The organism is Edaphobacter sp. HDX4 (assembly GCF_036877565.1).
Lineage (GTDB): Bacteria > Acidobacteriota > Terriglobia > Terriglobales > Acidobacteriaceae > Edaphobacter.
Map to the genome: position 1 here is coordinate 1 of NZ_JAEDXW010000010.1, position 57,671 is coordinate 57,671.

At 59.0% G+C, this 57,671-nt stretch carries 41 protein-coding genes and 1 pseudogene; 18 read left to right on the top strand and 24 right to left on the bottom strand.

What is annotated here, in order from left to right; translation table 11 throughout:
- Positions 1-543 precede the first annotated feature (543 nt).
- From JAO29_RS11135 to JAO29_RS11150, 4 genes are all read right to left on the bottom strand, one after another.
- Positions 544-1,677 (bottom strand): type IV pilus twitching motility protein PilT, encoded by a 1,134-nt coding sequence (locus JAO29_RS11135; RefSeq protein ID WP_334268291.1) that lies wholly within the window; start codon positions 1,675-1,677, stop codon positions 544-546.
- Between the two features lie 379 nt (positions 1,678-2,056).
- On the bottom strand, positions 2,057-2,746 hold the full coding sequence (locus JAO29_RS11140; protein ID WP_334268292.1) for a hypothetical protein: 690 nt from the start codon (positions 2,744-2,746) through the stop codon (positions 2,057-2,059).
- Between the two features lie 45 nt (positions 2,747-2,791).
- Positions 2,792-4,684, bottom strand: a complete 1,893-nt coding sequence (gene htpG, locus JAO29_RS11145) for a molecular chaperone HtpG (RefSeq protein ID WP_334268293.1) — start codon at positions 4,682-4,684, stop codon at positions 2,792-2,794.
- 65 nt (positions 4,685-4,749) lie between these two features.
- Positions 4,750-6,393, bottom strand: a complete 1,644-nt coding sequence (locus JAO29_RS11150; protein ID WP_334268294.1) for a tetratricopeptide repeat protein — start codon at positions 6,391-6,393, stop codon at positions 4,750-4,752.
- 327 nt (positions 6,394-6,720) lie between these two features.
- Between JAO29_RS11150 and JAO29_RS11155 the strand changes: the two genes are divergently transcribed.
- From JAO29_RS11155 to JAO29_RS11165, 3 genes are all read left to right on the top strand, one after another.
- Positions 6,721-8,046: a tachylectin-related carbohydrate-binding protein gene (locus tag JAO29_RS11155; RefSeq protein WP_334268295.1), complete on the top strand. Its 1,326-nt coding sequence runs from the start codon at positions 6,721-6,723 to the stop codon at positions 8,044-8,046.
- A gap of 91 nt (positions 8,047-8,137) precedes the next feature.
- Positions 8,138-8,317 (top strand): hypothetical protein, encoded by a 180-nt coding sequence (locus JAO29_RS11160; RefSeq protein WP_334268296.1) that lies wholly within the window; start codon positions 8,138-8,140, stop codon positions 8,315-8,317.
- 118 nt (positions 8,318-8,435) lie between these two features.
- Positions 8,436-9,170, top strand: coding sequence for a hypothetical protein (locus JAO29_RS11165; protein WP_334268297.1), 735 nt, complete (start codon positions 8,436-8,438; stop codon positions 9,168-9,170).
- Positions 9,171-9,243: 73 nt separating this feature from the next.
- Here the strand turns inward: JAO29_RS11165 and JAO29_RS11170 are convergent, their stop codons facing one another.
- Both JAO29_RS11170 and JAO29_RS11175 read right to left on the bottom strand, forming a co-directional pair.
- Positions 9,244-10,602, bottom strand: coding sequence for an aminotransferase family protein (locus JAO29_RS11170; RefSeq protein WP_334268298.1), 1,359 nt, complete (start codon positions 10,600-10,602; stop codon positions 9,244-9,246).
- Between the two features lie 64 nt (positions 10,603-10,666).
- Positions 10,667-11,389 (bottom strand): GntR family transcriptional regulator, encoded by a 723-nt coding sequence (locus JAO29_RS11175; RefSeq protein ID WP_334268299.1) that lies wholly within the window; start codon positions 11,387-11,389, stop codon positions 10,667-10,669.
- Between the two features lie 241 nt (positions 11,390-11,630).
- Here JAO29_RS11175 and JAO29_RS11180 point away from each other — a divergent pair, with 241 nt between their 5' ends.
- The 4 genes from JAO29_RS11180 to JAO29_RS11195 all read left to right on the top strand — a co-directional run bounded on the left by JAO29_RS11180 (position 11,631) and on the right by JAO29_RS11195 (position 18,934).
- Positions 11,631-14,969, top strand: coding sequence for a TonB-dependent receptor (locus tag JAO29_RS11180; RefSeq protein ID WP_334268300.1), 3,339 nt, complete (start codon positions 11,631-11,633; stop codon positions 14,967-14,969).
- Between the two features lie 89 nt (positions 14,970-15,058).
- Entirely contained in the window at positions 15,059-16,348 is a 1,290-nt protein-coding gene (locus JAO29_RS11185) for an acetylornithine deacetylase/succinyl-diaminopimelate desuccinylase family protein (protein WP_334268301.1), read from the top strand.
- A 10-nt stretch (positions 16,349-16,358) separates the two neighbouring features.
- The gene (locus JAO29_RS11190) at positions 16,359-17,810 is read left to right on the top strand and encodes a sodium:solute symporter family protein (protein WP_334268302.1); all 1,452 of its coding nucleotides are present in this window, start codon (positions 16,359-16,361) and stop codon (positions 17,808-17,810) included.
- 35 nt (positions 17,811-17,845) lie between these two features.
- Entirely contained in the window at positions 17,846-18,934 is a 1,089-nt protein-coding gene (locus JAO29_RS11195; protein ID WP_334268303.1) for a P1 family peptidase, read from the top strand.
- A gap of 47 nt (positions 18,935-18,981) precedes the next feature.
- Here the strand turns inward: JAO29_RS11195 and JAO29_RS11200 are convergent, their stop codons facing one another.
- The 3 genes from JAO29_RS11200 to JAO29_RS11210 are packed head-to-tail and all read right to left on the bottom strand — an operon-like array spanning position 18,982 to position 24,454.
- On the bottom strand, positions 18,982-22,101 hold the full coding sequence (locus tag JAO29_RS11200) for an efflux RND transporter permease subunit (protein WP_334268304.1): 3,120 nt from the start codon (positions 22,099-22,101) through the stop codon (positions 18,982-18,984).
- Positions 22,102-22,103: 2 nt separating this feature from the next.
- Positions 22,104-23,279, bottom strand: coding sequence for an efflux RND transporter periplasmic adaptor subunit (locus JAO29_RS11205; RefSeq protein WP_334268305.1), 1,176 nt, complete (start codon positions 23,277-23,279; stop codon positions 22,104-22,106).
- Positions 23,276-24,454 carry a TolC family protein gene (locus JAO29_RS11210; protein ID WP_334268306.1) on the bottom strand — a complete coding sequence of 393 codons (1,179 nt, stop codon included), beginning with the start codon at positions 24,452-24,454 and terminating at the stop codon, positions 23,276-23,278. The genes JAO29_RS11205 and JAO29_RS11210 overlap by 4 nt, the downstream gene beginning before the upstream one ends.
- 313 nt (positions 24,455-24,767) lie before the next feature.
- Here JAO29_RS11210 and JAO29_RS11215 point away from each other — a divergent pair, with 313 nt between their 5' ends.
- From JAO29_RS11215 to JAO29_RS11245, 7 genes are all read left to right on the top strand, one after another.
- On the top strand, positions 24,768-26,012 hold the full coding sequence (locus JAO29_RS11215; protein WP_334268307.1) for a sensor histidine kinase: 1,245 nt from the start codon (positions 24,768-24,770) through the stop codon (positions 26,010-26,012).
- Positions 26,009-27,373: a sigma-54-dependent transcriptional regulator gene (locus tag JAO29_RS11220; protein ID WP_334268308.1), complete on the top strand. Its 1,365-nt coding sequence runs from the start codon at positions 26,009-26,011 to the stop codon at positions 27,371-27,373. Before JAO29_RS11215 ends, JAO29_RS11220 begins: the two co-directional genes overlap by 4 nt.
- Positions 27,374-27,471: 98 nt before the next feature.
- Positions 27,472-29,859: a glycoside hydrolase family 2 protein gene (locus JAO29_RS11225; protein WP_334268309.1), complete on the top strand. Its 2,388-nt coding sequence runs from the start codon at positions 27,472-27,474 to the stop codon at positions 29,857-29,859.
- Positions 29,860-29,926: 67 nt separating this feature from the next.
- Entirely contained in the window at positions 29,927-31,828 is a 1,902-nt protein-coding gene (gene pabB / locus JAO29_RS11230) for an aminodeoxychorismate synthase component I (protein ID WP_334268310.1), read from the top strand.
- A gap of 102 nt (positions 31,829-31,930) precedes the next feature.
- The gene (locus JAO29_RS11235; protein WP_334268311.1) at positions 31,931-32,962 is read left to right on the top strand and encodes a DUF1338 domain-containing protein; all 1,032 of its coding nucleotides are present in this window, start codon (positions 31,931-31,933) and stop codon (positions 32,960-32,962) included.
- Positions 32,963-32,981: 19 nt separating this feature from the next.
- Positions 32,982-35,990, top strand: a complete 3,009-nt coding sequence (locus JAO29_RS11240; protein ID WP_334268312.1) for an FAD-binding and (Fe-S)-binding domain-containing protein — start codon at positions 32,982-32,984, stop codon at positions 35,988-35,990.
- Positions 35,991-38,190: 2,200 nt separating this feature from the next.
- On the top strand, positions 38,191-38,871 hold the full coding sequence (locus JAO29_RS11245; protein WP_334268313.1) for a hypothetical protein: 681 nt from the start codon (positions 38,191-38,193) through the stop codon (positions 38,869-38,871).
- 185 nt (positions 38,872-39,056) lie between these two features.
- Here JAO29_RS11245 and JAO29_RS11250 read toward each other — a convergent pair whose 3' ends face one another.
- Positions 39,057-39,488, bottom strand: coding sequence for an energy transducer TonB (locus JAO29_RS11250; protein WP_334268314.1), 432 nt, complete (start codon positions 39,486-39,488; stop codon positions 39,057-39,059).
- 915 nt (positions 39,489-40,403) lie between these two features.
- Here JAO29_RS11250 and JAO29_RS23520 point away from each other — a divergent pair.
- Entirely contained in the window at positions 40,404-40,586 is a 183-nt protein-coding gene (locus JAO29_RS23520; RefSeq protein ID WP_442886374.1) for an RHS repeat-associated core domain-containing protein, read from the top strand.
- Positions 40,587-40,636: 50 nt separating this feature from the next.
- Here the strand turns inward: JAO29_RS23520 and JAO29_RS11255 are convergent.
- The 12 genes and pseudogenes from JAO29_RS11255 to dnaG all read right to left on the bottom strand — a co-directional run.
- Positions 40,637-40,807, bottom strand: a pseudogene (locus JAO29_RS11255) (sigma factor-like helix-turn-helix DNA-binding protein); the annotation flags it as partial.
- 74 nt (positions 40,808-40,881) lie between these two features.
- Positions 40,882-41,454, bottom strand: a complete 573-nt coding sequence (locus JAO29_RS11260) for a zeta toxin family protein (RefSeq protein WP_334268315.1) — start codon at positions 41,452-41,454, stop codon at positions 40,882-40,884.
- Positions 41,451-41,609: a hypothetical protein gene (locus JAO29_RS11265; protein ID WP_334268316.1), complete on the bottom strand. Its 159-nt coding sequence runs from the start codon at positions 41,607-41,609 to the stop codon at positions 41,451-41,453. The genes JAO29_RS11260 and JAO29_RS11265 overlap by 4 nt, the downstream gene beginning before the upstream one ends.
- A 139-nt stretch (positions 41,610-41,748) precedes the next feature.
- A complete protein-coding gene (gene rpoD / locus JAO29_RS11270; protein ID WP_334268317.1) occupies positions 41,749-43,470 on the bottom strand; it encodes an RNA polymerase sigma factor RpoD in 1,722 nt (573 codons plus the stop codon).
- A gap of 218 nt (positions 43,471-43,688) precedes the next feature.
- Positions 43,689-43,934, bottom strand: coding sequence for a hypothetical protein (locus tag JAO29_RS11275; protein WP_334268318.1), 246 nt, complete (start codon positions 43,932-43,934; stop codon positions 43,689-43,691).
- Positions 43,935-43,958: 24 nt separating this feature from the next.
- Complete coding sequence (locus JAO29_RS11280; protein ID WP_334268319.1) at positions 43,959-44,348, bottom strand: type II toxin-antitoxin system death-on-curing family toxin; 390 nt, start codon at positions 44,346-44,348, stop codon at positions 43,959-43,961.
- Positions 44,348-44,575 (bottom strand): AbrB/MazE/SpoVT family DNA-binding domain-containing protein, encoded by a 228-nt coding sequence (locus tag JAO29_RS11285; protein ID WP_334268320.1) that lies wholly within the window; start codon positions 44,573-44,575, stop codon positions 44,348-44,350. The genes JAO29_RS11280 and JAO29_RS11285 overlap by 1 nt, the downstream gene beginning before the upstream one ends.
- A gap of 53 nt (positions 44,576-44,628) precedes the next feature.
- Positions 44,629-45,066 (bottom strand): hypothetical protein, encoded by a 438-nt coding sequence (locus tag JAO29_RS11290; protein WP_334268321.1) that lies wholly within the window; start codon positions 45,064-45,066, stop codon positions 44,629-44,631.
- Positions 45,067-45,153: 87 nt separating this feature from the next.
- Complete coding sequence (locus JAO29_RS11295) at positions 45,154-46,728, bottom strand: hypothetical protein (protein ID WP_334268322.1); 1,575 nt, start codon at positions 46,726-46,728, stop codon at positions 45,154-45,156.
- Between the two features lie 75 nt (positions 46,729-46,803).
- Complete coding sequence (locus JAO29_RS11300; RefSeq protein WP_334268323.1) at positions 46,804-48,213, bottom strand: lipopolysaccharide biosynthesis protein; 1,410 nt, start codon at positions 48,211-48,213, stop codon at positions 46,804-46,806.
- An 18-nt stretch (positions 48,214-48,231) separates the two neighbouring features.
- Entirely contained in the window at positions 48,232-49,230 is a 999-nt protein-coding gene (locus JAO29_RS11305; RefSeq protein ID WP_334268324.1) for a glycosyltransferase family 2 protein, read from the bottom strand.
- A gap of 268 nt (positions 49,231-49,498) precedes the next feature.
- The gene (dnaG, locus tag JAO29_RS11310) at positions 49,499-51,298 is read right to left on the bottom strand and encodes a DNA primase (RefSeq protein ID WP_334268325.1); all 1,800 of its coding nucleotides are present in this window, start codon (positions 51,296-51,298) and stop codon (positions 49,499-49,501) included.
- 273 nt (positions 51,299-51,571) lie between these two features.
- Between dnaG and JAO29_RS11315 the strand changes: the two genes are divergently transcribed.
- The 3 genes from JAO29_RS11315 (at position 51,572) to JAO29_RS11325 (ending at position 55,789) form a co-directional block, all read left to right on the top strand.
- A complete protein-coding gene (locus JAO29_RS11315; RefSeq protein ID WP_334268326.1) occupies positions 51,572-52,507 on the top strand; it encodes a YXWGXW repeat-containing protein in 936 nt (311 codons plus the stop codon).
- A 67-nt stretch (positions 52,508-52,574) separates the two neighbouring features.
- Positions 52,575-53,324 (top strand): RNA methyltransferase, encoded by a 750-nt coding sequence (locus JAO29_RS11320; RefSeq protein ID WP_334268327.1) that lies wholly within the window; start codon positions 52,575-52,577, stop codon positions 53,322-53,324.
- A gap of 62 nt (positions 53,325-53,386) precedes the next feature.
- Positions 53,387-55,789 carry a S9 family peptidase gene (locus JAO29_RS11325; protein WP_334268328.1) on the top strand — a complete coding sequence of 801 codons (2,403 nt, stop codon included), beginning with the start codon at positions 53,387-53,389 and terminating at the stop codon, positions 55,787-55,789.
- Positions 55,790-55,871: 82 nt separating this feature from the next.
- Here the strand turns inward: JAO29_RS11325 and JAO29_RS11330 are convergent, their stop codons facing one another.
- Both JAO29_RS11330 and gluQRS read right to left on the bottom strand, forming a co-directional pair.
- A complete protein-coding gene (locus JAO29_RS11330; RefSeq protein WP_334268329.1) occupies positions 55,872-56,516 on the bottom strand; it encodes a hypothetical protein in 645 nt (214 codons plus the stop codon).
- Between the two features lie 108 nt (positions 56,517-56,624).
- A complete protein-coding gene (gene gluQRS, locus JAO29_RS11335; RefSeq protein ID WP_334268330.1) occupies positions 56,625-57,539 on the bottom strand; it encodes a tRNA glutamyl-Q(34) synthetase GluQRS in 915 nt (304 codons plus the stop codon).
- Positions 57,540-57,671 lie beyond the last annotated feature (132 nt).

Consider the following 57,671-nt stretch of genomic DNA (forward strand, 5'->3'; position numbering starts at 1 on the left):
GGCCGCTTCGCGGGTGATTGTTTCGGTCCCCTTCGACTGCGCTCAGGGCAGGCTCTGAAGCGGTGCCCTTAACGAGGCGGGTTGAAATCTTGTCGATGTGGCGAGATCCGGTTTTTCCGGCGCCATCCTGAGCGGAGCGCGTCGGCGCGCAGTAGAGGATTTGTGTTCGGGAATTTGACGCGGGAATGAAGAGACCGCAGATCCTTCGACTGCGCTTCTCGCGATGGATCTGCGAGAAGCTTCGCTCAGGATGACACGTATGTAGAGGACGTGGACGCGCATCCCTTCGCTAGAAACTCGATCCCTGTATCGGGGTCGTCACAATGCTCCCGGATGAGAAGGGTTCGAGCTTCGCTCGAATGCCCACTCATCCGATGAAGCCGCATGAATGGGGCACCCGGCCTTCGGCAGAGCGGTAGCCGCTTCGCGGTTGATTGATTCCGCACGGTTGAAGCTGTCCTTATCGACTGCGGTTGCAGCGGTGGTTAGAGAGGATGACGGGGCAGCCCCGCCTCGAGGAGAAAGATGGTGAGGCGCGGGACTCTACGACAGATAGGATCGAAGTTCGTTGGGATGGTAGCAGTGGGCCAGCGCCGAATCTTTTGAAATACGTCGGGAGTAAACGAGTTCTGCCAGTGACTGGTCCATGGTCATCATGCCTTCCGCCTTGCCTGTTGAGATTTGAGAGCGGATCAAGTGATCTTGTCCATGCCGGATGAGATTTCGAACTGCAAGGTTGGCAACCATGATCTCTACTGCTGGATACACACCTACATGGTCCATTGCGGGAACAAGTTGCTGAGCGATGACCGCAAGAAGCGCCAACGATAGCTGCTGCCGAATCTGCGACTGACTATTGGGCGGAAAGCTATCCACAATTCTCGACATCGTCTGAGCCGCTGCATTTGTATGCAGCGAAGAGAGGACAAGGTGGCCGGTCTCTGCTGCGGTAAGTGCAGCAGCCATCGTCTCAGAGTCGCGCATTTCGCCGATTAAAATGACGTTCGGATTCTGGCGAAGAACCGCTCGAACGGCTTGCGCAAAGCTCGGGGTGTCGTGACCAATCTCAATTTGCTCCACGATGGATTTGCGGTTTGTATGCTGATACTCAACCGGGTCCTCAATGGTGATGATGTGATCTCGCCTTCGCGTGTTGATGAGGTCAACGAAGGCAGCCATGGTTGATGTCTTGCCACATCCGGTTGGACCGGTAAGTAAGACAAGTCCCTGCCTACGTTCCATCAGCCGAGCAAGCACTGGAGGCAAATGAAGAGATTCCATGGTGGGGACCTGGGCTGGCAAAAGTCGAATGCTGGCAGCGAGTGTGCCCCGCTGATAGTGGAGGTTGGCGCGGAACCTGCCGACTGAGTCTTGAGCAAAACAGAAATCGAGAGATCTGTTGCGTTCCAACTCCTTTGATTTTTCGGCATCCAAAAGGGGCAGGAGCATCTTGCGGAGCTCCTCACTGGATAATACTTTGCCAATACCTGAGTTCAACGTGCCGTTGATTCTCAACGTCGCAGGGGAGCCTGCCACCATGAGGATGTCCGAGGCGCCTTGTTCGACAGCTAAGACCAGGAGAGTGTTCAGTGCAGCATTTCGCTCTGCTTTCGGGACCGATGCAGAGGCATTCAGCTCGTAGACGAGCTCCGATAATTCATTCTCAAAAGTAGCCATTAACTCGTCCTCGTTCGATACGGAGGCATCATCGCCCAGCTTTCAACATGTGTTTAGAGCGAAGCACATGCAGCGAGGATAGCAAGTTGGCGAATTTGGCGAACGCATGACCTGCGGGAATGGGGTGGAAGCTACGTTGTTGATTGCCTTCTTGTAGCAAGAATTTCTTGAAGAACTATCTCGTGAGTGTCCCGGCAGGGTTGAAACCGTGCCCTTAGGCACTGCGGTCGAGCTTCGCTCGAATGCCCACTCATGCGATGAAGCCGCATGAATGGGGCACCCGGCTGCCGCTGTACCCTTACGGACTGCGGTTCGCAGCTTCTCTCGGAAGGGTCACTGATGCGGTTAAACAGGATGAGTGCGGCGCCCCGGCAGTAGGCTACAGATATTTCTTCGTATAGGAACCTTCTTCGGTCAGGCGCATTTCCTTGAGCCATTGTCTATTGAAGCCTTGATCACGAGGAAAGCGAAGTTCAATGTCTAACAGAACTGCTTCGATTTCACCAGCCAACTCTGGTATCTCCTTCGCCTGTCGGTTGAGCAGACATATGGATAACCGAAAGAATGCTGATAATGCGGTGAGAATCCGATCTTCGTTCTCGAGTAACGCTACCCTGGCTACGAAATAGTTGTAAGGATCGTCGCCGTGAGCTCCAGCTTGATCACGGTAAGCCTTCATCACGCGCTCTCCTGGAGTAATACTTCGATCCCAAACTCTATCTATAGCTTTTGCATGCTTGGAGAACAATGACTTCCATATCTGACGTGTATTTGTACTTTTCGATTTGTCATTGAGAGCCATGAATGTTGTAACGGTTGTACTCAGAAGAGTTTCTTTGAATCTAGCTACGCTATGGTTCAGTTCATTAGCAGGGCAAACTCCAGAATCTGTGAGGTGAAGGCTTAGTAATGCGAGATGGATGACTTCAATCATTTTGAGATGAAACACGACGTATTGTCTTCCAGCCTTAGCTCGTTCTTCAGTCATTTTGTACTCGCTGATATCAATAAATAGGTCTAAGCTACAAAACCGTTCCCCTGCTTCATCTACAAGGTCATTTCGGAACACAAACGCCTCCCTTGCGGGAGCGTTTTGTTTTGCTGATCGTTCTGATCAGATGGATTGATTCAGCACGCGGTTGAGGCGCTGGACGAACGTTGCAGGATCCTTCAGGGGCACGCCTTCGAGCAGCAGGGCCTGGTCGAAGAGGAGCCATGCGGCGTCTTCGGTTTTGGCGTTGGTGGGGTCGGCGAGCAGCTTGCGGATGATCTCGTGATCGGGGTTGATCTCGAGCGTGGGGCTGGGCTCGGGCATCTCCTTCTGGCCCATGGCTCGCATCATCTGGCGCATGCGTGCGGAGGGCTCATCCTCGTCGGAGACGATAACGGACGGGCTGTCGGCGAGGCGCGTGGAGACGCGGACCTCTTTGACGGCGTCTCCGAGGGTGGCCTTCAGCTTTTCGAGCAGCGGCTTCAGTTCTTCTGCCTTGGCGGGCTCGTTCTCGTCTTTGAGGTCTTCGCTGGCGGCACCTTTATTGACGGCCTTGAGGTCGATCTCGCCGTACTTGTCGACGGTGGAGAAGACGATCTCGTCGATGTCGTCGTCGAGGATGAGGACTTCGATGCCCTTCTTCTTGTAGATCTCAAGCAGAGGCGAGTTGCGCAGGATGCTCTCGTTGCCGCCGGTGATGTAGTAGAGCGCCTTCTGCTCGGGCTGCATGCGAGATTTGGCCTCGGCGAGAGAGGTGAGGCCTTCCACCTTCGTCGACTTGAAGCGGATGAGGTCAAGCAGGGTCTCGCGATTGGCGAAGTCGCCGTAGAGACCTTCCTTGAGCGGGCGGTTGTATTCGGCGATGAACGTTGCGTACTTCTCAGGATCGTTCTCGGCGAGGTTCTTCAGCTCGGAGAGGATCTTCTTAACGCTCGCGGTCTTGATGCTGGTGAGGACCTTGTTCTGCTGCAGGATCTCGCGTGAGACGTTGAGCGGAAGGTCTTCGGAGTCGATGACGCCGCGCACGAAGCGCAGGTAGGGCGGCAACAGATCCTTGGAGTCGTCCATGATGAAGACGCGCTTGACGTAGAGCTTGACGCCCGTCTTGTAGTCGGCCTGGTAGAGGTCCATAGGGGCCTTGGCCGGAATGTAGAAGAGGGTGGTGTACTCGAGCGTGCCCTCGGCTCGGGTGTGGAACCAGAGGAGCGGGTCTTCGAAGTCGCCGGTGAGGGACTTGTAGAACTCCTTGTAGTCCTCGTCGGTGAGCTCAGATTTGGAGCGGCGCCACATGGCGGAGGCGCTGTTGACCTGCTCGGTGGTGCGGGTCTTGATGGACTCTTTCTTCTCGGCGTTCCACTCGCTCTTGTCGTAGGTGAGAAAGATGGGGAAGGCGATGTGGTTGGAGTACTTCCTGACGATCTCCTGCAGGCGCCAGCTGTTGGCGTACTGCGCGCCCTCGTCGTTGAAGTGGATGATGACGCTGGTTCCTGCGATGGTGCGAGCCTCGGGGCCTGTGACCTCTTCGATCTCGAAGCCGGTCTTGCCGTCGGAGGTCCACTTCCAGGTCTTGTCTTCGGCGGCCTTGCGGCTGATGACCTGGACCTTGTCGGCGACCATGAAGACGGAGTAAAAGCCGACACCGAACTGGCCGATGAGGTTGGAGTCCTTCTTCTGATCGCCGGAGAGATGAGAGAGGAAGTTTTTGGTTCCGGAGCGGGCGATGGTTCCGAGGTGCGAGACGAGGTCTTCCTCGTTCATGCCGATTCCGGTGTCGGAGATGGTGAGGGTCTTCGCCTCCTCGTTGAGCTCGAGGTCGATGCGCGGCGGTGCGATCTGCTCACTGGCGAAGAGAGCCTTGTAGGTCTCGTCGGTCAGGGTGAGGTGGCGCAGCTTGTCGAGAGCGTCGGAGGAGTTGGAGATCAGCTCGCGGAGGAAGATCTCCGGGTGGGAGTAGAGCGAATGGACGATGAGGTGGAGGAGCTGGCTTACTTCAGTTTGAAATTCACGCTTAGACATGGCGTATCTATTATCTACAAGAAGAAATAGAGATGCCAGACGCCTCCCAGGGGGTGAATCTCCCGCTACAGCGCGGCGACGGTGAGCTCGGTGTCGGCGTGCGACCAGGCTTTCCTGAAATCTGCCTCCGCCTGCGCGGCGTCCGTGGATTTCTTCTGCGCCAACAGGCTCTGCCACAGGCCGTAGAGCGACCGCGGGTTGCCGGGATTGAGCTGCAGATCATGGCGGAAGACGCGCTCCGCTTCCGCGGGCTGGTTGCTGCGGAGGAGGGCTCCGCCAAGGGATTCGCGCACGGGATAGTACCAGTCCGATGGCTCGTTATAGGTGAAGGTGTCGTTGAGAGCGACGGCCCTGCGCCACATGGAGATTGCCTCAGGATATTTTCCCTGGGCTTCGAGGATGCGCGCGTCGAGGACCTCGAGAGCAATCTGGAGCGCGGATTTAGCTGGATTCAGGAAGTCGGGGATCGCGTTGGGGGGTAGAGTATCGACCGTGTAGGCGAGGGCAGCCCGTTCCTCCCGCGCCTGCGGAAGGAGGTTCTGCGCCGTGTAGGCGGAGGCGCGAGCGTAGTGCCAGAAGGCAGTAAGGATCTTGAGATTGGCAGGGGGCATGGGGGAGGAAAGGATGGTCTCCCACTGCTGGAATCGAACCAGCATCCAGGGCTGGGTGGGGGTGTACCACTCCACCTGCGGATTGTCCTTGATCTCGGGAATGACGTGGTCCACGAGTTCTTTGGCGGCCTGTTGCGTGCAGGCGTTGTTGCCTTCCATGGAGCAGGAGGAGGCGAGGAAGTGCATGTTGTGGGTGTAGTACATGCTGTCGTACATGTTGACGACGCCGTTTAGATTCTGCGCCTTGAAGTAGGCGCGATCCGCGGCGACGGCACGTTTGTTGGCCAGCTCGGAACCGTTGTAGTTGCCGGTGCGCTGAAACGTATGCGCGGGCATGTGGACGAGATGGCCAGCGTTCGGAGTAGCAGTTTCGAAGAACTTCGCGGAGGCGAGAGCGAGCTCAGGGTGCGGCGAGGCTTCGGTTGCGTGGATGAGAAGGTGATTGGCTCCGACGTGGCGTGGCTGCCTGGCGAGCACAGTCTGCAGGGTGGTGATGATCTCCTCGGTGTGCGGACCGGGCTGGCCGGAGGGCGACCAGAGCTTCCAGGGATTGAGATCCATCAGCGATTCGGCATAGAGCGCGGCGGCGTCCAGGTCGTCCGGGTAGTTGTCGGTGAGGGACTTCATGGCCGAGGCGTAGGCATTCCCCTGCACGGTGATCTCGTCACCATCGCCGGCATAGCGGACGGAGAGCGCTGCGATGTAGTCGCGTTCCGGCTGCGACTGGGCGAGAGACCGCGCCTTGCCGAGCGCGTTGATGGCCTGCTGGGCTCTAGCGTGGCCGATATCGATGTCGTTGTAGTTGGGACCGACGGCGAGGGCAAGTCCCCAGAGGGGCATGGCTGCCGATGGGTCGAGCTCAGATGCCTTCTGGAAGGAGCGCCGAGCCTCATCATGATTGAAGGCCCAGATATAGTCGAGCCCCTGATTGAAGTACTTCTGCGCCTCTGGACTCGTGCTCTGGATGGGATGATTGGAGTTTCCGATTCCGCTGACGAGGGTGACGGGACGGGTGTCGGCCGCGCTATGGTTGTTCGCCATCGGCATCTGCGCAATGAGGGGAGCGGAGAAGAGAACGGCAGTGGCGAGAAATTTCATACGGCCTCAGGCTCGGGATTGAAATGCGGATTTCAGAAGCTAAGAGTAGTTTGCCAGGGCATTTTCTACAAAGAGAGGAATCGGCGACGCGGCGATTCACATGGAAAGGAGCTTTGAGCATCAGGCGATTTTCATGGACATGCGTACACGACTTGTGTTTCAGTTGGCGGAGACCGAGATGCTGTTACGACGTCTGGACGCGTTGACGAATGCACCGTCCCGGAACGAGGCACGGCTGGCGATTCCCCCCCCGGTAAATTCAGGCCAGGCAAGATTTGTCTTCTGAACAAAAGTACAAGGCCCCCGAACTCTACGGAGAGTGAGCCGATGCCCGCACGCCTTGTTCAAGTCACCATTCTCAACAATTCTGATTATCCCATCGTCTGGCAAGATGATGGACGCATCCATGGATTCTGGCAGGAGCCATGGTATCCATCGAATCTAAAGAATCTGAAGCGAGGAGAGCAGGGAACGTTTCGCCTGGAGTCCGGAGGAATTGCAACCGGCGTGGAGGGCTGGGCACTGTTCAAGATCGATGTTCCGTTCGCGTCAAATGTTGGCGTGAGGACAGAGTTCTTCCGGCTTGACTTCGATCGCGCTTACATCGAATTCACGGCGTTCAAGGGAGGCGTCGACTATACCCTCAAGGATCCTCGCACGGGTGATGCGCAGCATACCGGCCCGCAGCTGGCAACGGTTCTGGACAGGGGATCGGGTGACATTGCGAACATCGACAGCAGCCCCTTCGAATTTGTAGCGGGCTTGCCTCTCGGCGTGCCCAGTGGACTGTTTCTGCTGCCCAATGAGTCCATCGCAAAACACGTCGCGTGGTTTGTGGAGGTGAGGAACACGGATGCGATTTCGACCCTGCCTCTTGTGGTCGCGAAGAACGATAGCATCCTCTACGCGGTGACGCCTCGTGTGGAGGCGAGCAGGTCATTCGAAACACTGCCGAGTTCGGCGCTGGATCACCCTGCGCACGGACACGTAACACCCGCGTCGGGTGGCGATCTGATGTGGGCCCGCCATGAGGGACGACAGGACGGAACCTTCAAATGGGAAGGTCCGGAGAAGGTCGGAGCGCGGTGGGACGGACTGGCCAAGGTGTTTTCCGCTGGGGGCGGCATCCTGTACGGCGTTACTACCCGGGTCGAGCCTGTGTATTCCAACGAATACCTGCGGGTCGGTGAAGCCGGCGGACATATAGGTGGAAATATCGTCACTCCGGGATCGGGTGGCGACCTGATGTGGTTCCGCCACGTTGGGCGTGAGGATGGTACGTTCCGCTGGCAGGGGCCGAAGCACGTCGGCAGACGATGGGACGGCTTCAAGCATCTGTTCGCCGATAGCGAAGGCGCCATCTACGGAATCGAGGAGAACGGCGATCTTATGTGGTTCCATCACGTTGGCCGCGAGGACGGAAGCTTCGTCTGGGAAGGGCCACGGAAGGTGGGAACGGGATGGGGAGAGCTTACAAAGGTCTTCTCCGGTGGAGACGGAATCATCTATGCAGTGACACCCAGAGTGCACGAAGAGCGGCACAGGACAGGCGGAACCATCACGGCTACGGGCGGCGAGCTCGTATGGTATCGCCATCTCGGTTCACCGGGATGGCAGCTTCCGCTGGGAGGGTCCGAGGACGGTTGGCAGTAGATGGGACGGTCTGAAAGAGGTCTTTTGTGACGAGCAGGGGATTCTGTACGGCATCACTCCAGTTGTGGAGGCCTCTTATGGTTCCGAAACGTTGGTTCTCGCTACAGCTGGCGGTCACGTGGGAGGAAACTTCACTCCAGCTTCCGGCGGAGACCTGATGTGGTACCGGCACCTCGGCTGGCAGGATGGAAGTTTTCATTGGGCCGAGTCAAAGAAGGTTGGCACCGGCTGGGGATCGCTTGCGACGGTCTTCTCCGGAGGAGTGGTGTGACCCGCAGTAGTTCGCGCCGTCTGGCGAAGCCAGAAGGGCGGAACGTGCGCTTGTCGAAGGGCGCGCAACAATTCTCGTTAGCAGACGGCGTCAAGGGCGCCGGGAAAGAAGCAGGACGATGCCTCCACCTGATCTGCAAAAACAATTCAAGACAGTCCTGACCGATCCCGAAGGACTTCATAAACCAACGCTGCCAACAACTGCCATCGTGAGAGCCGACGCTATAGGCAGTCGAGGGAACTGGACAGCAGTTTACGGCCATAGTGAAGGCTCAACCGCGATCTACGGGGAGAGCCCTGTCTACGCGGGATTCTTCAGCGGAGATGTCTATGTCAGCGACGACCTGACTGTAGGTCCTGATTCAAAGTCGGTCAACGAAGCCATAAAAGCGATTGGTCAGCTTCAAGCAACCATCAACGGACTGGTTCGAACCATCGGCGATCTCGAGCAAAAGGTAGGTTCTGAAAATTCCTCGGGACAGACCAGCTTCGGTGTACCGGTGCGAAGCCCGGTCGTGAGGCCAACCATCGTCATGACGGACTTCAATCCGCTCGCGACTGGCAACCTTATCTTTCGCCTAACCGGGAATGGATTCAAGCGGGGCAGCAAGGTCATGGTCCGGGTCTTCGATGTTTCTACTCATACCCAGCTGACGCTAGCGAACGAGGGGATCATAAGCACATTCTCTCAGGCCGAGTTCTTCTCTCAGCCTGACGGCTCGTTGAATGCAAGCGATCAGTTTCAGGCTGCACATGGCGATGAGCTGAACTTTGCTGCGACCGATGGCACCATCGATCCGAATGATACTTCTGGTATGTTGTGGAGCAACTCGATCTCAGTAAAGGTTGAGTGAGAGAGATGTGAAGGGCCCATCCTTCTGATGAAAGGATGGGCCCGATGATTCGCCACGCAAGGCGACGGGCAGGCTATGCGACGGTCTGCTGGTCGAGCAGGCCATCGGCCATGGCAAGTGCGCTGTCGAGTGCGGCGACTGCCTTGTCGATGTCGGGCTTTTCGACGATGAGCGGCGGGGCGAGGACGAAGTGGCTCATCCAGGCCTGCATGACGATGCCTTCGGCCAGCATCTTCGCGGCGATCTGCTCGACGACGATGGGTTTGCCGTCGAGCTTCTCCTGCCAGCTGTTGAAGGGCGTCTTGAGCTTCTGATCCTTGACGAGCTCGACGGCCCAGAAGAGGCCGATGCCACGAACGTCACCGATGGAGGGATGCTTCGGTTTGAGCGCGTAGAGCTTCTCTCCGAGATAGGCTCCCATCTCGTTGGCCCGGTCGACCAGGTTGAGCCGACGCATCTCGTTGATGGTGGCAACGGCCGGACCGAGCGTCATGGGGTGCGCCTCGTAGGTGTGGCCGTGGGCGAAGTAGTTGTCATCGAAGAAGTCGGCGATCTTCTGCGTGGTCGCACACAGGCCTAGGGGAACATACGCCGAGGTGATGCCCTTCGCCGTGGTGAGGATGTCGGGCTTGACGCCCCAGTTGTCTACCGCGAACCATTTGCCGGTGCGTCCCCATCCGGCCATGACCTCGTCGGCGATGAGCAGAACGCCGTGGCGATCGCAGAGTGCTCGCAGCTTGTTGAAGTAGCCGGGTGGCGGAATGAGGACTCCATTGGTCCCGACGACGGGCTCCACAAGAACGGCCGCGACGTCGCCCTCGTTAGCGATCATGTACTCGAGGTAGTCCGCGCAGGCGATTCCGCACTCGGGGTAAGTATGTTTGAGCGGGCACTTGTAGCAGTTGACCTCAGGCGAGAAGAGGATGCCCTGTCCTTTCCCGCTAGGCTCGATGGGCCAGCGACGAGGATCGCCCGTGGCCGCGATCGACATGGAGGTAGAGCCGTGATAGCTGCGATAGCGGGAGATGATCTTGGTCTTGCCGGTGTACATGCGCGCGATCTTGAAGGCGGCCTCGTTGGCATCGGTCCCGGAGGTGGTGAAGAAGAACTTGGTGAGGCCTTCAGGAAGAACTTCGAGCAGAAGCTTTGAAAGCTCAGCGCGCGCGGTGGTGGCGTAGAAGGGAGCGGCATAGGCGAGGGTTTCGGCCTGCTGCTTGATCGACTCGATCACCGCCTTGTTGTTATGGCCGAGGTTGGAGCACATCAGCTGCGACGAGAAGTCGAGGAACTGCCTGCCATTGCCGTCGGTGAAGTAGCAGCCGTCGGCAGAGACGAGATGATTAGGATTCCAGAACTTCTGTTTGCGCCAGGTTCCGTAGTTATGGTCCTTGGTGAGCTGGATGACTTCCTGCGAGGTGAGCTGTTCTGACATAAGGCTCCGTGCTGAGGAGATGAGGTGCTTCTGAAGGCAGTTAGGGAAGGCTGATGACCACTGCTTAGTTGCGGCGGGCGTGGGAACGGCTGTTGGAGATGGTTCCGTCGAGTGAGCTGTTGGCGTCGAAGACAGCTTCGCCAAAACGGATCGCGCTCATCAGCAGATCTGCGCTGCGATCGATGGCCATGCGGATATGTTCGCTGGCTCGACAGCGCGCCTCGTCTGCATTGCGGTCGCAGATTGCATCGACGATGCGGATGTGCTCGGCCACCAGGGCGGGACCGTAGGACTCAAACGGAAGGCCAAGATAGAAGAAGCGCATCAGCCGGACGTGGATGTTGCTGACGACCTCACAGAGGCGCTTGTTGCGTGTGGACTGCGCGATCAGGGTGTGGAGCTGGTAGTTGGTCTGGATAAACTCGCGGTAGCTGGAGCGATCGCCCACACGATATTCGTAGGTTGCGAGATTCCTCATCTCTTCCAGTTCTTCGTTCTTCGCCCGTTCTGCGGCAAGGGCGGCGGCCTGGGGCTCGAAGATCATCTGCATCTCTTGAAGGTCATGAAACTCGGCGACCGACAGAGGTGCGATCATATAGCCACGAAACGGGATGATGCGGATGAGTCCTTCATGCTCGAGGCGGCGACATGCCTCGCGGACGGGTGTGCGGCTGGTGGTGTAGAGGCGGCCGAATTCAGCTTCGGAGAAGGCCCGTCCAGGGGTTAGCTCACACTCGACGATGTCCTGACGAAGCTTACGGTAGAGAGGTTCAACGATGCTTTCCATTCCGACTCCACAGAGAAAGCTGACCGGGTGGCTTTGCCAGCTCAGTAAGGATAAATGGGGGTGCAGACAACTGGGCGGTATCGAAATTTTCGAAATCAGTATACAGCCCGTTGACAGGATGGAGGACTCCGTATATTGTTCCTCCAACTCCGTCGTACAAGCACCATGCTGTTCACGCGCCCGGTTCCCGGGTGCACGAGCTACACCTCTCTGTATCTGTGTCATGACGTGGAGGTTGTTTATGCGTGAGGCATTTGCGGTTAGCTCTCTAAGATCTACGCCCGCGGCGATGGGCCGTCTTCTCTCGATTCTGTTCACGGTTCTGTTCCTGAGTGTCGCGCATCCGGCGTTCGGACAGGCGACAGGTCAGGTGACCGGTGTGGTCTCGGATCCCGCGGGACAGGTCGTGCCGGGCGTCAGGATCGAATTGACCAATGTGGCCACGGCGGAGTCGCGCACGACGAAGACAGGTTCCGATGGAACCTACGTCTTTCCGCTGGTCAACCCGGGAGTCTACCGGGTCAGGGCCACTGCGACGGGCTTCAAGACGATGATTGTGGAGAGGGTTGAGGTGCAGGTCAACGGAACCTCCCGCGTCGATGTGCATCTTCCGATCGGCGGCGTTGTGGAAGAGGTGACTGTGACGGGTGCATCGCCCCTCGTGGAGACGGGAAATGCGACGCTCGGCACGGTCGTCGATCACCAGGCCGTGGTCGATCTGCCGCTCAATGGGAGAAACTTCGCGCAGTTGGGGACGCTGATTCCCGGCGTCATTGCGGCCCCGGCTGCGCTGGGTGGTGCAAATGGAAACGCAACGCCTGGTGGATTCGGTAACTCGACCGGAAGCTTCAACGTGAATGGAATGCGCAACCAGTCCAACAGCTTTCTGCTGGATGGCGCGCCGAACAACGATTCCTTCAACAGCGGCTTTGTGATGCGGCCTCCGCCAGATGCGATTGAAGAGTTCAAGATCATGACACACTCCTACGACGCGCAGTACGGACGGAGTGCGGGCGCGATCGTCAATGTGGTGACTCGCTCGGGAACCAACACCTGGCACGGCAGCGTCTGGGAGTTCAATCGCGAAGCTGCACTGGCCGCGAAGAACTTCTTCTCAAAGACGAAACCCAACTACCAGCAGAACCAGTTTGGAGGAGCGGCGGGCGGAAAGATCATCCGCGATCGCCTGTTCGTCTTTGGCTTCTACGAGGGCTTTCGCCTGAAGGACGCGACCAGCAATGTGCTGAATCAGCCGGTGCTTAGCCAAGCGATGCGGGGTGGCGACTTTTCCGAGCTTTCCACGAAGATCATCGACCCGACGACGGGACGGCAGTTTGCTTACCAGGGACGGCCGAACGTGATCGATCCGGCGAGGATCAGTGCAGTAAGCGGGTATCTACTGAATACCTACATCCCTCTTCCGAACGCTCCCGGAAACTTCTACACGGCTTCGCCACCCAACATCGACAACCGCGACATGTGGGGAGTCCGAGCGGACTTCAAGCTGTCGAGCCATGCCCTGCTGGGTCGATATATGCGATCGCACCAGAACCTCTTCGGGCCGATTACGCCGTCGAACTTTGCTCCCGCTGGAAATCGTCAGATCATGACCCTGCAGGATGCTATGGGTTCGGACACCTGGGTGATCAACTCCCAGATGATCAACGTTGCCCGCTATGCGCGGCAATGGATCGGCGGTACCCCAAACGCGACCAGCGGTCTCGATCTGAAGACGGCAGGATACGCATTCAATTCGAGCAACCCGCAAGCCGCCGGTCTGCCGAATGTGGTGATCACAAGCTACTTTTCGCAGGGCGATGCACAGCAGCCGTTCGCCTCCCGCAGCAACAGTGTCGATACCATCTCGGATGACTTCACGTGGACGCGAGGCAGGCATACGCTGCAGTTCGGAGGCGAGGTTCGTCGCGATGGAATCGGCCTGCTCTATATCAATCGTCCCAACGGCGCCTTCACCTTCAATGCCAACTTTACGGGATACGCGCTGGCAGACTTCCTGCTTGGATACCCATACATGTTCCAGCAGGGATCGGGTGATCCGGCGATGAATGGCAAATCGTGGACCTACTCTGGCTACGCACAGGATCAGTTCCGCATCAGTCCCAAGCTGACGGTTGTGGTGGGCGGCCGTTACGAGGTCAATCAGCCCTATACGGAGGCCAAAGGACATCTGGCCGCGCTGCATCCCGGTCAGCAGTCGACGGTGCAGCCGAACGCTCCGCTGGGACTGGTGTATCCCGGTGATACGACCACGCCCGACGCAACTTACTATGCCGACACCAACAACATCTCTCCCAGGTTGGCGGCTATTTATGATCCGGCGGGCGATGGCAAGACGGTATTTCGTGCGGCATATGGGATCTACTTCGACACCGTACCGGGTCAGGGCGACTTCTTCCAGAACGGTACACTGGCGCCCCCCTTCCAGCCCCTGCAGGAGATCGATTTCTACCAGCGAGCGGGCGCGACAGCCACGCCAAACTGGTTCTCAAACCCATACGCAGGTGTCTCGACCGGAGCGGTCGGATTTCCTCCTGGCCTGACCTTCATCGGATGGAGTCTTCCTCACTCGTATAAAGCTGCGAATATCCAACACTACAACCTCGGCATTGAACATCAGTTCACCCCGCAGATGGGCTTCGAGCTTGGATATGTCGGAACGAAAGGCAAGCAGCTGCCGATCTTTATCGAGGTCAATCCTACGAATGTGGTCCCGTCCAGCTCCGCAATCAACGCGTACGCAGCAGGAAGCCGCGCAGTCTTCCCGGCGTTCGGCCTAACCCGCCCGACGTTCTCTGCGGCAAAGAGCTGGTATGACTCGCTGCAGGCTCAATTCACTCTGCGGACCTGGCATCGAGCGACCGCGACGGCCGCTTACACCTGGAGCCGCTCGATCGACGACGTATCGGGATTGAACATCGGGAACGATTCACGCCCGATCCTGCCGGTGACGATCGGTGATGAAGGTTCGATCGATGCTGCCATGGCACGAGAGCGCGGCAATTCGCTGTTCGATACACGAAACCGATTTGTCCTTAGCTTTGCATACGAGTTGCCACGGCTGCTGGACAAGCCTGCGGCAGCGCGCCTTCTGATCGGAGGATGGCAGGTCAACGGCATCTTCCAGGTACAGTCGGGTAATCCATTCACAGTTGTGAATTCGGCGACGACGGCGCAGTCGCTGACCTTCCGGCCCAACATGACCTGCAATCCGAATAACTATGCGAACCGGAATGTCGGAACGACATCGACCTTCTTCAATACATCCTGCTTTTCGTTGCCGATGTTGGGAACGAGGGTCAACAATAGCCAGTCGGGCAATGAGCCCCGCGGAGTTGTTGTGGGTCCCGGCTTCAATACAACGGATGCTTCTATCTTCAAGATCTTCCGCGTAACCGAGACACAGCATGCGGACCTCCGGTTTGAGGTCTTCAATGTCTTCAACGAAGCGCACTTCGCTCAGCCGGGCCTGACCTTTGGAGCAACGACCTTCGGACGCATCACCTCCACGGTCGGAAACGACTCCCGGGTCATCCAACTGGCCTTCAAATACGGCTTTTAGGTCGGCCCGGTAAAGGAGCAAACGGTCTCGACCAGCGCAGTTCAACGGCTCCGGATAATGATCCTGGGCGCTCTTTCCTGAGGTATGGCATGGCAACATCCGAGATATCGGCAAAGGTGCAGGACTCAATCTGTAACGGCATCGACCGGATTCAGGATGAGATGATCTCATTTCTGCGGGACCTGGTTCGCGTGCCGACGATCAATCCGCCGGGCGAGTACTACCGCGAAGGAGCGGAGCTGATCGGCGACCAACTTAAGAAGTTTGGTTACGACACCAGCTACATCACGGCGGAAGGGCTCAAGGAGCACACCCCGGAACATCCGCGCGTGAATGTCTTTGGAAGAATGAAAGGGAGTACCACTCGACCGTCCCTGCACTTCAACGGTCACTTCGATGTCGTTCCGGTGGGAGCCGGCTGGACGCGCGATCCTTTCGCCGCGAGTATTGAAGACGGCAAGATGTACGGACGCGGAGTCTCCGATCAGAAGGCAGGCATTGCCGCCTCCATCTTTGCCGTCGAAGCCATACGGCGTGCAGGCCTGAAGCTGCGCGGAACCGTAGAGCAGAGTGGGACGGTGGATGAGGAGAGCGGGGGATTCGCCGGTGTCGCGTATCTGGCACGGCACGGTTGGCTCGGTAAAGAGAAGAACGATTACGTCATCATCACCGAACCTACCGACACCAATCACATCTACCTGGGGCATCGCGGCGTGTACTGGTTCAAGGTGACGACTCACGGGCGTATCGCGCACGGCAGCATGCCCTATCTCGGTGTAAGCGCGATCGATCACCTGACGGATTTCCTCCATGGCGTGACGCACGAACTGAAGCCCAGGCTCGAGACGCGAAAGACCGAAGTCCCGGTACAGCCGCCGAAGTCGCGCTATGCCAGCATCAATGTGAACTCGGTCTTCGGCGGACAGCCCGAGCATGGAACGCAGACGCCGTGCGTTGCAGATCGTTCCGGAGCAATCTTCGACCGCAGATTCCTGTCGGAAGAGTCGTTCGAGGAGGTACGTGGAGAGATTGCAGAGATGCTGGAAAGGTACAAGGCAGCCAATCCGGAGTTTCAATATACGCTCGAAGATCTGATGATTGTCCATCCCGTACAGACCGACCAGAGCTGCGACCTTGTCCAGACACTCACCGGATGCATTGAGCAGGTTGCGGGAACGCAGGCTGTCTACGCGGCGAGCCCTGGGACCTATGATCAGAAACATGTCGTGCGCATCGCGAACGTTGCGCAGTGCGTGGCATATGGCCCGGGCCTGTTGTCGCAGGCGCATCTTCCGGATGAGTACTGCCGCATCGACGACATTGTGGCCTCCGCCAAAGTGATGGCGCTGACTGCGGTACAGTTGCTAGGGTTGGAATAGGGCCGAACGAATGAATATCTATCTCATCGCATTGCTGCTGTATTCCATCTTCCTGATGGCGCTCGGCATCCTGATGAGCCGCAGGGTCAAGAACTCCGCGGATTTTCTCGTTGCGGGCCGCAGCATGGGAACCGGCCGCCTGTTTGCGACCTTCCTGGCGGCCAATATCGGTGCAGGCTCGACCGTGGGAGCGACGGGACTCGGGTACAGGATGGGAATGTCCGCGTGGTGGTGGGTTGGCTCCGCCTGCATCGGCACCTTTCTGCTCTCGCAGTTTCTCGGTCCGAAGCTGTGGGTGCTTGCAAAGGAGCACGGCCATGCAACACTGCAGGATTACCTGGAGTTTCGCTACAACAAAGCGGTCAAGGCCGTTATCGCGATCCTCTTCTGGTTCGGTGCGCTGGCCATCCTTGCAGGGCAGCTGATTGCGATCTCGTGGATCCTCAATACGGTTGCAGCGATTCCGAAGTGGGAGGGATGCCTGATCGGAGGCATCGTGGCCATCGTGTACTGTACGGCCGGCGGCATGATGTCCTCCTCCTTCGTCAACATGTTCGAGCTTGCCGTGACGATGTCCGGCCTGTTGTTGGCGGTTCCGTTCGCGCTGCATGCTCTGGGCGGTTGGTCTCATGTGCACGAACTCGTATTGGCGAATACAGGAAGCCAAGCCAAGACGGCGGCACTGTTCAGCATCACCGGAGCCGGACCGAAGCAGTTGCTCGCCTGGATTGCGATTCTTGTGCCGTCGTTCATGATCTCTCCCGGCCTGGTGCAGAAGGTCTATGGTGCCTGCGACGTGAAGACGGTGCGCGTGGGAGTTGGATTAAACTCCGCGGGCCAGGCCATCTTTGCATTCGTCCCGGCGGTCCTCGGGTTGTGCGCCTTTGCCGCGATGCCTCATCTCGCAAACCCTGAGCTTGCGCTTCCTGCCGCGATGAAGGCACTGCTGCCGGAGTGGCTGGGAGTCTGGACTCTCGCCTCCATCTTCTCCGCAGAGCTGAGCGCGACGGACGCCATCCTGTTTATGCTGTCTACCTCGCTCGCGGTGGATCTTTATAAGACTTTCCTGAATCCCCAGGTTTCGCAGCAGAAGATGTTGTGGGTAAGCCGGCTGGCCTCGATAAGCGCAGGTATCGTGGGCATCCTGCTGGCTGCGGTTCTGCCTTCCATCATTCAGGCAGTCTCAATCTTCTACGGACTCATCGCCGTGGCCCTCTTCGTTCCAGTGCTCGCGGGTCTCTATTCACGACGTGTGCTCGCGCGCGCGGCTCTGTGCAGCATCTTCGCTGCACTGGCGGCTACTTTGTTGACCGTGCGTCTCACCCACGGCTCAGGCGTCGGTCTTCTCTCGCCACAGGCCATTGGCATCGCAACCGCTGCTCTGGTGATGATCGGGTTCCGTGTCCTCGCTCCCTCGATCGTGACCCAGAAGGCTTCTTCGGTTCAGGAAACCGTATTGTAGAAAGACAGCTGCGTTTCGGCTGGGAGAGGTTGTTAATGAAGCGTCGTGAGTTTGCTCGAAACCTGCTTGGACTCCCCTTGGCGGCGGTGCTGCCTGCAGAAGCCGCGTTCGCGGCGGCAAAAGAACCGCTGTCGCTCCCTGAGGGAGGCTCGCTGACCGATGTGCCGGGTCTGAAGGTTGGGCATCACACACTCAGCGAACGGCCGACGGGCTGCACGGTTGTGATCTGCGAAGAAGGAGCCACTGCCGGAGTCGACGTCCGCGGTTCAGCGCCGGGAACCCGGGAGACGGATCTGCTCTCGCCCATCAATACTGTCCAGCAGGTACAGGCGATTCTGCTCTCCGGCGGTAGCGCCTACGGGCTTGCGGCAGCTACTGGCGTCGTGCGCTGGCTCGAAGAGCATAATCTCGGCTACAAGATTGGCAAGGGTGTAGTGCCTATCGTTCCGGCCGCCATCCTGATGGACCTGGGCGTGGGCGACTTCAAGATCCGTCCCGGCGACGAGCATGGATACAAGGCCTGTGTCGCTGCCACTACAGGTCCCGTTGCGGAAGGAAACGTTGGCGCAGGAGCGGGAGCAACCATCGGGAAGATGTTCGGACCGAAGTTCTCCATGAAGTCGGGACTCGGCACGGCCAGCGTGAAGGTCGGTGACACAGGAATCGTTGTCGCCGCTCTTGTGGCGGTCAACGCAGTCGGCGATGTCATCAATCCGCAGTCAGGGAAGGTGGTTGCCGGCGCCCGCAGCGAAGATGGCAAAGGATATCGCGACTCCATGGATGCCATGTTGAAGGGCTATCGCGTCGTAGTGCAAAACGCCGCCAATACGACGATCGGGATTGTAGCGACCAATGCTCCCTTCAACAAGACGCAGATGACCAAGATCGCGCAGATGGCGCACGACGGTTATGCGCGTGCCATCAATCCAGTGCACACCATGGGCGACGGTGACACCATCTTTGCCATGTCGACGGGAACCACCAAGGTGAAGGCAGATGTATCCGCAGTCGGTGCAATAGCCGCGACCGTAATGTCTCGCGCTATTGTGCGGGCTGCAATGCAGGCAAGCAGTCTCCCGGACCTGGGCTTGCCTGCATACAAGGATTATGTCGGCAGATCGTAGCTGATAAGCGTCGATCGCACTTCTCAGGTGGAAGACAACGGGACGCGTTACGCGTCCCGTTGCTTGCCTTCGAAGGTGGCGTAGACCACCGGAAGCAGGATCAGTGTCAGAAGGGTCGAACTGAGCAAGCCGCCGATGACGACGATAGCAAGAGGACGCTGGATCTCTGAACCGGCACCCTTGGCAAAGAGGAAGGGAACAAGGCCGAGCGCGGCGACCGTGGCCGTCATCATGACGGGACGGAACCGCAGCCGGGCTCCTTCGCGAATCGCCTCGTCCTGCGGCATGCCCTCAGCCCGCAGCTTGCGGATGTATGAGACCAGCACGACCCCGTTGAGCACCGCGATTCCCCACAGCGCGATAAAGCCTACGGACGCGGGCACCGACAGATACTCTCCCGTGACAAAGAGTCCAAGCACACCCCCGATGGATGCCAAGGGAAGGACGGTGATGATCAACGCAGCAAACCGCACCGACTGGAAGAGAACGAAGAGCAGGAAGAAGATCGCAGCGATAGTAATCGGCACGATGATCATCAGGTGATGCATGGCTCTTTCCATGTTGTGGAACTGGCCGCCCCACTCGATGTAATAGCCAGGGGGCAGCTTCACCTGCTTGTCCACCTTCTGCTGCAGTTCGGCCACGAACCCGCCGAGATCGCGATCCTGCACGTTCACACCGACAACGATGCGGCGCTTGCCCATGCTGCGGTTGATGAGGGCCGGACCCTCCTTCACGCTGACCTTCGCCAGGTTATCGAGCGGGATCAGCGGGCCATCGGGTGAGCTGATCTGCAGCTCCTTGATGTCGGGAACGCTGTCACGAAGCGTCTGGGGCAGGCGAACGACTGCTTCAAAGCGCCGCTCACCCTCGTAGATCTCGGTCGTGGCCTTACCTGCGATCGCTGTTTCGATAACGTCGTTTACGTCGGAGGCGTTAAGGCCATAACGCGCGATGGCACGGCGGTCGATGTTGATGTTGAGATACTGCTGTCCGCCAACGCGGTCGACGCGCGTATCCTGCGTGCCCTGGATGGTATTCGCAACGCGGGCTATCTCTCGCGCCTTCTCCACAAGGACATCAAGATCGTCTCCATAGAGCATGACGGCAACGTCCGCGCGAACGCCGGAGACCATCTCGTCTACGCGGTCGGAGATCGGCTGCGACATGACGAGGTTGATGCCTGGGATGGAGGCAAGCTTGTCGCGCATCTGATCGGCAATCTTCTCCTGCGTCATGCCGCTTGGGCGATCCTCGATGGGGGTAAGCGAGGCGAGCACGTCCGCTTCGTTCGGCCCCGCCGGGTCGGCAGGCGACTCACCACGACCCACGCGCGAGACGACATTGTCGACGCCCTTCACGGTGAGCATGGTCTTCTGCATGGCCATCTCCATTCGCAGCGACTCATCGAGCGAGATGTTGGGAACACGATCCGCATTGGGAGAAAGCGTCCCTTCTGCCATCTCCGGGATAAAGGCGGTCCCGAGGAATGGGAAGAGGCAGAGCGCAAAGATGAAGAGCCCTATGACCGATAGCACCGTGGTCTTGCGATGGGAGAGCGCCCACTGGAGCATGGCGTTGTAAGGACGACGGATGCGTCGCACCAGCCACGTATCGTCTTCGGAGCCTCCGCGAAGCAGGTAGCTGCAGAGTATGGGCGACAGCGTGAGCGACAGAAGCAGCGAGATGCCGAGCGCGATGGCGATCGTGTAGGCCAGAGGCGCGAACATCTTGCCCTCCATGCCCTCCAGCGTCATCAGCGGAAGGAAGACGAGAATGATGATCGTCACGCCGAAGAGGACCGGCGTTGCAACCTCGCCGACCGCGTCCAGCACGACATGCATCCTGCCCTGTTCCGAGTTGATCTCATGGCCGTGTTGCCGCGCATGACTAAGCTTCGCGAAGACGTTCTCCACCACGACGACGGAGCCGTCGACCATCAGGCCGATCGCAATCGCCAGGCCTCCCAGCGACATAAGGTTTGCTGAGAGATTGACCTTGTTCATCACCAGGAAGGTCAGCAGCGGCGTGACCAGCAGCGTGGCACTGACGATCAGGCTGGAGCGGATGTCTCCTAAAAAGAGAACCAGCACGATGATGACGAAGACGATACCTTCGCCCAGAACCTCAGTGACGGTGTGGATCGCAGCGTCCACAAGCTGCGAGCGATCGTAGTACGGCTTGATGCGAAGGCCGCCCGGGATCATATGCTTGGAGTTGATCTCGGCAACCCGCGCCTTCACGCGACTGACGATCTCCTTTGCATTGCCGCCGGACATCATCAGAACGACGCCGCCGACTGACTCCGTATAGCCGTTCTTGATCATTGCGCCATGACGAACAGCGGTACCAAGGCGAACGTCCGCGACATCTCGAATGTATATCGGGGTGCCGCCCGACTCTTTCAGCACGATGCCTCGAATGTCGTCCAGATCCCGAATGAGACCTACGGAGCGAATCAGATACTGCTCCGCATGTTGCGGTAGGATTCCGCCGCCGGCGTTGGCATTATTCCGCGCCAGCGCATTGCAGACATCCTGGATGGTCAGGTTGTAGTAGCGAAGCTTCTGTGGATCGACCAGCGTCTCGTACTGCTTGACGTAGCCGCCGGTTGAGTTGATCTCGGCGACTCCGGATATCGAGCGCAGCAGGGGACGAACGACCCAGTCCTGCACGGTACGTCGCTCGGTGAGCTCTTCTTTGGTAAGGGGTCGCTTGCCATCTTCCGGGCGCTCCAGCGTGTACTGATACACCTCGCCGAGTGCGTTGGTGATGGGTCCCAGGATAGGTGTGACGCCCTCGGGCATACGCTCGCGCAGCTCGTTCAGACGCTCGGAGACCATCTGTCTTTCGAGATAAAGATTGCGGCCGTCTTCAAATACCAGCGTGATCAGCGACAGGCCGGGCTTGTTGAGCGAACGCATGTCCGTCATGCCGGGCAAGCCTGTCATCGCGATCTCAACCGGAATCGTGATAAAACGTTCGACCTCTTCCGGAGACTTTCCCGGAGCCTCTGTAGCGATCTGGACCTGGATGTTGGTTACATCAGGAAAGGCGTCGACCGAAAGATGCTGCGCGGCATTGACGCCAAAACCGAGCAGTGCAACCGCTATAACGACAAGAACGAGGCGATGCTTCAGCGCACCGTGAACGATGGACTGGAGCATTGCTACTCGCCTCCTTTGATCGCGTTCTGTTTGCGCTGATTGTTCAGGTGAAATGCACCGTCAAGAACGATCTTTTCTCCAGGGCTTACGCCACTCTCCAGCACGCGGTTATCGCCGCTCTCGAGACCGAGAGAGACCTCGCGAAGCATGTACTTCCTCGGTTCGATCTCCACAAAGACGTAGTCCTTGTTCTCTTCACGGACCACGGCTGTTGATGGAACTGTATTCTTGCGTTCGGATGCGTCGATGAAGGTCATGCCCGCGAGCATGGCAGGCTTGAAGATGCCATGCGGATTGGGGAGATCCATGCGTACCTGCACCGTGCGGGTGACAGGATCAACGATGGGTGAGACGTAAGAGAGCTTGCCGTGAAGGGTCTGGTCAGGCAGTGCGGGAACTTTGACGATGACCTCCATTCCCTTATGCAGGTGACCGGAGCTCTCTTCGGGAACATCGGCAATGACCCAGACATTGGAAAGATCGGCAACCATGAAGGCGATCTCGGCGGGCTGCACGATCTGGCCGATGGTGACTTTGCGCTCGAGCACAGTACCGCTGATGGTCGACAGAACGGGATAGTCGGCGTTGAGCTTGCGGCTTCCCTCGAGCTTGCGTATGGCGGCATCGGACATTCCCAGTCCGCTGAGCTGGGTCCGAAATGCGGCGGCTTCCGTGGATGCCTGGAGCAGCTCTGCGCGGCGGCGCTCGAGCTCAGCCTGACCCATCACGTCCGCCTTCACCAGTTGTTCGGCACGTTTCGTGGCCTGTTCTGCCAGATTCTCCTGCGAGAAGGCCTTGATAAAGGAGAACTGAGTGTCTGAGAGGTCGGTGCTGTGCAGCGTGGCAAGTGCTTCGCCGCGATGCACGTACTGTCCCTCAAGCACGAGGAGCTTGATGATGCGGCCCGCAACCGGTGAGCCGATTCGGGCAATGCGGCTGGCATCGGTATCGATCCGTGCGGCAACCTGAAGGGATCCCGCCACCTCCTGCATCTTCGGCTCGCCGATCACCAGTTGTTTTGCAAGATCCGGACTGACCGATATGACGCTGGGGTCACTCTCCGCCTTTACTTCCGGGGGAGGCGTGTTCTTTTTGCATCCACTGACGGTCAATAAAAGGGCAGCAACGGATGCCAGCGCGCAGCCGGCCAGGGAGCTCGTATGCTTTACGGTCTTCAATGCTTTTCTCCAGAGGCAACTACGCCAAGTTCTTCAAGGTCAACGAGGGCGGACTGACGCGCAAACTGTGCGTCCAGAAGATCGCCGCGAACGCTCTGCAACACGCGCTGCGCGTCCAGCACTTCCACGATGCCGCGCTCGCCAAATCTGTATGCAGCTCTTGCCGCATCCACCGCACTCTCTGCTTCATGCAGCGAGCCGGCCTGCAGCGACTTCGCCTGCTGATCGGCGAGTTGATAACTTTCGTAGGCCCGCTCCAGTGCGGCCGTCAGCTCAAGCTGCCGCTGATTGCGGATTGCTGAGGTCTGTCGGATTACGGCTTGAGAGTCCGCGATCTGACCACGGCGACGGTCCCATAGAGGAAGAGGAACGGTGACGCCAACGCGCCAGAAGGTCAGATCCGGCTGGCGCTCCCACTCTCCATAAAACGTTGGCTGCGGCACGCGCAGGGCACGCTGATGGTCAAGCTCTGCCTCTGCCTGCTCCATGGCTACATTGGCGCCCGCGATCACAGGATGATTCTTCAGGACCAGAGCCCGAAGCTCTTCCAGTGGGCCCAGATGTACCGGCGGCTCGATATCGCCACGCGGGTCAATGGGTACATCGGGCGGCGCCGCGATTACTGCTCGCAACGAGGCAATCGAATCCACGAGGTTGATCTGTGCACTTCGTACCGCAAAGGTCGCTCTCGCCAACTCGGCCTCGGCACGCGTCAGCTCAAGACGTCCCTTTTCGCCAACCTTGACCTCCACCTCGACTCGATTACGGAGATCTTGGACCAGCGCCAGATTCTCCCGGGCGTGTTCCACTTCGTGCTTCCATCTCAGAGCCTCATAGAAGGCGTGCTTCACGTCTGCCGCTAGCGACAGAAGCTCGGCGTTACGATCAAAGCTCTGACCCACTCGTCCAAGATCGGCTACCCTTCTCCGCGATCGGCGCTCGCTGGGAACCTCGATCGTCTGATATCCGGCATAGTGCTGCAGGATGCCCGGTACACCCGGTGTGCGGATGTTACGTGCGCTCTGTTTTCCAGCGAAGTATTCCACCTGCGGATTCGTATAGGCGCGTGCCGTGATCGTTGCTGCTGCAGCACGATCGACCAGTGCGCTGGCCGCGTGCAGCCGTGGACTGTTTTGCTCTGCCATCTTCAGCGCTTTATCCAGCGTGAAAGGCACAGCCGAGGTCTGCTCCGTCGCGGTGGGCGGCGGCGGAGGCTCAGAGGGAGACGGCGCTTGGGGAAGTGAACCCGCCTGCGGAGCAGACACTTGGCCGGCAGCAGGACGCAAACAAAGCAGAAGAACGATTAAGAACCATCGCAGATGCACATAGAGAGGAAATGCAATCCAAGGACCAAAGCAGGCATGGAGAAATCCATACGATTTGGTGAAAATAGTCCCATTTGGGACACTTCGTCCTCGCCTACTGTCCCGTATCGTCCACGGGAGGATGCCTGCTGCTGCGGATACATAGGTCTGCGCTCTCAAAGAAGTGGAAGATCAATTGCATCTCGCTCCCCTGATGCATACATGGTTCTCGTCATCCGTGACGGTGACGCGGCTTCCGCCTCTCCTGGAGCAGCCGCAGACGCCAGCATGGGAAAATAAAGAGATGGGGCACTTTTCCAGGTCCTTGACGATCCTGCGGACGCCACGCGTGAAGGCGGCGGCGATCGCGACGATGATCGTCGCCGTGGCTCTGACAACATGGTTCACCTCGCCCCGTGCCATTGCCCTGCATAACGTATTGCATCATCTGAACTTCCTGCCCTTCATGATGGCGGGGATGTTGTTTGGCTGGCGTGGAGCGGTAAAGGCCCTTCTCTTCGGGCTGTTGATTGAATCCCCCATCATTGCGCGCCACTGGACGCGCTGGCCGATGGATGCCGAAGATCAGCTGCTGGAGCTGGCGATCTTTGGCAGCGCAGGCATCATCGCCGGTCTGCTTGCGGACCGCGAGCGCGTGCAGCGTCTGCGAGTAGAGTCCACCAAGCGCGAGCTCGAAAACGTCTACACGGAGCTGCGAGAGAACGTGGAGAAGATGAAGAAGACCGAGCGGCTGTCTGCTGCCGGACAGTTGGCCGCAAGCCTGGCACACGAGATCCGCAACCCGCTTGCAAGCATCTCCGGCGCGGCCGGAATTCTGAAGCGAGGCAATGCCTCTGCGGATAACCGCCAGGAGTGTCTTGGGATCCTGGAGAAAGAATCGCAGCGGCTCAATAAACTGCTGACCAACTTTCTCGACTTTGCCAGGCCCCGCCTGCCGCGTTACCAGCGTGTTGACCCCTGCGCTCTGGTGGAGTCGGTTACGGTGCTGGCGCGCCATGCTGCGATCCGGCAACAGGTCGCCATTATCGATGATCTTCCTCGGCAGCTCCCTCTCGTCGACTGCGATGCAGAACAGATGAAGCAGGTCCTGCTGAATATCGTTCTCAACGCCATTCAGGCGACCCAGGGCGGAGGCCGTGTCGTCGTGAAGGCATTCACAGAAGATGCAGAACTGTGTGTGGAGATTCGCGACGAGGGTTGCGGCATGACCCCCGAAGAGCTGGATCGTATGTTCGAGCCTTTTTTCACCACCAAGGAGAGCGGTACCGGCCTCGGTCTCGCCGTGGCCGCCAATATCGTGGAACAGCATGGCGGTTTGCTGAGCGCCGAAAATAATCCTGATCGCGGAATGACCTTCCGGTTAAACCTGCCGCTCGAGCGTGCGCAGAAGATGGCCGGTGTCCGATGAACTCGCGCCAGATCCTCGTTGTGGATGACGACAGCAGCCTCCGCAGCGTGATGAAGATGCAGCTGGAGGAGGCGGGCTACCAGGTTGCGCTTGCCGCCGATGGAGCGGAGGCGTACGAGCTGATCCGTCAGACCCGCCCGCAGCTGGTGATCAGCGATCTTAAGATGCCGACCAGCGGCCTCGAGCTCATGCGCCGGATCGCAGCGGACGACATCCAACCGACGTTGATCATCGTGACCGCCTTCGGCACTGTCGAGACCGCCGTCGAGGCCATGAAGCTGGGCGCATACGACTACGTCACCAAGCCGCTGGACTTCGAGGAGCTCGTCCTCGTCGTGCATCGTGCGATGGAGCGCCAGAACCTTCTCGAGGAAGTTAGGACACTGCGCTCTGTTCTCGACCAGAGATACGGCTTCGAAGGGATCGTCGGCCGCGCCAAGAGCCTGTTGCGGGTTCTCGATCAGGCATCGCGCGTGGCACAGCGCGACACCACGGTTCTTATCCAGGGCGAGACCGGCACCGGCAAGGAGCTGATGGCGCGTGCCATTCACTTCAACAGTCCGCGTAAGAGCGCGCCCTTCGTCACTATCAACTGCGGTTCCATCCCAAAGGAGCTGGTCGAGGCAGAGCTGTTCGGGTACACTCGCGGCGCTTTCACCGGTGCCGTGACGACCAAGCCCGGCAAGATCGAGCTGGCTGATGGAGGCACGCTCTTTCTCGACGAGGTCGGCGAGCTTCCCCTCGATGCCCAGGTCAAGCTCCTTCGCGTCTTGCAGCAGGGCGAGATAGCAAAGATCGGCGCGACCGAGGTTCAGAAGGTTGATGTTCGTGTCGTGGCTGCGACGCATCGCAATCTGCAGGCCATGATCGAAGACCAGACCTTCCGCGAAGACCTTTACTACCGGCTGGCTGTGGTTCCCCTGCTGCTGCCGCCCTTGCGAGAGCGCAGAGAAGATATTCCGGAGCTGGTGAAGCATCTCTTCGGTAAGGCGAAAGAGCGCCACGGCATGACGGATATTGAGCTCTCGTCCGCTGTCGTGCAGCACCTCACGCGCTATCGCTGGCCCGGCAACGTTCGTGAGCTGGAAAACGTTCTGGAACGAATGCTCGTGCTCAGCTCGTCGAATCTTGTGACCGAGGCCGACCTCCCTGAAGAGATTCGTCGTGTGCCGCCGGATAACTCTGCTTTCTGGATTGAGCTTCCGGAAGAAGGCGTGAGTCTCGAGGCAGTCGAGCGCGAGCTGATCCTGCGGGCCCTGGAGCAGGCAAAAGGGAACCAGACCAAGGCTGCAAAATATCTGGATATCAGCCGGCGTACCCTGATCTATCGCATGGAAAAGTACGGACTTTCGACCGAGTAAGCTGCCTCCTCCGTAGCTGGTTCGCCTTCCCCCGTCTGTGACAAATCGGCTGGAGATGCTTACGATGCTCTTAGCTTTGGAGAGCTCTCAACACCTTCATGGACCGACGCGACTTCATCAAAACCACCGGAACGCTACTTGCCGCCACTGCACTGCCTGCAACGAAAGCTTTGGCGCAGAATAATCCCGAACGTACCGTTCTCCCCCTGAACCGCGGATGGCGATTCCATGCCGGACAGGTCGTCGAGGCACACGACCCCGCCTTCAACGATGCAGTGTTCGAGCGCGTCGTGATCCCGCACACCAACCGTCGCCTGCCCTGGCACGGCTTCGACGATAAGGAGTATGAGTTCGTCTCCACCTATCGTCGCCGCTTTCGCACTCCGGCATCGGCGAAAGGGAAGCGCGTCTTCCTCGACTTCGAAGGCGCTATGACGGCATCGACCGTCTGGATCAATGGAACATCGCTCGGAGAGTACAAGGGCGGGTACACTCCCTTTTCCTTCGACCTCACGCCGCACCTGAAGGGAACTGGCGAAAACGTTCTCACCGTCTTCGTCGACTCTTCCGAGCGCGCCGACATCCCGCCCTTCGGCAACGAGATCGATTACCTTACCTTCGGTGGCATCTACCGGGAAGTATCGCTTCGCATCGTTCCGCAGACGTATCTGGATAACATCTTTGTCCGAACGAAGGACGTTCTCTCGCCATCGCCGGCGATCGAGGTCGACTGCTTCCTTGCCGGTTCCAACGCGTCCGATCTCACCCTTGAGGTTGAGCTGCGCGATGGCAATCGTACGGTCGCAAAGCAGACGGCTCACGTCTCTCACAACGTAGCTCCCGATCCGAACGCGACGTCTGATCCTGCGACCTCCGCGCCTGTGCATGCCAGCACTCAAACCGTCGATGATCCTGCTCGGCACACCCTGACGCTGGGTCAGTTGCCGGGAATCAAGCTGTGGGATCTTGCGAATCCGAACCTCTATACCGTGCATGTTCAACTCCTATCGGGCGGTCACGCTATCGATTCCGATACGCGTCGGGTCGGCTTCCGCGAAGCCACCTTCACCCCTCAAGGCTTTTCGCTCAACGGCAGGATCGTCAAGCTGCGCGGCCTCGATCGTCACCAGACCTTTCCCTTCGTCGGCCAGGCGATGCCTGCACGCGCACAGAGGCGGGATGCTGACATCCTTCGTCGCCACCTGCACTGCAACATCGTGCGTACCTCGCACTACCCGCAGTCACGTCACTTCCTCGACCGCTGCGATGAGATCGGCCTGCTCGTTCTGGAAGAGATCCCCGGCTGGCAGCACATCGGCGATGAGCCCTGGAAGCAGATCTCCATCGATAACGTCGGCCGCATGATCCGTCGCGACTGGAATCATCCGTCCATCATCCTGTGGGGTGTCCGCATCAACGAGTCTCCGGACGATCACGACTTCTACACCCGCACCGACAAGCTGGCGCATCAACTCGATCCCACCCGGCAGACCGGCGGCATCCGCAACTTCGCATCGTCAGAGTTGCTCGAGGACGTCTTCACCATCAACGACTTCGGCTTCCCTCTGCGAAAGCCCAACCATCCGCGCTATCTCAATACGGAGTTCGTCGGCCACACCTTCCCGACCAAGACCACTGATGACGACGAGCGCCAGCGCGAACATACTCTGCGCCACGCACGCATTCACAATCAGCTCGCCTCCGATCCCCAGTACGCCGGGGGCATCGGCTGGTGCGCCTTCGACTACAACACGCACGCGAACTTCGGTGCCGGCGATCGCATCTGCTATCACGGCGTCACGGACATCTTTCGCGAGCCAAAGCCGGCAGCCGGCTTCTACAAGTCGCAGTGCGATCCCGCAGAAGAGATCGTCCTCGAGCCTGCCTTCCACTGGGCCAACAGTGATGAGTCCACCATCTTCACCAGGGCAGTCGTCTGCTCCAACTGCGACCACCTGAAGTTCTTTCTGCGGCCCGTCGACGATGAGAACGCTCCGTGGAAGCAGATCGCGGAGCTTGATCCCGACCGCGAAGAGTTCGCGCATCTTACCTATCCGCCGTTCATCCTTGACCGGGAGAAGCTCAAGCACGTTCCCTGGGGCGATCTCCGGATCGATGGATACATCAAGGGAAAGCAGGTCATCTCGAAGAGCATGTCCGGCAGTGGCGCTGATCGCAAATTCACCCTGGTGCCGGATGACACCTCCCTGGTGGCCGACGGGGCCGATACCACGCGCGTGGTCATGCGGGTCACCGACCAGTTCGGAAACATCCGCACCTATGCCAACGATCCCATCACCCTCAAACTCGAGGGATCGGCAGAGCTGATCGGGGACAATCCGTTCGCCCTGATCGGCGGAACCGGAGCGATCTGGATCCGCGCCGGCGACCGTCCAGGAGCGGTGCGGCTCGTCGCAGCCCATCCGCGTCTGGGTTCCCAGGAGATCAACATCACCCTCACACCTTCGCATCCGGAGGCAATTTAGTCCCGCAGAACCGGACCGATTACCACACCGAATCGCAGCCGCCGGCATGAAAGAATTAAGTTCATTCATGGCTGCATGGACGGATCTACCCGAATCTCTTCGAGCACTCGCTGCCAGCTCGCCTGAGGCTGTGCTGCTCGAGACTTCGCGTTTCGATGATGAGAACCGTCACAGCTATCTCTTCCTTGATCCGATAGAGGTCTTCGCAGCGAACACGGCAGCAGAGCTGGATGCGCTCTTTGAATGGATGGAGCTCTCCCGCCGCCGTGGTCGTCACCTTGCGGGCTATCTCAGCTACGAGTGCGGCTATCTCCTGGAGCCACGGTCGAGCCTCGGCTCGTTCTCCCCTCCATCCTCAGGCGACTTGCCGCTCGCGTGGTTCGGAGCCTATGCGGAGCCATTCGTCTTCGATCACTCTGCAGGAAGCTTTCTCGGCGCTCATCCTCCGGCTGCGCCTTCGACAACGGCGCCTGATGTCTTCGCGTCGGATGCAAAGCTCGACATCGCACTAGAGGATTACACTCGAAAGATTCTCGCCATCAAGAGCTACATTGAGGCCGGAGATACCTACCAGGTCAACTTCACCGACTCCGTCACCATGCCTGTACCGCACGATGCGGCCTCATCCTTTGCGGTCCTCGCCAAGGCGCAGCCGGTCGCTTACAGCGCGCTCCTCCATACCGCGGGCCATCACATTCTTTCTCTCTCTCCTGAGCTCTTCTTCCGCATTCAGGATGGCCGCATCACCACCCGACCCATGAAAGGGACGATGTCGCGTGGCCTCGATCTCGCCGAGGATCAGCAACAGACGGCGCGGCTGTTGTCGGATGCCAAGAATCGGAGCGAGCACGTCATGATCGTCGACCTGCTGCGCAACGATCTTGGAAAAGTCTGCAGCATGGGTTCCGTTCGGGTCGATCAGCTCTTCTCCGTCGAACGCTATCGCACGCTTCTCCAGATGACCTCGACTGTCTCCGGAGAGCTTGCCCCCAGCCTCACCTTCGGGGACATCTCCCGCGCAATCTTTCCCTCCGGCTCCATCACAGGAGCTCCCAAGATTCGCACCATGCAGATCATCCGCCAGCTCGAACGTCATCCGCGGGGCATCTACACCGGCGCCATCGGTCACATCTCTCCTTCGGGCGACGCCACTTTCAGCGTGGCCATCCGCACCCTGGTCCTGCATAACAGGGTGGCAACCATGGGAGTCGGCGGAGGCATCGTCGCCGACTCGGACCCGGCCTCCGAGTATCGCGAGTGCCAGCTCAAGGCATCCTTCCTCACTCGTCCCTCGCCTCCCTTTCAGATCATTGAGACGATGCTCTTTGACGGCCACAGCATGCCTCTTCTCTCGCTGCATCTTGATCGCCTCGCTGGCTCGGCTGCCTACTTCGATTTCGCGTTCGACCGCGCCTCGGTCGAAACCCAGATTCGGCAACTGCAAGCGACTTTGACCTTGGGACAGCGGTACAGAGTGCGCCTGCTTCTGGCAGACTCCGGCGACGTCACCTTGACCTCCACGGAGATTGTCGAAGATACCTCCCCGCTCGCCGTTCGAATCTCTCCTCACCGGATCAACTCGCGTGACCTGCGTTTGCGGCATAAGACCACCCTCCGCGAGCTCTACGATCGGGAATACGCGCGTGCTCGCGAAGACGGCTTCGACGAGGTCCTCTTTCTCAACGAGCGGAACGAGCTGACCGAGGGAGCCATCACTACGCTCTTCGTAAACCTTGGCGACCAGCTTCTTACCCCGCCTCTCGCCGCTGGCGTGCTCCCTGGAGTGCTCCGCCGCCATATCCTCGAGACCCGGGAAGATGCGGCAGAGGCCCCGCTTTCTCTCCGCGACCTGAGTCTCGCCCGGTCTGTCTTACTGGGAAACTCTGTTCGCGGGCTCAGGCCGGTATCGCAGATAACTCCGTCAGAGCCCGGGGCAGAGCCGTTGTTTTTCGAAACGAAGCCTGGTTGATCGAGAGCAGGATTCTTCGAATGACATCGCCTGCGAATCCATTCGGTTTATGATGATGGATCGTTCAGGCGCTTGAGGTTGCCGGAACACTGGAGCTACCATATGCAACCCGAGACAGGCGTCCTCTCTCACCTTCTTCAACTGCTCATCGGAGCAGAGCGAACCGACAGGCTCTTCCGTGTTCTCCTCATCCATGCCGATCTCGCGGCCGATCCCGGGCCCCGGGTCTTGCGAGCCGTCCTCGCCCAGGCTCTCAATATGCTGCTCTTCGAGGACCTCCTCCAGCGCGTGCCCTCCGCCGCGCAGTACGTGCAGCACTGTCTCGATCACCATCGCACCGTCATGCACGATCACGGCGCCGTCCGGACCGTCGCCCTTGCAGGGATGGGTTCCCTGCCCTCCGGACACGGAGCCATCACGCGCGTCCTGCGCCCTCTGGGGTACGAGCTCCACGGACTCTACCCGCTGGAACGCCTGCGCATGTCCGGCCGCTCTTACGCGCAGATCGACCATCCGGAAGACATAGCCCAGTTCTTCATCAGTGAGCTCCACCCGGAACGTTTCTCACATGCCTTTCAGGCAGCGGTCTTGCGCGTCACTGCCACTTCGGTCGATCCCCTCACGCCGCAGGCCGCGGCGCTTCTTCACGAACTGGAGGCGAACAAGTCTTTATCCCTCGAGGACTCTCAGAAGCTGCTCCCCGTTCTGGTCTCCGTCTTCGATCGTCAGCACGCTGAACCCACCCTCGCCGACTACCAGATTCTGCTGGCCGAATCTCCCGAGATGGCATGGATTGCCACCGAAGGGAACGTCTTTAACCATGCGACCGACCGTGTACCCGATGTAGACCGGCTCTCCGCCGAACAAAAAGCCCTCAATCAGCCTATTAAAGAAGTCGTCGAGAACTCGAAGTCCGGACGGGTGCGGCAGACCGCCTTCCATGCCGCTCGCGTCACTCGCAACTTCCGTGCAGCCGACGGCACCACCGTGCAAAAGGAGGTTCCGGGATCGTTCTATGAGTTCATCACCCGGCTCCCAATGCCTTCCCCGAACGGCAAGAGAGTGTTGGATCTCAGCTTCGACAGCTCCAACGCGCAGGCTATCTTTAAAATGACAGCTAATACAAAGTCTTAGCCTCCTGACCGTGAGGGGCATGACCTTCGACCGAAAGAAGAGTACAGATCCGTTGTCCACCACAACTCCAGCAAACGCCTCCACCTCTCCCTTTGTCCTGCTGCCCAGCTCGCACGCTCGCGCTCACGAAAGCTTTCCCCCCGCAGCCCAGCTTGAGCAGGCCCTCCGCCAGAAGGTGCGGGGAGAGGTCCGTTTTGACCAGGCATCCCGCGCTCTGTACGCGACCGACGCTTCCAACTACCGGCACATTCCCATCGGTCTGGTCATCCCTCTCGACGAAGACGACGTTATCGCCACCGTGGCCGTATGCCGCGACTTCAACGCTCCCGTGCTCTCGCGCGGCGGCGGAACCTCGCTGGCAGGCCAAGGAACCAACGCTGCGGTCATCCTCGACTTCTCCAAGTACATGAACAAGATGGGGCCGGTCGACCCTGTCAACCGCACCGTACACGTCCAGCCCGGCATCGTCCTCGACCGCGTGCGCGAGGCGGCTGAAAAATTCGCCCTCACCTACGCTCCCGACCCCGCCACCCACAGCCGCTGCACCATCGGCGGCATGATCGGCAACAACTCCTGCGGAGTCCACGCTTTGATGGGCGGCAAGACCGTCGATAACATCCACTCGCTCGACCTCCTGCTCTACGACGGAACCCGCCTCACCGTCGGAGCTACGACCGAAGAAGAACTTGCGCAGAAGATTGCCGCCGGCGGCCGCACCGGAGAACTCTACGCCGGTCTCAAGCAGATTCGCGACAGCTACTCCGGCCTCGTACGCGAGCGATTCCCCAACATCCCCCGCCGCGTCTCCGGCTACAATCTAGACGAGCTGCTCCCGGAAAACCACTTCAACGTCGCCCGCGCCCTGGTCGGCAGCGAAGGAACCTGTGCGGTCATCCTCGGAGCCACGCTCAACCTCGTTGAATCTCCCCAGTACCGCACCCTCGTCGGTATCGGCTTTGAAGACGTCTTCATCGCCGCAGACCACGTGCCGCTCGTCCTCACCCACAAGCCCATCGGCCTTGAGGGCATGGACGGCCTTCTCCTGGACTCACTCCGCAGCAAGCAGAAGGCTCTCGACGACATCCCGCTGCTCCCCGAGGGCCGGGGCTTTCTGCTGGCAGAGTTCGGCGGGAACACGCAGGACGAGGCCAATCAAAAGGCCGAAGATCTGGCTCGCTCGCTCCAGCAGATCACGCACGCACGTATCTATACCAACGAGCAGGCGCACCGCGTCTGGGCTATCCGCGAATCCGGCCTCGGAGCCACCGCCTTCGTTCCCGGCCACGAGCGCACCGGATGGGAAGGCTGGGAAGACGCCGCCGTCGATCCTACCCAGCTCGGTTCCTATCTGCGGGCCATCTACGCGCTCATGCAGCAGTACGGCTACTACAGCCCCATGTACGGACACTTCGGCCAGGGTTGCGTTCACATGCGCCTCAGCTTCGACCTCGAGTCCGAGAAGGGCATCCTCGACTTCCGCCACTTCATGGATCAGGCAGCCGACATCGCCCTCGCTCACGGCGGTTCGCTCTCCGGTGAGCACGGCGACGGGCAGGCCCGCGGCATCCTCCTCCCCAAGATGTTCGGCCCGGAGCTGATGGACGCCTTCCGCCAGTTCAAGCGTCTCTTCGACCCCGACCTGCGCATGAATCCCAACAAGCTCATCGACCCGCACGAGATCCACGAAGATCTCCGCCTCGGCGCCGACTACAAGCCCTGGGAACCCAAAACTCACTTCGCCTTCAGAGAGGATCACGGCTCCTTCGCCCGCGCCACTCTGCGCTGCGTCGGCGTCGGAGCCTGCCGCAAGGCCGACGCAGGGACCATGTGCCCCAGCTACATGGCCACGGGGGAAGAACAGCACTCCACCCGCGGCCGCGCCCATCTCTTGTGGGAGCTTATGCAGCGTGAGGTCCTTCCCAACGACTGGGCCAACGAGCAGGTGCGCGAGTCGCTCGATCTCTGCCTCTCCTGCAAGGCCTGCAAGTCCGAGTGCCCCGTCTCCGTCGACATGGCCACCTACAAGGCGGAGTTCCTCTCGCACCACTACGAGCATCACTCCCGTCCGATCGCCCACTACGCCTTCGGACGAATCGATCGCTGGGCACGTCTGGCCTCCATCGCTCCGGGCATCGTCAACGCGATCAACAACGCTCCGGGAATCTCCACCATCGTCAAGAAGGTTCTGCACATCCATCCCAGCCGCACCTTTCCGCGCTTCTCGCACCCGTTCACTCCCGATCGCCGTTTCGCACGCGACCCGCAGCGCCGCAAGGATCGCCGCAACCCGATTCCTGCGGATGCTCCCGCCGTCTTCCTGTGGGCAGACACCTTCAACAATTACTTCCATCCGGCGACTATGCGCGCCGCCCACAAGGTCCTTATCGATGCGGGCTTTCGCGTCAGTGTGCCCAACCGGCATCTCTGCTGCGGCCGTCCGCTCTACGACTTCGGCATGCTCGACACCGCGAAGCAGTATCTCCAGAAGATCCTCGACGCCCTTACCCCGCAGATCGAAGCCGAAACCCCCATCGTCGTGCTCGAACCCAGCTGCGCCTCTGTCTTCCGCGACGAGCTCTGCAATCTCTTCCCCGACGACCCCCGCGCTCCAAAGCTGCGTTCGCAGGTCTATCTGCTCAGCGAGTTCCTCGTAAAGTTCGCACCCCACTACCAGCCGCCGAAGATCGACGGCAAGATCGTCGTTCACGGCCATTGCCACCACAAGTCCATGACCGGCATCGGCGAGCACGGCATGACGGCCGAGCTGCAACTGCTCCGCGCCACCGGCGCCGAGGTGCAGGCGCTCGACTCAGGCTGCTGCGGCATGGCAGGCCCCTTCGGCTTCGAAGACGACAAGTACGAGATCTCGCAGAAGCTCGGCGAGCGCGTCCTGCTCCCCGCCGTCCGCAACAACCCCCAGGCCATCATCGTCTCCGACGGCTTCAGCTGCTGCGAGCAGATCACCCAGAACACGACCGCCCGGCCCAAGCACCTCGCCGAGGTCTTGGCAGACGCCTCCAGGCAATAGAGCCTCGGCCAGGCCATCAACGCGAAGGATCCAAAGACTCGAACAATCGGGTGCCCATCTTCGCCGCTGCTTCATCGCGGCTAAGGTGGGCTCATCCCTGCAAAGTGCGAACCGCTCTTCTCATCTCCGTTAGAATCTCTCATCGCCACAAAGCGCAACCACCACTCCCGAGAGACGTGTCATCCTGGGCGGAGCGCAGCGAAGTCGAAGGATCTGCGGTTCACCTCTTCCATACCCTCCCACAAAGCGAAAGGGCGATCCCCCTTGCGGGAGACCGCCCCTTTCTTTCCGATTTTCGAAGATCCGGTCGGAACCGGATCGCAACGTCTTGTCATCCCGGACTTGCCCGGTACTTGCGAACCGAAGTTCGCCTCTCCCAACCAAGTCGTTCCTACACTCGCTGCAAAAGCTCTCTTGGTTCTATCTTCCTGCTTCCGGTTGCCCGGTCGCCTGATTTTGATTCTCCTTCCGGCTCTTCAAACTCCCCTTGGGGGTCCTCTGAATTCCCTTCAGGATCCTCGGTGATAGCTCCTTGTTTGCTTCTCCTTCTGGAGGATCGCTCCCCCGGTGAAAGCGATATTACTCCGGTATGAAAACGCCGCAAGAGCTATTTTCCTGTGGAAATGCGCGATTCCTGTGGAAGTTGTGGAGATCTCCCGGGCTTTGCTCCCCACTCATCGCAAACCATGCAGACGTACTCTCTCGGGCTCAGACTGCATTGGCTTTTCAGGTCAAGTTCTTTCCGTGGCCGCTCGCAATTGCGGGTGCCCCATTCTTATAGCCAAGTGCCGAATGCCCATATCAATGGCGCAGTCTCATCGCGACATGAACGGGCCATTCGCGCGAGGCGCGAACCGCCCTGCCTCGGCGGAGTTCTTTGACTGGAGCCTCGGCGTTGAGCCTGGCTCGATGTCAGTGTCGCCGTACATGTGGGTAACCCCTTCTTTTTTGTGCAAAATATTCAAAAGAGATGATTTAGGTCTGGACTTCGGGCGCACTCTAATTGCCAAACAGGAGAAAGCCCAATGAAAATCGATTTGGGTGCTCGCCAAAATATTGAAAACAGGTTATTTGATGGATCAATAAGCAAGCCCCGGCGTGTGCCGGGGCTTGCTTTTGTTGACCTGCTTCTATTGTAGAAGATCGGAGCATGGCAATGCGCACTTTCAGGCGGTTTATCTCTGTCCTGCAAGTGATCTGGATCGTTGTAGGTAGGGATTTCGAGATCGTCTTTCGCGGGTTTGGGCGCTTGACAGGAGATGGGAGGGTTTTCGCGCGAATGTCCCGCCGTGCCGTGAGGCTGCATGAGATGGGGAATAGATCGGGCGTTTCGCCCTGCGGGCTCCACTCCTGGCCTTCGGCAGAGCGGTGGGCCGCTTCGCGGGTGATTGTTTCGGCACCCTTCGACTGCACTCAGGGCAGGCTCTGAAGCTGTGCCCTTAACGAGGCGGGTTGAAATCTTGTCGATGTGGCGAGATCCGTTTTCTTCGGCGCTCTCCTGAGCGGAGCGCATCGGCGCACAGTCGAGGATTTGTGTTCGGGAATTTCACGCTGGAATGAAGAGACCGCAGATCCTTCAACTGCGCTTCTCGCGATGGATCTGCGAGAAGCTTCGCTCGGGATGACACGTATGTAGAGAACGTGAACGCGCATCCCTTCGCTAGAAAACTCTATCCCTGTATCGGGGCCGTCACAATGCTCTCGGATTGAGAAGGGTTCGAGCTTCGCTCGAATGCCCACTCATGCGATGAGCTGCATGAATGGGCCACCCGATGTACAGGTGAGATTTTCTGTATGGGCTACCCGCCGGGGTGAGCGTTGTCACGGACCTGTCGCAGTCATGTCTTTCTCTATGGACTCGGCGATGGAAGGTGAGATGACGGAGATCCTCTTGTAAAGCAACGCACCTCGGATTTTGGTCGAGAGATCCCATGTCTCAGAATCGAGACATGGGGCACCCGGCACCCGGCCGCTTCCGCTTGCTTGTTCGGTCTTCTTCGACTCCGCTCGGCAGGTTCTGAAGCCGTGCCATTAGGCAAGGCGGTTCGGGTTTTGTTGGAATAATCCCACATTCTCAAAACGAGAGGGTGGGGCACCCGGCTCGTGACGTCAGGCCACAGACTTGAGGCCTGGCGCATCTGATGCAGGGGACTCAAAGATGCAGGACGGTTGGGAATGGTGGAATGCACGGAGGTGTCGCGTGCCGGAGTGTAGGCGTGTGCGCGGCAGACTGGTTCGGAGTGTGGTGGCGTGGCGTGCTCGCTCGGTTGCCGCGGCGGTGATGCTCGTTTCCGTGGCCTGTGGGTTTGCGCAGGAGTTGACTCTTAGTCCGACACGGCCCACGGTGGCGAATGGAGCGACGATTCAAAGCAAGGGCGTGCTGCAGGTGGAGGCGGGCTACGATGCCTATCCGCAGAGCGTGCCCGGAAATCAGCAGACGGTGGACACGCTGGTGACGTATGCGCCGTTGGATCGCCTTCGGCTGGACATGCTTTGGTCGGCCTTCAATCATCAGCAGGAGGATGAGGACGTGACCTATGGCAAGGACGGGGACCTGGATGTGATTGCGAACGGCTCGCTGGTGCAGTCGGACTGCCAGACGAGGGCGGGATGCAGCTATGGTGGGCAGCAGTCGTTTGCGGTGAGCTATCACGTGAATAAGCAGACGCGGCTGTATGCGGAGGTCTTCGGGCAGAACGTGTCGCAGTCGAACACGCCGCCGGGGACGTACGTGTTTGGCGGGTTCTATCGCCAGCTGGGCGAGGCGTTCGGGATCGATGGCGGAATGCGGTTCGGCGTGAGCGACCACTCTGCGAGTGTGGGTTCGACGATCGGACTGGTGTTTGGGCGGCGGCTTCGGGGTGATGGTGGGGCGAAGTGATGACCCGAGTGCTTCAGGGGCTAAAGCCCCCTTCACTTTTGGAGATCTTTCGGCACGGCTGAAGCCGTGCCCGTAAGCGAGGCGGTTCGAGCTTCGCTCGAATGAACCCACTCATGCGATCTACAGGTTAGGTTTTATGTATGGCCCCCCGGCCCCCACCAAACCCTATCAAGTTGAGTTAAACTTCAGTTGCTTTTCATGTGTTCCGGATAAAAGGTGACTTGGACTGCAGTCCTAACTGTAGCGGGTGTTCCATGGATAAGAAATGGACGATACTTATATTGCTTTACAGCGTCGAGAGCTGCGCTTCTCAGCATCTCAGGACCTCCTAGAGCAACGACTTCGGTGACGTCACCGTTTTCATTGATTTCCGCTCCAACGACAACAGTACCGGCAACATGTGCGGCTCTGGCAATAGGTGGATACGGAACATCGACGCGATTAAGGAGATGTCCTTTTCCTTCTTTGACACTTACAGTGGGCGGTTTGGATACGGATGAACTCGTAGATTGACTTTGAGCTACCAGCTCAGGTTTTGTCTGTCCTTCAACGTCAGCTGAAACGAAGAAATTACATAGCGAAAGGACAATAACCGCCGTTTTGCAAATAGCCTTCACTCACGTTTCTCCCAAGAATAATCAAATTGAATGTTCTTCGAGTCTGAGTTTTACATGTCCTAAACACCCAAGTCGTGCAGAATTTTCCGGTTCACTTGTTCTAATAGCGTTAGCTAGCCTGCACGGCACGCTTTTCGCGTTTGTGTTTACCTCGGTTCCGGTGTGTCTTTTGGGAGTTGTGGTGCTGGTTGTGTCGGCTTGGAAATAGGTTCGAGCCTTGCTCGAATAATCCCACATCTCAGAATCGAGATGTGGGGCACCCGGCGTGGTGATGCTGTGGGGAAGTAATGACCCGAAGCCTCCAGGGGCTAAAGCCCCTTCACTTTGGAGATCCTTCGACACAGCTGAAGCCGTGCCCTTAAGCAAGGCGGTTCGAGCTTCGCTCGAATGATCCCACTCATGGGATGAAACCGCATGAATGGGGCACCCTCAGGATAGGTTGAGATTTATGTATGGGCCACCCGCCCAAGGCGGTAGATTTGAACCCACCGATAATATTGGACCCGGTGTAGCTGCGGCAGGTGCAGCTAGCACATTCGGTACTCATGCACAGTGCATGGGGGCTGCCGTCGGTCGCTAAAGATTTGAGGAATATACGTGTATGACCTTGCCAAAACACCCTCGCGTAGAACCAAAACGAAATATCTTGACCATGTGGATCAGCTTCGGACCTGAACTAAGCGCTACGCAGAGAATCGGTTTTACATTATTTTATTTGTGCTTGCTACCTTGCGGCTTACTGTTATTAGTAAGTGCCACGGACTCATGGAGGCAGGGGAATTTTCTCGGTACATTGATATGGGCAATACTAGGAATATTCTTAAGTAGCGTCAGCGTCGCCGGCTTAGTCAACGTCATCCGATTTCCCAAGGCCAGGGGATAATTAGAAGGTATGCCGCTCTAGGATGAAAAGCGATTTCTCACGGCAAAGAACGGGATGCCGAATCAGGGCTCGACTACTTCGGGGCTAGATCGTATGTAAGTACGATAGGGCTCTTCATGTCGACGGATGAGCCGTTCTACAGCGGCCAACTCAACAACCCGCAAGACCTCAACCTGTACTCGTATGTTCACAACAATCCGCCCTCGAACGCATAAAAAGGCCGCGATTGCTCGCGGCCTTTAGCTGTTGCTGAGTTGATGTGGGGTTAGACCTCTTTGACTCCGTCGACGAATGCCTTCAGCTTGCGGCTGCGGCTTGGGTGGCGGAGTTTGCGCAGGGCTTTGGCTTCGATCTGGCGGATTCGCTTGCGGGTGACCTGGAAGGACTGGCCGACCTCTTCGAGCGTGTGTTCTGATCCGTCTTTGAGCTGAGCGCGTTTTGTCTTTATCGCGAAGGGATTTTCTTGGCTCAGCTTACGGCAGGGAAGAACGCCGCATCTATTCAGTTCTTTTAGCTCCGCAATTGCGCAGCCCACTCTGGCACAGGTTCGTTCCAATGTAGATTGCCTTTGCTTCCGAAAGCTACCAGAACGTAGCCACTCTCACTGGAGTTATCCAGAACAACGGCAAGGTCTGCGTCGGGCAAAAGCTTTTTCATGTTCTTCAGAGTGCGTGGAAAGCGTCGCCTCTGAACCTCTTCAGGAACATCGTGTCCGCCCTTTTCGACGCGGGCCTTCACGCGTTCTATGTTGATCTCCACGGAGGATGTACCGACAAAAACCACCATGATGCTGAACCCAGCCGCTTTGGCGCGGGAAGCCATTCGTAGATAGGTGTTCCCGGAGAGCGTTGTCTCGACGGTGAAACTCTGGCGGCTCGCGATCAGTTCTTCGGCCAGCAGAAGAACTCGCCTTCCGGCCTCCATGTCAGAGTGATTGGGAGTGATGGTCTCCTGCAGAGACTTGACGATCGCGTCCGGATCAAGCACCGGGGCCTGTTGAAAGATCTCTCGCGCAGACGATGTGAGCGTACTTTTACCGCTTCCATTGGGGCCGGCGATGATCGTCAGGACCGGTGTGCTCAAGCGGCGTCGCTCTTAGCCTTGGCTTCTTCAGCCTTCTCTTCGCGAACCCAATCGAGCTTACGGCGTTCCCACTTCACGCCTTCGCGGCCAGCTTTCACAAGAGTCTCAGCGAACTTCTTGATATCGAACTTCTCAACATCGATAGGAGCGGCCATGGCAAAATCGTACTCCTCAGACTCGCCTCTCTACAACAGATTGCTTGCTGTCGCTTGCCAATAGCCAGCTGCCTCTCACGGCAAGAAAAGGCCGCGACTGCTCGCGGCCTTTGTGGTGTTGCTGGATTGATGTTATTCGTTAGACTTCTTTAACTCCATCCACAAATGCCTTCAGCTTGCGGCTGCGTGATGGGTGGCGGAGTTTGCGCAGGGCTTTGGCTTCGATCTGGCGGATGCGCTCGCGGGTGACCTGGAAGGACTGGCCGACCTCTTCGAGCGTGTGCTCGCTCCCGTCTTCGAGGCCGAAGCGCATCTTGATGACGCGCTCTTCGCGCGGCGTCAGGGTGCGGAGGACCTGCGAGGTGTACTCCTTGAGGTTGACGCTGATGACGGCGTCAGACGGGCTGACCGCCATGCGGTCCTCGATGAAGTCTCCAAGGTGCGAGTCTTCCTCTTCTCCGATGGGGGTCTCGAGCGAGATTGGCTCCTGGGCGATCTTGAGGACCTTGCGGACCTTCGCGACTGGGATGTCCATGCGTCGGGCTATTTCTTCCGAAGACGCTTCGCGGCCAAGCTCCTGCACCAGTTGCCTGGAGGTGCGGATGAGCTTGTTGATGGTCTCGATCATGTGCACCGGGATACGGATGGTGCGGGCCTGGTCCGCGATGGCGCGGGTGATAGCCTGCCGGATCCACCAAGTGGCGTAGGTCGAGAATTTGTAACCGCGACGGTACTCGAACTTGTCGACCGCCTTCATCAGGCCGATGTTGCCCTCCTGAATGAGGTCGAGGAACTGGAGGCCGCGGTTGGTGTATTTCTTCGCGATCGAGACGACGAGGCGAAGGTTGGCCTCGATGAGCTCGCGCTTGGCGCGCTCGGCGTCCATGTCGCCCTGGATCATCTCGCGCTGGGTGCGCTTGAGGTCGGCGATGGAGATTCCGGCGTCCTTTTCAAGCTGCTCGAGGTCGACGCGGCAGTTCTTCTGCTGGCGCTTGTACTCCTTGCGCAGCTCTTCGGACTTGGAGGCCTCGTGCTTGGTGTCGAGGGTCTTGATCTGGCGCTCGAGGGTGCGCATGGAATCGACAGTCTTATTGACCTTGTCGAGCAGGCGCTTCTTCTCGGCGTTGGTGTACTTGAGCTCGCGAACGACGCGATTGATGTAGACGTGCTCGCGGCCGATGAGCCAGCGGGTCTTGCGCTGGTACTTCGTCTTAGCCTTCGCGTCCTTTACATCCTTGGCGTCGGGGTTGGCGAGCTTTTCCTCGAACTGCGCGATCTTCTTCTGGTGCTTGAGAATGACGTCGATGCGGCCGACGGTCTGCTTGACGCGGGCCTGCAGGATCTCTTCGGTGAGCTCTTCTTCATCGAAGGTGACGACTTCCTTGATATTGCGAACGCCGCGGCGCAGGTCGTCGCCGAGGGCGACGATCTCGCGAATGACGATGGGGGAACGCGAGATGGCCTTCATGACGCGGAGCTGTCCGCGCTCGATGCGCTTGGCGATCTCGACCTCGCCCTCACGGGTGAGCAGAGGGACGGTTCCCATCTCGCGCAGGTACATGCGGACGGGGTCGTTGGTCTTTTCCAGTTGTCCAGGGGAGAGGTCGAGCTCTACATCCTCTCCTTCTTCACCGGCCTCCGGCTCGTACTTGTCTCGGTCCCGGTCGAACTTGTCGCCGGAGAGGACGTCGATGCCCTGGGTGTTGATAGTGGTCAACAGGTCGTCGAGATCGTCAGGGGAGGTGATGTCGCCCGGCAGCAGGTCGTTGACCTCGCCGTAGGTCAGATATCCCTTCTCCTTGCCGGTTTCAATGAGCTTGTCTTCTATATCGTCTTCGTACTTGTCGATTTCTTCAGCCACGAGGGTGCGCGCTCCTGCGAATATTTTCTTTTGGTTGGGATGCCGCTCAGGCGAGGTTCTGTGGTCTCTGGGCGGAGCTATCCCTGGGTTATTTCCGTGGTGTCAGGGAGCAGGTAGCGGTAAAGACCGCTTTGGCCAGCCGGACCTGCAGAGAGGTCAGGGCATTCGAGGGCACACTTCCCCAGCGAATCACAGGATACCACAGTAATTTAGACGTCTCAGGAGGAAAAAAGATTCGGGGGCGGTGTCCGAAGAGGCTCTCCGCGGGCTCCTCCCTGGTGGGAGGGACAGCGGCGGAGGTGGATATCTGTTCCATTAGAGCCGTAGTCGTGTCCGCAGTGACTACAACGAAGGTGGTAGATGGTCTGGCCGGGGAAGCTCTCGGAGGGGAAACCGGTGCGGGCGACGACTTTCTGGCCGTGTTTATTGGTGTAGCCGGGGTCTGTGGTCTTGTGGCGAGGCATAAGTGCTTTGGAGAGTTTAAAGCCTCAGAGAGGCTCCGTGTGAGAGCGGAACCATGCGGCTAACTGATCTTCGCTGAGAGTCCCTTCAGCGAGATGGAGAAAGGTGAAGTAGGTCTCTTCTCTTGAGGCTTCGACCTCCCAACCATTCATGAACAGAAAGGTAAACGAGACAACCAAAGCGGTGCGTTTGTTACCGTCGAGAAATGCGTGGTTGCGAGCGATACCGAAGGCATAGGATGCCGCTAGCCGGAAGATGTCCGGATTCTCGCTGTAGGCAAACACGTTATGCGGCTTTGCCAGTGCTGAATCAAGCAAACTTTCATCGCGGATGCCAGAGGCTCCGCCATGCTCTGCGAGTTGCTCGTTGTGCATGGCGAGAACACCATTTTTGCTGATCCATCGAGGTTCGGTCACTACTCAGCAAGCCGACGGAGGACATCGCGATTCTTCCGCATAACGTGGCGCGCGGCCTCCATCTCCTCCGCAAAGTTCTGATCGTAAGGAGTCAGTTCCATCCCATTGACGGTCTCGTTGAAATAGACCTGGTCTCCTTTTTCGAGATGCAATTTCGCCATAACTTCTCTCGGAAGAATAATGCCAACAGAATTCCCGATGGCGATGATCTTCGCTGTAGCGGCCATAAGGTACCTCCGTCCAAAAATTATAACATTTGTTATAACTTGGCTTAGTGGGATCAATCGATTTCAGCGACTATGTGGTCCGGATCGTTTGGTCTCCAACGGACTATGCATTGTTTTTTCGTGAGAAGATGCGCCTGCAATTGCGCGTCGGCGAGGAGCTTGGGAATCTGGGAGATCGTCGTCCATTGCTCGCGAACTTCACCATCGACGGAATATCTTGCCTGAACCTCTACTTCGTAGAGCATCGCTCCGCCGAATTGTGAAAATCCGTGGACGGCGAGACGGATGCGAGTGCCTTCAATGGTTGCGAGGGCACTTGACCACTCCTGCTCTCGGCGAATCTGTTGGCGATGCTTGTTGTACAGAAGCCCTGCGAGGCAGATGATGCCTAGCGAAACGTATGCGGCAAGTTTGGCTAAACTCTGCCAGTCACTCCGCCTCTTCGGGAGGAGCGAGTGCAAAGCAGCTGGATTTGATAGGTGACGCGGCATCGCACGCTCATATTATCGGACCGCAGATCTTTCCACTGCCCTCTCGCGGCGAGGCCGCCGCGAGAGGCTACGCGTAAGTGCTACCGATTACTTTCGGCAGACGGGATTGTTGGCTTTCGGCACGGCGAAGAAGGTGATGCTGGTGGGGGCCAGCATGGCCTGACCGGCGGGAGTCGGGGTTACGGGGAGCACGGGGAGGTTGCCTTTGCTGTCGAGGGCCAGATCTACCCCGTTGAGAGAGACCTGGGTGCTGGTGAGGTTGTCGGAGGTGAGTACGAAGCGCTCCGACGCCATCGGGAGGTCGATCTCGTGGGAGGCGTTGCGGTCGGCGTTGATGGCGAGGATGGCGACTCCGCCGGGCTGGTTGCGGAGGCAATGGGCGTAGAGGTAGACGGGAGGCTTCGAGGCACCCGCATCGAGGACAGTGGTTCCCATCAGGCGTCTCCAGAGCAGGGCGGCCCAATAGTCGGGCCTGGGGGTGAGGGTGTCTTCGTCGAGCAGAGCGTAGTCGCTGGCAGCGAGGGTATTGTGCGCTACGACCTGGACTTTGCGGCGGGCGAGGGCGCCCAGCTGGTTGAGATAGCGGAAGGTGTCGATGAAGGTGGAGGCCCAAGGGTCGCCGCCGCAGGCTGCCTCTGCGGTTTCCGTGAGCCAGAGGGGTTTGCCGGGGAGGTACTGATCGCGAAGCTGGGCGTAGAACTGCTCATCGCGGTCAGTGCGGGAGAGCCAGGCGTCGGTGAGAGCGGTGTCGACGGTGTCTTCGGAGCGCTGGCCGGGACGCTGGCAGCGCTGGGAGACTCCGCCGTAGAAGTGGTAGGAGAAGGCATCAAGTCCCTGGGTTCCGGCGGCGTCGAGCAGGTCAGTGGTCTTGAGCAGGGTGAGCCCGATGGGGGGTGAGGAGGAGAAGCCGAGCTCTCCGACGGAGCCGGGGCCGAGGACGGTCATCTTTGGTGCGGTCTTCGAGATGTAGGCGTAGAAGGCATTGTAGTCGCGTCCGTAAGCTGCAGCGTCGTAGCCTTTGGGGACGTTGCTGATGGAGGCGAAGGTGGGCTCGTTGAACATCTCCGCGGCGGCGATGGACCCTCCGTGGCTGCGGGTAAAAGCGAGGATCTTCCTGGCCTCGACGGGCGTCCAGACGTCGTTGGAGTCCCGCACGCCGGTGCTGACCGCGAAGGAGCTTATGAGCCTGGCGTCTACGGCTTTAGAGAAGTTGAGGACGCCGCTCCACTGCTGGCGGGTGAGGACACCTCCGAAGCCTGCGGGAGGTTTTTCAGGGACCGGAGCATCGGAGTCGTGGAAGTAGGTGGAGTTGGCCCAGGTTCCGCTGACACGGACGTAAGCAGGCGAGAGGGCGGCGGCGAGTTTGCGAAGCCTGGGATTGGAGAGATCGATAGGCGCGCGGTAACGGTAGAGGGATGGGTCCATCCCCGCGGGTACAGAGGCGGCCGAGGGTTCGTCCTGCCGGGCTTTGCCCTGCTGCTTGTAGGGCGCCCAGAAACGGCCGCCGGTAACCTCAACCATCTCAATGTTGTAGCTCTGGAACCGCGGGTCGATGGTGCCGATGCGGGGCAGAGTGGAGACGGAGAGGGTCTGTGCGGCCAGAGCCGGTAAAGCAACGGTGGACGCGGCCAGCAGGATGATGCCGCAGATCGCTCTCAACAAAGGATGCCTCCTGGAACTTTCCAGGAGGCAGGTATATCCGTGCCGTAGAAGAGTGTCAACGAGGAAGGCCGGAGGTCAGACTGTCTCCTCGGGCGGATTGACGGGAGCCGATGTCCGGCGCACGCGGGCGAGAAGAGCTGCGGGACGGAGAGACTGCGGATAGTCGGTCATGCTGGCAAGAAACCCTGGGAAGGTGTCATGGGAGAGCCTGAGTGAGGCAGGAAGAACATAGGTGTTCATGACAAGCTCCGACACCAGCAGAGATGCGGCGGCCCAGTAGAGGCCGAAGTGCTTTGCGAATACGTAGGTGACCACGACGGTGATGCTGGTTCCGAAGAGGTACCAGGCTGCGAGCTTCTGGTGCTGGTTGACGGCCGCGAGCAGAGTAGAGCTGGTGGACCAGAGAGAGTACGCGACGACCACCATGAGCAGGATGGAGAGCAGACCGCGGCTTGGGGGAACGTGACCTCCGGTCCAGTGGGTAAGAAACCAGGGTCCAAGTGTCATCATGGTTGCGACGACGATCAGCGCAATGATGAGGCCGAGCTGGCAGGATCGTCGGTGCAGGGTGCGTGTGAGGTTTATGTCGTTGGTTCCAAAGGCGCTCGACATCTCCGGCCAGAAGGTATTGTTGACCATCTGGACCAGCTGCAGGGCGACGCGGGAGACGGTGCGAGCGGTACCGAAGATGACGACAGCGGTAGGGCCGAGGGCGTAGCCGACCGCCATCAGGGTTCCCTGCAGATTGAGAGCGTTGCCGATGGGGAAGGCCATGAAGGCGAACGCCGGAGCCGAGAGGCGGCGAATCTCCGCGAAGCTGGCGTGTTTCCAGCCGTAGCGGATCCACGGGAGATCGTGCCGCACCATCAGGCAGAGCACAATGGTGAGGACAGCATTCGAGGAGGCGAAGACGAGGGCGGTGACACGGGCTCCTCCGCCCAGGCAGACGGGAATGAGCATGATTCCGAATGCGGTGAGCGAGAAGATGCTCTTGATCAGGGAGCCGTAGGGGTAGCGACCGACGCAGCGGTAGGCGGACTGGAGGAGCGCCTCAAGCTGGCCGAGGAGAACGGAGCAACCGAGATAAAAGATGATCCACTTGGTGTCGCTGGCGTCGATGGCGTGCAGCTTGAGCAGACGGGCGGCAGGCGTGTAGTAGAGGGCAAGACCGAGAAGAAGGATGCAGCTGGAGCAGATGATGGTGATGAGCCACCAGCAGCTCTGAAAGACCCGAAGAGCACCTTCGCGGTCGCCGCGGGCGGTCATCATGGTCATCTCATTGCCGGCGACGTTGCCAAAGCCGAAGCTGCTTACGTTCAGGTAGGACGGGATGGCACTGATGATCATCCACTCGCCGTACAACGGGACACTCCAGAAGTGGAGGAAGACCGGAACCTGGACCAGCTGAACGATGGTCGTCGCCAGCTTGCTGATCCAGTTGGAGATAAAGCCGAGGACGAGTCGTCGTTTGGTAGAGGTGTCCATGAGATTCCGATCAGGGGTCTAGCGGCGCGGCAGTGCGCCACGAAGGCGCTGCGCGAAGGGGCGAACGAGATTTTTGCCCCTGTTGAGGATGCTGCGCATGGGGCGCGGGAGGGGACGGCCTTCGGCGAAGGTTTGCAGAAGCTGTTCCGAACCGGTCCGTTCAGCCCATGACTGAAAGAGCGGAACCACGTTGGCGCGCTCTTCGGCAGAGAGCTTGTCCTGGGCCGAGAGGAGATAGCGAAGGAAGTTCTCACGGCTGGACTGGGCGATCCAGGCGGTGTCGGTGAGGCCAGCGCGCTGCGCAGCGAGGGGAAAGACCTCGTAGAACATGCGCTGCTCGTCGCGGATCCACATGCCGAGGCGTTTGCGAAACTTGTCGCCGTCGTGGCCGACACGATAGCCGCTGATCAGCTCGTTCTCGTAGATGAAGGAACCGAAGGGAGCAAGCTGGGCGAACATGGGCCAGTCGCCGAAGGATTCCATGCCGAGATGGTAGCCGCCTGATTTATGGAGGGTTTCACGATGTACGGCGAAGGCGGCGAAGCTGGCCTTGGGCCCATGTCTCTGTTCGAAGAGATTGTCGGGCGGAAGAAGTGTGCTCTTGACGCTGAGCAGATACTGCTTGCTGAGGACTTTGCCGTCCTTGTCGATGTTCTCCCAACCGGCGCGAACGAGCACGGCATCGTCGCGACGGGAGGCGCCGCGGACGAGAGTTTCGACGAAGTTGGGGTAGGCGATGTCGTCGCTGGAGAAGAGGGTGATCCAGTCCCCGCTGAGGCAGGAGATGGTGAAGTTCCACTGGCCGCCCACGTTAGAGCCGACCGGGGGTTTGACGCCACGTACCTGGCCGGCATATTTGGCGATGATGTCGGGGGTGTGGTCGGTGCTGAAGTGGTCGGAGATGACGATCTCGTCGGGCGGGCGAGTCTGATTGAGGAGGGAGAGAATGGTCGCCTCAAGGTACTCCGCCTGGTTAAAGGTGGGGATTCCCACAGAGAAGGTCAAGGGTCTGGCCATTGTCTTTGATTGTAACAAGGGCAGGTTACGGAAATGTTTTTGGCGGGTTGAAGCGACGCTTAAGCAAGTTGGCTTGTATCTCTAAAGAAGTGTCCTATTGAGCGGAATCTGCGGGCTTTCTTGGTGTTTGGCGTCAATTTCAGTTGTGGTGGACAAACCGCAGATCCTTCGACTGCGCTTCTCGCGATGAGACTGCGAGAGGCTTCGCTCAGGATGACACCTTCATCAGAACGCAAATACTGAAGCCATTTCCAAATGTTGACACACGCTAGTGCTCGCGGAGCCTGCGATTGTGTTGTGCGAGTTCCTGAGTGAGTGTCGCGTGCATCGAGTCATCCCCGCGGCGACCTGCCTCTGCGATGAGAACTCGAAGCTCTCGTTGACGGCGTTCGAGGTGACGGCGCTCGAGGGTATGGAGAGCGTCTTCTACCTGCTCTGTCAGAGACTTAGGGGTAACGGTGAGATCTTCGACGTCCGGCTGCTGGAGAGCGCGGGCGAGCAAGACGCGCCCTGGCTGGTCAGGGGCGGCATCGAGCGGATTGGCAGGCGGCGGAGCTGACGCCAGGTTCTCCAGAATGGCAGAAGAGGGAAGGCCGTCGTACCAGCCCGGGTTTTCTGAGAGGCGCGTGGAGGCGAGCTGGCGGGCGGAGTCGTCTTCAGGGAGGACGAGAGCGCGAAGCAGGATACGCTCGGTCTCGCTGGCGGGGTCGTGGCTGTGGGAGCGCACACTCTCGACGCGCTGCATGGCGGCCTGGCGGAGCTCCTGCCGGAGGATGGCGGAGTCGATCCCGAGCTTCTGGGCGGCATCGGCGGCGAACTCATCGCGCTGCAGGGCGGAGGGGATGCGCCGGATGTGCGGGAGGAGGAAGTTCATCGCCTTGACCTTGGCGTCGGCGGTGCGTGCGGGGTACTCCTGACGGGCGCGCTCGATGAGGTAGTCCATGTAGCGATGAGAGGAGCGGACTGCCGCGGTGTAGGCCGGAAGGCCGCGCTCGCGGATGTAGCGGTCGGGATCGAGGCCGTCTTCGAGAAGGACGATGCGAACGTCGAAGCCTTCTTCGACGAGCATGGCGCCGGCCTTTTCCGCAGCGGTACGACCGGCGGTGTCGGGATCGAAGTTGAGGATGACCTGCTTGTTGGGAGTGAAGCGCGAGAGCAGGCGGACCTGAGCCTCGGTGAAGGCTGTACCGGAGGTCGCGATGACGTTGCGGATTCCGGCCATGTAGACGGAGATGCAGTCCATCTGGCCTTCGACCAGGAGGGCGAAGCCGAGGTTGCGGATCTCCTGACGCGCCTTGTCGAGATTGAAGAGCACGTGGCCCTTGGTGTAGATGGGGCCTTCGGGCGAGTTCATGTACTTGGCGATGTCGCGGCCCTTTTCATCCTGCGTGTCCAGGGCTCGTCCGGTGAAGGCGATGGTCTTGCCCTGCTCGTTCGCGATGGGGAACATGATGCGTTTGCGGAAGCCGGCATAGAGGGGGCCGGGCGAGCCATCGGCCTGGTCTTTGGATTTGAAGAGACCGCTGGCGCGAAGGATCTCCTCGCTGAAGTGCGGCTTGAGAGCGTTGCGCATGTGGTTGAAGTCGTCAGGCGCGTAGCCGATGCGGAACTTCTGAATGGTCTCAGGCGTGACGCCGCGGGTGGTGAGATATTCGCGTGCGCGTGCGGCCTCGGGCGATTTCAACGCAGCCTCAAAGTATTGCGTGGCTGCCTCGTGGATATCGAGGAGCTGGCGGCGCAGGCCGGCCTCGCGAGCTTCTTCGGGGGAGGAGAACTCGCGTTTGGGGAGCGGGATGCCTGCCTTCTGCGCGACGACGCGGACGGCTTCAGGGAAGGGGATGTTCTCCAGCTTCATGACGAAGGTGAAGACATCACCTTTTTCGTGACAGCCGAAGCAGTAGAAGTAGCCGTGGGTCGCGTTGACGGAGAACGAACCGGTCTTCTCCTTGTGAAAGGGGCAGAGGCCGGTGTAGTTCTGCGCGCCGGTCTTACGCAGCTTGATGTATTCGCCGACGATGCGGACGATGTCGGCCTGCTGCTTGACGGTCTGAGAGAAATTATCGGACACGGAGAGGTACGGTCAGTTTATTCGATTGCGGAACGACTTCGAAAGACGGCCGTGAAACGCCGGCTGGAGAAGATAGTTGCGTGTTGAACGGCAGGTTTCGCACCGGGAACAACAGCGGATTTTTTTTGTGAAGGATGGCGAAAACTAAGCCGGGCGGATCGTGTCTATTGGGTCTGGAGTTTCCTGAGCAGGGGGTTGTGACAGAGCCTGCTCGAGCATTGAACGTTTTGGATGCTGCGTATTTTTTGCAGCTGTTTTGAAGGAGTTCTGGATATGCCTTCGCTAAGGGCCATGAAGATGATTCGCTCGGCTGTTCTGGCGGCCGCAACTGTTGTGCTTCCGGTGGCGGCTTCCGCTTCGGTCAATATTGCAATTGGGGTCTCGGTCAATACGCCTCCTCCTCCGCTGCCGGTGTATGCGCAGCCTGCGTGTCCGGGTGATGGGTACCTGTGGACGCCCGGTTACTGGGCGTGGGGTCCGGCAGGTTATTACTGGGTGCCGGGAGTATGGGTACGGCCGCCTGCCGTGGGCGTGTTGTGGACGCCTGGCTACTGGGGCTGGGGTGGTTCGGCGTATGTCTTTCATGCCGGATATTGGGGACCGCATATCGGCTTCTACGGCGGCGTGAACTATGGCTTCGGTTATACCGGTGTGGGTTATGAGGGCGGTTACTGGAGAGGCAGCGCATTTGCCTATAACCGGTCGGTCAACAACCTGGGCGTGGTGCACGTCACGAACGTCTACAACCGAACGGTCGTCGTGCGGAACGTCGAGCGTGTGAGCTACAACGGAGGCCGCGGAGGCCTGACGGTACGTGCCTCGGACCGGGAGCAGGTCGCATTCAACGAGAGGCACTACCAGCCGACCTCGAACCAGGTAGCGCATGAGCAGGCGATGCGATCCAACCACATGCAGCTGGCCTCGTACAATCACGGACATCCGCAGACGATGGCGGTGTCGAGGGTCGGCGAACGCCAGAACGTGCAGCAGCAGCGGGTTGCAAACGGCGTACGCTCCGGAGAGCTGACCTCGCACGAGACGCGGAGCATCGAGAACAACGAAGCGCGTGTTCACCAGCAGGTTCACAACGAACGCGCGGCTAATGGCGGCCAACTTGACCAGCAGCAGCGTCAGCAGGTCAATCGGGAACAGAACCACGTCAGCAACCAGATCGATCGCGACAAGCATAACGACCGTGAACGCAAATAGGGGTATGACTTGAGAGGAAAGGCCCGGAAGAGATTCCGGGCCTTTTTCTGTCGCCTAGAATGAAGTTGTGAGACCTGAATGTCTGGATCGCATCATGGTGGTGCTGGTCCGAGCTCGAAACTCGAACAACATTGGCGCTGCCGCGCGGGCGATGCACGACTTTGGATTCCGCCATCTACGGGTGGTGAGCGAGTATCTGCCTCCGCTCGAAGAGGCGCGTTCGGCGGTCGATGCTTCTGAGGTTATCGCTGGAGCGAGGGTATTTCAGTCGGTTGCAGAAGCGGTCTCCGATTGCACCCTGGTGGTAGGAACGACGGCAGTTGGAGAGCGGGCGCTGGAGCACCCGCTCCACGCGCTGGCTGAGGCGGGAGAGAAGATTCTTGCCGAGGCTGGAGGTTCGTCCTCGCGTGTTGCCCTGCTGTTTGGCTCGGAGAAGACGGGGCTGAGCAATGAAGAACTGAGCCACTGCCAATGGCTGCTGACGATCCCGATGTACGAGCACGAGGAGATGCGTCACCCTTCGATGAACCTTGGGCAGGCGGTCGCGGTATGCCTGTATGAGCTGGTGCGGAGCAAGGAAAGCCACATCGATGGGCCGACAAGAGAGGCAGCGCGCGCCGATGAGGTGGAGCGCTTTCTTCAGCTGTTCCGGCAGGTGCTTGAGGAGACGGGGTACATCAGGAGGTTTCCGGCGAACTCCCGCGAAGCACAGCTGCGTCAGCTGGTGCTGCGGATGGGGATCACGACGGAGGATGTGCCGGTGTGGATGGGCGTCATGCGGCAGATGCTCTGGAAGATGGAGCAGGGCCGGAAGTGATGGTGAAGCGCGAACTGTGTTTTGTGAACCGATATGCATGTCATAAAAAGCGAGGCCAAAGAATGTCGTCAGGAAAGATTCGGTTTGCGTCGGTAGCCCTGTCCGTGTCGCTGGGAGTGACGGGCTTCGCGCAGGAGGCCAGACAGCTGACCCAGGCGGATTATGCCCGCGCTGAAAGCTTTATGAACTACAACGTGAACCCGCTGGTCTACCACAGTGTGGAGCACCCGATCTGGATGGGAGATGGACGCTTCTGGTATCGGGATCATGGGCCGGAGGGTGCGACCTATTTCGTTGTGGATCCAGCGAAAAAGACCAAAGCGCCGGCCTTCGATCACGCGAAGCTGGCGAACGCGCTGAATGCCGCGACTGCCGCTTCGACATCGGATACGAAGAAGACGCTAACGGCGACCACCCTGAATCTCTCGGAGCTATCTCTTGCAGACGGAGACAAGGTGGTAACGCTAACGACGGAGGGCCGGCGATGGCGGTGTGATCTGAGTGGAGCAGGTGTTTGTACCCCGGCAGATACACCGACAAGCGCAACTGCGGTCGCTGCACCACGACGGGAAGAGTCGCCGCATCCAGCGGAGCTGTCTCCCGATGGTACGAAGGCGGTGTTTATCCGCGACTGGAACCTGTGGATGCGAGAGATGGCTACAGGGAAAGAGACGCAGCTGACCAAGGACGGCGTGAAGGACTTCGGCTATGCGACCGATAACGCGGGATGGCAACACAGCGATCGACCCGTTGTGTTGTGGTCTCCGGATTCCAGGAAGATTGCTACCTTTCAGCAGGACCAGCGCAAGGTCGGTGAGATGTACCTGGTTCCGGTGACCAACGGACACCCCAAGCTGGAGGCATGGAAGTATCCGCTGGTTGGCGACAAGAACGTAACCCTGATTGAGCGAGTGGTGATCGATGTCGACAAGCACAAGGTGATTCGATTGAAGCTTCCGCCGGACCAGCATCGTTCGACGATCTGCGACGATGTCAGCTGCAACGGCGGATGGGACGATGTGCAGTGGAGCGAGGACAGCAGGCAGCTGGCCTTCGTTTCGACTTCACGCGATCACAAGCAGGAGTGGCTTCGCGTGGCCGATGCGCAGAACGGCAAGGTGCGAGAGGTTATGACGGAGACTGCTCCCAGGTTTTTCGAGAGCGGTAATGATCGTGTGAACTGGAAGTATCTCTGGGGCACCGATGAGGTGCTGTGGTTCAGTGAGCGGGACGGCTGGGGACAGATGTATCTGTACGACGGCAAGACCGGAAAGCTGAAGAATCAGATCACCCAGGGCGAAGGGAACGTAACGCAAGTGCTGCTGGTGAACGCAGCTGAGAGGGTGTTGTACTTCGTCGGCGTAGGCAAGGAGAAGCAGCGCGATCCTTACTTCCGCCACTATTACAGCATCCACTTCGACGGCAGCGGAATGAAGCTGCTGACGCCGGAGGATGAAGATCACGGGATTACGGCGTCGCCGGATGGCAGGTACTTCGTCGACGTAGCCTCTACGCCGACTCTCCCGCAGACCAGTATTGTGCGGGATGCTGATGGGGGCCTCGTGATGGATGTCGCGAAGCAGGACATCACGAAGCTTGTCGCAACGGGATGGGCTCCGCTGACGCCGATCACGGTGAAGGCTCGCGATGGAAAGACGGATCTTTACGGATTTATGTTCAAGCCTACGAACTTCGATGGGTCGAAGAAGTATCCGATCGTGAACAACGTCTATCCCGGTCCGCAGACGGGATCGTGCGGCAGCCGCAGCTTTACAGCCGCGCATCGTGACATGCAGTCGCTGGCAGAGCTGGGATTCGTGGTGGTGTGCATCGATGGCATGGGAACTCCATGGCGTTCGAAGGCATTTCACGAGTTCTACTATGGCAACCTTGGGGATAACACGATTCCCGACCAGGTTGCGGGCATGAAGGAGCTTGGAGCGCGGTATCCGTGGATCGATCTGGATCGCGCGGGCATCTATGGTCACTCGGGAGGAGGGAACGCAACGGCTGCGGCGTTGTTCAACTATCCCGATTTCTTTAAGGTCGGCATTGCGGAGAGCGGCAATCACGATCAACGCGATTATGAGGATGACTGGGCGGAGAAGTGGGCTGGACTGGAGGTCATCAATCCTGATGGGACCAGCAACTATGACAGCCAGGCGAACCAGAACATCGCAAAGAACCTGAAAGGTCATCTGCTGCTGGCGCATGGGACGATGGACGACAACGTTCCGATGAACAACACGCTGCTGGTAGTGGATGCACTGATCAAGGCAAACAAGGACTTTGATCTGCTGCTGATTCCCAATGCGCACCATGGGTACGGATCGGCTACGCCTTACATGACAAGGAGGCGATGGGACTACTTCGTTCGTTATCTTGCGGGAGAGACGCCTCCGCATGAGTACGAGATGAAGCCGTGGGATAAAGAGCAGGAGGTCCTGCACGGTCCTGCTCAATAGGACAGGTTTCTGCAGCGCTGTAAAAACCAAAGCCCCGACATCGGTCGGGGCTTTGCATATCGAGTGTTGAAGAGGGCCGAAGCTATTGTGCAGGAGCGGGCGCAGCGGGAGATGTGCCGCCGCTGATCCGTCCGACCTTCCACCCTTCGTTGGTCTCGATGAGCGTAGCGGTGCCAGACTGGGTCCCGCTGAGGTTCTGGCGAATCTGCGGGTAGGCATTCTTTGTCTCTTCTGCCGCTGCCCATGCAGGCGCATCCGCCACGGTGTAGTGATACACAACCTGAGTCGTCGCTCCGCGCTCATCGGTGGTGGGTGTAGAGCTATCGATGCTGGTGACCTTGCGATGGCCGTAGCAGAAGTTGCCGAAGCCAGGCTGGTCGACGTCTGCAACCCAGGCGCCACGCCCTTTGTCAGAGATGTCGTAGTTGTTTACCTGCTTGCTGGCCACAATCATCACCTTTTTCTCTGCGGTGGTGCGGGTCAACAGGCCCTGGTCGACAAGCGCGTCGTAGCCAGCGGTCTTGCTGTCATCTGATGTATTGGCCTGGGTCGGGAACTTCATGGACGAGTCCCACAGGCAGACGGGATGTGCGCTGTAGTAGGCGTTGATCGCATCGGTGAAGTGCATGGTGTTGTCGGTGTGCTTGTTGCATCCGATGCTCAACGAAAGTGTCGCCGCTACGGCGGTTGCAGCCCACAGAGGCCGAAGATTTCCTGGGTTTCTCATTCGTACACGCTCCTCAATAGGAGTGGGATGCAGAACTGAGCGAAGACGTCTTTCAGCATGACGGGCAAAGACATGTTTTTACACACTGGGCAGACCAGAGATGCCGATTTAACGATGCTGGAGCGACTGCGCGATCAGAGGCAGCGCATCAGGAGTAATGCCCTGTTGACGCAGGGTGCGGATTGCAAGGGCATCGTGACGTTTCGCCAACCTGACGCCGTTCTCATCGCGCAGAAGCCGCGTGTGAAAGTATGCAGGCGATTGCAGATTGAGGGAGGACTGCAATAGAAGCTGGCGTGCAGTGGACTTCAGCAGATCCTCGCCGCGAACGACTTCGGTTACTGCCATAGCTGCATCGTCGACTACGCAGGCGAGCTGATAGCTCGGAAGGCCATCTTTCCGCCAGACAAGAAAGTCTCCGAAGTCCACGCCAGGGATGAAGTTCTGACGGCCGAGATTGCGATCGGTGAAGCGAATGGTTTCTCCATCCGGCACGCGAAAGCGGTAGTTGACGCCCGGTTCGATGACGGTGGAGGAGGCATTCTCAAGGGCGCGGCAGCGCCCTGCGTACAGAGGCTCGTCGTCCATCTCTTCATGTGGTGCCTGTACCATCTGCGCGAGGTCGCGACGGCTGCAGGTGCAGGGGTAAGCATGCCCGCTGGCGAGGAGCAGCGCGAGAGCTTCGCGGTAGAGCGCGATGCGTTGGGATTGAACGATCATCGGTGGAGCCCAGCTGATCCCCAACCAGGCGAGATCTTCGATCATAGCTTCGACGTACTCCTGCCTGGAGCGTTGGGGATCAAGATCTTCGTTACGCAGCAGTAACACTCCATGGTGTTCCCGCGCACGCTGCCACGCAGCCCAAAACGTTGCGGCGTGGCCGAGATGGAGCAGACCGGTTGGAGAAGGAGCCAGGCGTCCGATGTAGTTGACGGTCACACCATGAGGGTATCGTAACCGCGGGGTCTCGCCTGAGCGATGGAAGTCCCCGGCGATACATGGGGAACTGCTGTGGTAAGCCACCTAAACTACGCATCCGCCTGAGGTAAGCGCGCGGCGGATGGGTCATGGCAGGACGCGAGAGCTTCGCCGTGAATCCGTCAGAGAAGATGCCGGAGGGTGGTAACGATTCTTCTGCTTGACGCGATGCCGGGG

What these genes read in the sequence shown, in the direction of transcription:
- JAO29_RS11135 (WP_334268291.1), bottom strand. Translation starts at nt 1,677, where the DNA reads ATGGCTACTTTTGAGAATGAATTATCGGAGCTCGTCTACGAGCTGAAT.
- htpG (WP_334268293.1), bottom strand. Translation starts at nt 4,684, where the DNA reads ATGTCTAAGCGTGAATTTCAAACTGAAGTAAGCCAGCTCCTCCACCTC.
- JAO29_RS11150 (WP_334268294.1), bottom strand. Translation starts at nt 6,393, where the DNA reads ATGAAATTTCTCGCCACTGCCGTTCTCTTCTCCGCTCCCCTCATTGCG.
- JAO29_RS11155 (WP_334268295.1), top strand. Translation starts at nt 6,721, where the DNA reads ATGCCCGCACGCCTTGTTCAAGTCACCATTCTCAACAATTCTGATTAT.
- JAO29_RS11165 (WP_334268297.1), top strand. Translation starts at nt 8,436, where the DNA reads ATGCCTCCACCTGATCTGCAAAAACAATTCAAGACAGTCCTGACCGAT.
- JAO29_RS11170 (WP_334268298.1), bottom strand. Translation starts at nt 10,602, where the DNA reads ATGTCAGAACAGCTCACCTCGCAGGAAGTCATCCAGCTCACCAAGGAC.
- JAO29_RS11175 (WP_334268299.1), bottom strand. Translation starts at nt 11,389, where the DNA reads ATGGAAAGCATCGTTGAACCTCTCTACCGTAAGCTTCGTCAGGACATC.
- JAO29_RS11180 (WP_334268300.1), top strand. Translation starts at nt 11,631, where the DNA reads ATGCGTGAGGCATTTGCGGTTAGCTCTCTAAGATCTACGCCCGCGGCG.
- JAO29_RS11185 (WP_334268301.1), top strand. Translation starts at nt 15,059, where the DNA reads ATGGCAACATCCGAGATATCGGCAAAGGTGCAGGACTCAATCTGTAAC.
- JAO29_RS11190 (WP_334268302.1), top strand. Translation starts at nt 16,359, where the DNA reads ATGAATATCTATCTCATCGCATTGCTGCTGTATTCCATCTTCCTGATG.
- JAO29_RS11195 (WP_334268303.1), top strand. Translation starts at nt 17,846, where the DNA reads ATGAAGCGTCGTGAGTTTGCTCGAAACCTGCTTGGACTCCCCTTGGCG.
- JAO29_RS11200 (WP_334268304.1), bottom strand. Translation starts at nt 22,101, where the DNA reads ATGCTCCAGTCCATCGTTCACGGTGCGCTGAAGCATCGCCTCGTTCTT.
- JAO29_RS11220 (WP_334268308.1), top strand. Translation starts at nt 26,009, where the DNA reads ATGAACTCGCGCCAGATCCTCGTTGTGGATGACGACAGCAGCCTCCGC.
- JAO29_RS11225 (WP_334268309.1), top strand. Translation starts at nt 27,472, where the DNA reads ATGGACCGACGCGACTTCATCAAAACCACCGGAACGCTACTTGCCGCC.
- pabB (WP_334268310.1), top strand. Translation starts at nt 29,927, where the DNA reads ATGGCTGCATGGACGGATCTACCCGAATCTCTTCGAGCACTCGCTGCC.
- JAO29_RS11235 (WP_334268311.1), top strand. Translation starts at nt 31,931, where the DNA reads ATGCAACCCGAGACAGGCGTCCTCTCTCACCTTCTTCAACTGCTCATC.
- JAO29_RS11240 (WP_334268312.1), top strand. Translation starts at nt 32,982, where the DNA reads ATGACCTTCGACCGAAAGAAGAGTACAGATCCGTTGTCCACCACAACT.
- JAO29_RS11265 (WP_334268316.1), bottom strand. Translation starts at nt 41,609, where the DNA reads ATGGCCGCTCCTATCGATGTTGAGAAGTTCGATATCAAGAAGTTCGCT.
- JAO29_RS11275 (WP_334268318.1), bottom strand. Translation starts at nt 43,934, where the DNA reads ATGCCTCGCCACAAGACCACAGACCCCGGCTACACCAATAAACACGGC.
- JAO29_RS11285 (WP_334268320.1), bottom strand. Translation starts at nt 44,575, where the DNA reads ATGGCCGCTACAGCGAAGATCATCGCCATCGGGAATTCTGTTGGCATT.
- JAO29_RS11290 (WP_334268321.1), bottom strand. Translation starts at nt 45,066, where the DNA reads ATGCCGCGTCACCTATCAAATCCAGCTGCTTTGCACTCGCTCCTCCCG.
- JAO29_RS11300 (WP_334268323.1), bottom strand. Translation starts at nt 48,213, where the DNA reads ATGGACACCTCTACCAAACGACGACTCGTCCTCGGCTTTATCTCCAAC.
- JAO29_RS11305 (WP_334268324.1), bottom strand. Translation starts at nt 49,230, where the DNA reads ATGGCCAGACCCTTGACCTTCTCTGTGGGAATCCCCACCTTTAACCAG.
- JAO29_RS11315 (WP_334268326.1), top strand. Translation starts at nt 51,572, where the DNA reads ATGCCTTCGCTAAGGGCCATGAAGATGATTCGCTCGGCTGTTCTGGCG.
- JAO29_RS11325 (WP_334268328.1), top strand. Translation starts at nt 53,387, where the DNA reads ATGTCGTCAGGAAAGATTCGGTTTGCGTCGGTAGCCCTGTCCGTGTCG.
- JAO29_RS11330 (WP_334268329.1), bottom strand. Translation starts at nt 56,516, where the DNA reads ATGAGAAACCCAGGAAATCTTCGGCCTCTGTGGGCTGCAACCGCCGTA.